Source organism: Streptomyces sp. NPDC090025 (assembly GCF_044748125.1).
In the GTDB taxonomy this organism is placed as follows: domain Bacteria; phylum Actinomycetota; class Actinomycetes; order Streptomycetales; family Streptomycetaceae; genus Streptomyces.
Genome location: NZ_JBIVFL010000002.1, coordinates 616,860 through 673,962, shown reverse-complemented (window position 1 = coordinate 673,962; position 57,103 = coordinate 616,860). Strand labels below are relative to the sequence as shown.

At 74.3% G+C, this 57,103-nt stretch carries 47 protein-coding genes and 2 pseudogenes (1 of these 49 running past the window's edge); 22 read left to right on the top strand and 27 right to left on the bottom strand.

All coding sequences use genetic code 11. The features are described 5' to 3' along the window. Positions 1-19: 19 nt before the first annotated feature. The 3 genes and pseudogenes from ACIPXM_RS08935 to ACIPXM_RS08925 all read left to right on the top strand — a co-directional run bounded on the left by ACIPXM_RS08935 (position 20) and on the right by ACIPXM_RS08925 (position 1,767). On the top strand, positions 20-439 hold the full coding sequence (locus tag ACIPXM_RS08935; protein WP_401653484.1) for a molybdopterin-binding protein: 420 nt from the start codon (positions 20-22) through the stop codon (positions 437-439). Positions 440-604: 165 nt separating this feature from the next. Then, positions 605-1,102 (top strand): annotated as a pseudogene (locus ACIPXM_RS08930) (molybdopterin molybdenumtransferase MoeA); the annotation flags it as partial. Positions 1,103-1,122: 20 nt separating this feature from the next. Then, positions 1,123-1,767 (top strand): molybdopterin-binding protein, encoded by a 645-nt coding sequence (locus ACIPXM_RS08925; protein ID WP_401653701.1) that lies wholly within the window; start codon positions 1,123-1,125, stop codon positions 1,765-1,767. 127 nt (positions 1,768-1,894) lie between these two features. Here the strand turns inward: ACIPXM_RS08925 and ACIPXM_RS08920 are convergent, their stop codons facing one another. The 6 genes from ACIPXM_RS08920 to ACIPXM_RS08895 all read right to left on the bottom strand — a co-directional run bounded on the left by ACIPXM_RS08920 (position 1,895) and on the right by ACIPXM_RS08895 (position 9,840). Continuing rightward, positions 1,895-3,868, bottom strand: a complete 1,974-nt coding sequence (locus ACIPXM_RS08920; RefSeq protein WP_401653482.1) for an ABC transporter permease — start codon at positions 3,866-3,868, stop codon at positions 1,895-1,897. 122 nt (positions 3,869-3,990) lie between these two features. Continuing rightward, complete coding sequence (modA, locus tag ACIPXM_RS08915) at positions 3,991-4,809, bottom strand: molybdate ABC transporter substrate-binding protein (protein ID WP_401653479.1); 819 nt, start codon at positions 4,807-4,809, stop codon at positions 3,991-3,993. 91 nt (positions 4,810-4,900) lie between these two features. Further along, complete coding sequence (locus ACIPXM_RS08910) at positions 4,901-5,290, bottom strand: molybdopterin-binding protein (protein WP_401653477.1); 390 nt, start codon at positions 5,288-5,290, stop codon at positions 4,901-4,903. Positions 5,291-5,432: 142 nt separating this feature from the next. Continuing rightward, a complete protein-coding gene (locus ACIPXM_RS08905; protein ID WP_401653475.1) occupies positions 5,433-5,933 on the bottom strand; it encodes a molybdopterin-dependent oxidoreductase in 501 nt (166 codons plus the stop codon). Positions 5,934-6,136: 203 nt separating this feature from the next. Next, the gene (locus ACIPXM_RS08900) at positions 6,137-8,929 is read right to left on the bottom strand and encodes a molybdopterin-dependent oxidoreductase (protein WP_401653474.1); all 2,793 of its coding nucleotides are present in this window, start codon (positions 8,927-8,929) and stop codon (positions 6,137-6,139) included. Beyond that, positions 8,926-9,840 (bottom strand): FAD binding domain-containing protein, encoded by a 915-nt coding sequence (locus tag ACIPXM_RS08895; protein ID WP_401653472.1) that lies wholly within the window; start codon positions 9,838-9,840, stop codon positions 8,926-8,928. The genes ACIPXM_RS08900 and ACIPXM_RS08895 overlap by 4 nt, the downstream gene beginning before the upstream one ends. A 226-nt stretch (positions 9,841-10,066) precedes the next feature. Here ACIPXM_RS08895 and ACIPXM_RS08890 point away from each other — a divergent pair, with 226 nt between their 5' ends. After that, positions 10,067-11,632: a PucR family transcriptional regulator gene (locus ACIPXM_RS08890; protein WP_401653470.1), complete on the top strand. Its 1,566-nt coding sequence runs from the start codon at positions 10,067-10,069 to the stop codon at positions 11,630-11,632. A gap of 87 nt (positions 11,633-11,719) precedes the next feature. Here the strand turns inward: ACIPXM_RS08890 and ACIPXM_RS08885 are convergent, their stop codons facing one another. Continuing rightward, complete coding sequence (locus tag ACIPXM_RS08885) at positions 11,720-12,118, bottom strand: molybdopterin-binding protein (protein ID WP_401653468.1); 399 nt, start codon at positions 12,116-12,118, stop codon at positions 11,720-11,722. Between the two features lie 274 nt (positions 12,119-12,392). On the opposite strand from ACIPXM_RS08885, the gene ACIPXM_RS08880 reads away from it, so the two are divergent. Beyond that, entirely contained in the window at positions 12,393-14,210 is a 1,818-nt protein-coding gene (locus ACIPXM_RS08880) for an FG-GAP repeat domain-containing protein (protein WP_401653466.1), read from the top strand. 1,101 nt (positions 14,211-15,311) lie between these two features. Here the strand turns inward: ACIPXM_RS08880 and ACIPXM_RS08875 are convergent. The 3 genes from ACIPXM_RS08875 to ACIPXM_RS08865 all read right to left on the bottom strand — a co-directional run bounded on the left by ACIPXM_RS08875 (position 15,312) and on the right by ACIPXM_RS08865 (position 18,924). Then, a complete protein-coding gene (locus tag ACIPXM_RS08875) occupies positions 15,312-16,436 on the bottom strand; it encodes an NADAR family protein (RefSeq protein ID WP_401653464.1) in 1,125 nt (374 codons plus the stop codon). A gap of 146 nt (positions 16,437-16,582) precedes the next feature. Then, a complete protein-coding gene (locus tag ACIPXM_RS08870) occupies positions 16,583-17,272 on the bottom strand; it encodes a fasciclin domain-containing protein (protein WP_401653462.1) in 690 nt (229 codons plus the stop codon). A 71-nt stretch (positions 17,273-17,343) separates the two neighbouring features. Then, complete coding sequence (locus ACIPXM_RS08865) at positions 17,344-18,924, bottom strand: molybdopterin-dependent oxidoreductase (protein WP_401653699.1); 1,581 nt, start codon at positions 18,922-18,924, stop codon at positions 17,344-17,346. 331 nt (positions 18,925-19,255) lie between these two features. On the opposite strand from ACIPXM_RS08865, the gene sigK reads away from it, so the two are divergent. Together sigK and ACIPXM_RS08855 are read left to right on the top strand one after the other, a co-directional pair. After that, positions 19,256-19,957 carry an ECF RNA polymerase sigma factor SigK gene (sigK, locus tag ACIPXM_RS08860; RefSeq protein WP_401653460.1) on the top strand — a complete coding sequence of 234 codons (702 nt, stop codon included), beginning with the start codon at positions 19,256-19,258 and terminating at the stop codon, positions 19,955-19,957. Further along, positions 19,954-20,739 carry an anti-sigma factor gene (locus tag ACIPXM_RS08855; protein WP_401653459.1) on the top strand — a complete coding sequence of 262 codons (786 nt, stop codon included), beginning with the start codon at positions 19,954-19,956 and terminating at the stop codon, positions 20,737-20,739. Before sigK ends, ACIPXM_RS08855 begins: the two co-directional genes overlap by 4 nt. Positions 20,740-20,777: 38 nt before the next feature. On the opposite strand, the gene ACIPXM_RS08850 is transcribed toward ACIPXM_RS08855, so the two are convergent. From ACIPXM_RS08850 to ACIPXM_RS08800, 11 genes are all read right to left on the bottom strand, one after another. Then, positions 20,778-21,260 (bottom strand): VOC family protein, encoded by a 483-nt coding sequence (locus ACIPXM_RS08850; RefSeq protein WP_401653457.1) that lies wholly within the window; start codon positions 21,258-21,260, stop codon positions 20,778-20,780. A 74-nt stretch (positions 21,261-21,334) separates the two neighbouring features. Further along, positions 21,335-22,642, bottom strand: coding sequence for an NAD(P)/FAD-dependent oxidoreductase (locus ACIPXM_RS08845; protein ID WP_401653455.1), 1,308 nt, complete (start codon positions 22,640-22,642; stop codon positions 21,335-21,337). A gap of 117 nt (positions 22,643-22,759) precedes the next feature. Continuing rightward, positions 22,760-23,878, bottom strand: coding sequence for an agmatine/peptidylarginine deiminase (locus ACIPXM_RS08840; protein WP_401653697.1), 1,119 nt, complete (start codon positions 23,876-23,878; stop codon positions 22,760-22,762). A gap of 62 nt (positions 23,879-23,940) precedes the next feature. After that, the gene (locus ACIPXM_RS08835) at positions 23,941-24,867 is read right to left on the bottom strand and encodes an ABC transporter ATP-binding protein (protein WP_401653695.1); all 927 of its coding nucleotides are present in this window, start codon (positions 24,865-24,867) and stop codon (positions 23,941-23,943) included. 67 nt (positions 24,868-24,934) lie between these two features. Further along, positions 24,935-26,017 carry an ABC transporter ATP-binding protein gene (locus ACIPXM_RS08830; protein ID WP_401653453.1) on the bottom strand — a complete coding sequence of 361 codons (1,083 nt, stop codon included), beginning with the start codon at positions 26,015-26,017 and terminating at the stop codon, positions 24,935-24,937. After that, the gene (locus tag ACIPXM_RS08825) at positions 26,014-26,883 is read right to left on the bottom strand and encodes an ABC transporter permease (protein WP_401653451.1); all 870 of its coding nucleotides are present in this window, start codon (positions 26,881-26,883) and stop codon (positions 26,014-26,016) included. The genes ACIPXM_RS08830 and ACIPXM_RS08825 overlap by 4 nt, the downstream gene beginning before the upstream one ends. Further along, complete coding sequence (locus tag ACIPXM_RS08820) at positions 26,880-27,857, bottom strand: ABC transporter permease (RefSeq protein WP_401653449.1); 978 nt, start codon at positions 27,855-27,857, stop codon at positions 26,880-26,882. Before ACIPXM_RS08820 ends, ACIPXM_RS08825 begins: the two co-directional genes overlap by 4 nt. Beyond that, positions 27,854-29,611, bottom strand: a complete 1,758-nt coding sequence (locus ACIPXM_RS08815) for an ABC transporter substrate-binding protein (RefSeq protein WP_401653447.1) — start codon at positions 29,609-29,611, stop codon at positions 27,854-27,856. The genes ACIPXM_RS08820 and ACIPXM_RS08815 overlap by 4 nt, the downstream gene beginning before the upstream one ends. Positions 29,612-29,667: 56 nt before the next feature. Continuing rightward, positions 29,668-30,690 carry an agmatine/peptidylarginine deiminase gene (locus ACIPXM_RS08810; RefSeq protein ID WP_401653445.1) on the bottom strand — a complete coding sequence of 341 codons (1,023 nt, stop codon included), beginning with the start codon at positions 30,688-30,690 and terminating at the stop codon, positions 29,668-29,670. A gap of 342 nt (positions 30,691-31,032) precedes the next feature. Then, on the bottom strand, positions 31,033-31,617 hold the full coding sequence (locus ACIPXM_RS08805) for a TetR/AcrR family transcriptional regulator (RefSeq protein ID WP_401653443.1): 585 nt from the start codon (positions 31,615-31,617) through the stop codon (positions 31,033-31,035). Positions 31,618-31,686: 69 nt separating this feature from the next. Continuing rightward, complete coding sequence (locus tag ACIPXM_RS08800) at positions 31,687-33,288, bottom strand: serine/threonine-protein kinase (RefSeq protein ID WP_401653441.1); 1,602 nt, start codon at positions 33,286-33,288, stop codon at positions 31,687-31,689. A 215-nt stretch (positions 33,289-33,503) separates the two neighbouring features. Here ACIPXM_RS08800 and ACIPXM_RS08795 point away from each other — a divergent pair, with 215 nt between their 5' ends. The 6 genes from ACIPXM_RS08795 (at position 33,504) to ACIPXM_RS08770 (ending at position 40,195) form a co-directional block, all read left to right on the top strand. Beyond that, complete coding sequence (locus ACIPXM_RS08795) at positions 33,504-34,232, top strand: TetR/AcrR family transcriptional regulator (RefSeq protein WP_401653439.1); 729 nt, start codon at positions 33,504-33,506, stop codon at positions 34,230-34,232. Positions 34,233-34,410: 178 nt separating this feature from the next. Further along, entirely contained in the window at positions 34,411-35,589 is a 1,179-nt protein-coding gene (locus ACIPXM_RS08790) for an agmatine/peptidylarginine deiminase (RefSeq protein ID WP_401653438.1), read from the top strand. Between the two features lie 104 nt (positions 35,590-35,693). Continuing rightward, on the top strand, positions 35,694-36,533 hold the full coding sequence (locus ACIPXM_RS08785; protein WP_401653436.1) for a DUF4436 domain-containing protein: 840 nt from the start codon (positions 35,694-35,696) through the stop codon (positions 36,531-36,533). Between the two features lie 117 nt (positions 36,534-36,650). Continuing rightward, positions 36,651-37,343, top strand: coding sequence for a TetR/AcrR family transcriptional regulator (locus ACIPXM_RS08780; protein WP_401653434.1), 693 nt, complete (start codon positions 36,651-36,653; stop codon positions 37,341-37,343). 104 nt (positions 37,344-37,447) lie between these two features. Further along, positions 37,448-38,806, top strand: coding sequence for a GH1 family beta-glucosidase (locus ACIPXM_RS08775; protein ID WP_401653432.1), 1,359 nt, complete (start codon positions 37,448-37,450; stop codon positions 38,804-38,806). 21 nt (positions 38,807-38,827) lie between these two features. Beyond that, positions 38,828-40,195: an MFS transporter gene (locus ACIPXM_RS08770; protein WP_401653430.1), complete on the top strand. Its 1,368-nt coding sequence runs from the start codon at positions 38,828-38,830 to the stop codon at positions 40,193-40,195. Here the strand turns inward: ACIPXM_RS08770 and ACIPXM_RS08765 are convergent. Then, positions 40,179-40,979 (bottom strand): DJ-1/PfpI family protein, encoded by an 801-nt coding sequence (locus ACIPXM_RS08765; RefSeq protein WP_401653428.1) that lies wholly within the window; start codon positions 40,977-40,979, stop codon positions 40,179-40,181. The genes ACIPXM_RS08770 and ACIPXM_RS08765 overlap by 17 nt on opposite strands. 197 nt (positions 40,980-41,176) lie before the next feature. On the opposite strand from ACIPXM_RS08765, the gene ACIPXM_RS08760 reads away from it, so the two are divergent. From ACIPXM_RS08760 to ACIPXM_RS08750, 3 genes are all read left to right on the top strand, one after another. Then, a complete protein-coding gene (locus ACIPXM_RS08760) occupies positions 41,177-41,818 on the top strand; it encodes a metal ABC transporter ATP-binding protein (protein WP_401653425.1) in 642 nt (213 codons plus the stop codon). A 104-nt stretch (positions 41,819-41,922) separates the two neighbouring features. Further along, on the top strand, positions 41,923-42,789 hold the full coding sequence (locus tag ACIPXM_RS08755; RefSeq protein WP_401653693.1) for a metal ABC transporter permease: 867 nt from the start codon (positions 41,923-41,925) through the stop codon (positions 42,787-42,789). Beyond that, positions 42,717-43,583: a metal ABC transporter solute-binding protein, Zn/Mn family gene (locus ACIPXM_RS08750; RefSeq protein ID WP_401653423.1), complete on the top strand. Its 867-nt coding sequence runs from the start codon at positions 42,717-42,719 to the stop codon at positions 43,581-43,583. The genes ACIPXM_RS08755 and ACIPXM_RS08750 overlap by 73 nt, the downstream gene beginning before the upstream one ends. A gap of 98 nt (positions 43,584-43,681) precedes the next feature. Here the strand turns inward: ACIPXM_RS08750 and ACIPXM_RS08745 are convergent, their stop codons facing one another. Beyond that, positions 43,682-45,469, bottom strand: a complete 1,788-nt coding sequence (locus ACIPXM_RS08745) for a class I adenylate-forming enzyme family protein (protein ID WP_401653421.1) — start codon at positions 45,467-45,469, stop codon at positions 43,682-43,684. Then, positions 45,466-47,406 carry a CoA transferase gene (locus ACIPXM_RS08740; RefSeq protein WP_401653419.1) on the bottom strand — a complete coding sequence of 647 codons (1,941 nt, stop codon included), beginning with the start codon at positions 47,404-47,406 and terminating at the stop codon, positions 45,466-45,468. The genes ACIPXM_RS08745 and ACIPXM_RS08740 overlap by 4 nt, the downstream gene beginning before the upstream one ends. A 175-nt stretch (positions 47,407-47,581) precedes the next feature. Between ACIPXM_RS08740 and ACIPXM_RS08735 the strand changes: the two genes are divergently transcribed. Next, positions 47,582-48,751 (top strand): acyl-CoA dehydrogenase family protein, encoded by a 1,170-nt coding sequence (locus ACIPXM_RS08735; RefSeq protein WP_401653417.1) that lies wholly within the window; start codon positions 47,582-47,584, stop codon positions 48,749-48,751. Here the strand turns inward: ACIPXM_RS08735 and ACIPXM_RS08730 are convergent. Together ACIPXM_RS08730 and ACIPXM_RS08725 are read right to left on the bottom strand one after the other, a co-directional pair. Beyond that, on the bottom strand, positions 48,738-50,027 hold the full coding sequence (locus ACIPXM_RS08730) for a sugar ABC transporter permease (RefSeq protein WP_401653415.1): 1,290 nt from the start codon (positions 50,025-50,027) through the stop codon (positions 48,738-48,740). The two genes, ACIPXM_RS08735 and ACIPXM_RS08730, sit on opposite strands and share 14 nt — an antisense overlap. After that, positions 50,024-51,259 carry an MFS transporter gene (locus ACIPXM_RS08725; RefSeq protein WP_401653692.1) on the bottom strand — a complete coding sequence of 412 codons (1,236 nt, stop codon included), beginning with the start codon at positions 51,257-51,259 and terminating at the stop codon, positions 50,024-50,026. The genes ACIPXM_RS08730 and ACIPXM_RS08725 overlap by 4 nt, the downstream gene beginning before the upstream one ends. Before the next feature lie 468 nt (positions 51,260-51,727). Between ACIPXM_RS08725 and ACIPXM_RS08720 the strand changes: the two genes are divergently transcribed. The 3 genes and pseudogenes from ACIPXM_RS08720 (at position 51,728) to ACIPXM_RS08710 (ending at position 54,056) form a co-directional block, all read left to right on the top strand. Beyond that, a complete protein-coding gene (locus ACIPXM_RS08720; protein ID WP_401653413.1) occupies positions 51,728-52,489 on the top strand; it encodes a hypothetical protein in 762 nt (253 codons plus the stop codon). A gap of 364 nt (positions 52,490-52,853) precedes the next feature. Continuing rightward, positions 52,854-53,462, top strand: a pseudogene (locus ACIPXM_RS08715) (sigma-70 family RNA polymerase sigma factor); the annotation flags it as partial. A gap of 336 nt (positions 53,463-53,798) precedes the next feature. Beyond that, positions 53,799-54,056 carry a hypothetical protein gene (locus ACIPXM_RS08710; protein ID WP_401653412.1) on the top strand — a complete coding sequence of 86 codons (258 nt, stop codon included), beginning with the start codon at positions 53,799-53,801 and terminating at the stop codon, positions 54,054-54,056. Between the two features lie 7 nt (positions 54,057-54,063). Here ACIPXM_RS08710 and ACIPXM_RS08705 read toward each other — a convergent pair whose 3' ends face one another. Beyond that, positions 54,064-54,777 carry a TetR/AcrR family transcriptional regulator gene (locus ACIPXM_RS08705; protein ID WP_401653410.1) on the bottom strand — a complete coding sequence of 238 codons (714 nt, stop codon included), beginning with the start codon at positions 54,775-54,777 and terminating at the stop codon, positions 54,064-54,066. Between the two features lie 128 nt (positions 54,778-54,905). On the opposite strand from ACIPXM_RS08705, the gene ACIPXM_RS08700 reads away from it, so the two are divergent. Next, positions 54,906-56,174, top strand: a complete 1,269-nt coding sequence (locus tag ACIPXM_RS08700) for a saccharopine dehydrogenase family protein (RefSeq protein ID WP_401653408.1) — start codon at positions 54,906-54,908, stop codon at positions 56,172-56,174. Between the two features lie 171 nt (positions 56,175-56,345). Continuing rightward, positions 56,346-57,103, top strand: partial view of an NAD(P)/FAD-dependent oxidoreductase gene (locus ACIPXM_RS08695; RefSeq protein ID WP_401653407.1) — the 5' portion only. The gene runs 481 nt beyond the window's last position; the window shows 758 of its 1,239 coding nt (coding positions 1-758); its start codon is at positions 56,346-56,348; its stop codon lies off the right edge, out of view.

Sequence of the window (57,103 nt, the reverse complement as noted above, 5' to 3'; positions counted from 1 at the left end):
GCTATGTGAGGCGTGTTCCATGCCCCTGTCCATCCGTAACCAGCTCCCCGGCACCGTCACCTCTGTCACCACCGGTGAGGCCATGGCCTCGGTGAAGGTGCGCCTGGCCGGTGGCCAGGACATCACCGCCGCCATCACCGCCGACGCCGTCAAGGACCTGGGCCTCGCCGAGGGTTCCGCGGTCAAGGCCCTCGTGAAGTCCACCGAGGTCGCCCTCGCGACCGGTCCGGTCTCGGGTCTTTCCATCCGCAACCAGCTCCCCGGCTCCGTCACCGAGGTCGCCACCGGCGGCGCCATGGGCTCCGTGAAGGTCACCGTCGAGGGCGGCGAGCTCACCGCCGCGATCACCAAGGACGCCGTCGAGGACCTCGGCCTGGCCGCCGGCTCCTCCGTCGTCGCGCTGATCAAGTCCACGGAGATCTCCCTCTCCGCCGTCTGACCGGCGCACGCGCGGTGCGGGCCGTGCTCCCGGACGGGGGCGCGGCCCGCACGTACAACGGGGAGACCCGCTCACGGCAGGTCCGCCCGGACCGTGAGCCGATCGGCGCGCCGGGGACACGTGACCGGCCTCGATCCGAAACACCGGCGGCGGAGCGTGGGGACCATGCCGCCTCCGCCCGCCTCCGCAGTGACCGGACCGTCCCCCGCCGTGCCGGGCGCGCCACCGCATCCGCACCCGGTCCCCTGGCCCGAGGCCCGGATGCGCGCCCACCGCGCCGCGCACACCGTGCCCCCACGCCGTACACCCCTGTGTGACGCCACCGGACTCACGCTCGCCGCCGACCTCCTCGCGCTGCTCCCGCACCCCGCCTTCGACACCGCCGCCATGGACGGGTACGCCGTGTCCGGAGCTCCGCCCTGGCGCGTCCGGGGGACGGCGCGCGCGGGTGCCGCGTGGCCGGGTGTCCTCGGTCCCGGCGAGTGCGTGCGCATCTCCACGGGCGCCGTCCTGCCGGTCGGCGCGGACGCGGTCGTACCGCTCGAAGTCGCGACGGACGCCGACGGCCGGGTGTCCGCCGCCGCGCCGCCCGAGGGGCGGCACATCCGGCGGACCGGCGAGGACGCGGCGCCCGGTGACCGGCTGGCTCCGGCCGGGACGCGCGTCGGGCCCGCGTCGCCGCACTGGTCACCGGCGACGAACTGGAGCACTCGGGCATCCCACGACCCGGCAGGGTCCGGGACGCCCTTGGACCGCTCCTCCCCGGCCTCATCGCCGAACTCGGCGGCGACACGGTCGCGTTGGAGCAGGTGCCCGACCGTCCCCGGGGCGGTCTCGCCCGTGCGGTCCGCGGCCACGACGGGGCCGATGTCGTCGTGGTCACCGGCTCCACCTCGGTCGGCGTCACCGACCAACTGCGGGGCCTCCTCGCGGACTCCGGGGCCCGGATGGTCGTCGACACGGTCGCCTGCCGACCCGGTCACCCGATGCTGCTCGCCGAACTCCCCGTACGCCGCTGGGTGGTGGGGCTGCCGGGCAACCCGTACGCGGCCCTGGTCGCCGCCCTGACCCTGCTCGGTCCGCTCCTCACCGGACTGGCCGGCGGCGCGCTCCCCCGGCTGCCGCGCCTGCCCGTGCACGGCGCGGCGAAGGCCGCACCCGGCCGCACCCGCCTGGTGCCGGTCGCCTGGACGGACGACGGCTGCCGGATCGCCCCGGGACATCGCGCCGCGTTCCTGCGCGGCGCGGCCGTCGCGGACGCACTGGCCGCGATCGGGCCCGACTGGCACGACGGTGGGCTCGCGCCGGTGCTGCTGCCGCGAGCATGAACCTCGTGCCCCGGGGATGACCTCGTGCGCCGGGGATGATGTCGTGCGCCGGGGATGGCCTCGTGCGCCGGGTTCGGGACGGCGGCACGGTCGGCGGGGGCGGCGGGATCGGCGGGGATCCCGGGGGTCAGCGGGTGACGATCGTCGTCTCGGTGGCCTTGACGCTGGTCCAGACGGACACGCCGTCGGCGAGGCCGAGTTCGGCGGCGGCCTGCGGGGTGATCTCGGCGACGAGGTCGGGGGCCTCGGCGGAGGTGACCAGGACGCGCAGGCGGCTGCCGCTGGTGGTGATCTCGCGTACGGTGCCGGGCCAGACGTTACGGGGGCTGCCCGCGGGCCTCTCCCGGTGCAGGGAGACCGCCTCGGGGGCGACGATCGCCAGTGCCGGGGTACCGGGCTCCGGATGTTCGGCCGCGACGAGGGTGCCGCCGCCGTCGAGCGCGAGGCCGTCGGCGGTCGCGGTGCCGGACCAGGCGTTGCGCCCCAGCATCCGGGCCACCCAGGGGGAACGCGGATGGCGGGTGACCTCGGCGGGGGTGGCGTCCTGGAGGGCGCGGCCGTCCTGCAGGACGAGGACGCGGTCGGCGAGCGAGACCGCCTCCACCGGGTCGTGGGTGACGATCAGACAGACGCCGCCGAATCCGGCGAGGTGGGTGCGCAGGGTGTGGCGCACCTGCGCCCGGGTGGTCTGGTCGAGCGCGGCGAGCGGTTCGTCGAGGACGAGGAGCCGGGGGCGGGCGGCGAGTGCGCGGGCGAGGGCCACGCGCTGGGCCTGGCCGCCGGAGAGCTGGCCTGGGCGCCGGTGGGCGAGGTGTCCGACGCCGAGCCGGTCGAGCCAGCCCTGTGCCTCGCGGCGGGCCTCGGCGCGGGCGACGCCCTGGGCGCGGAGCCCGTACGCGGTGTTGGCGAGCGCCGAAAGGTGCGGGAAGAGGGCGCCGTCCTGCGGGACCCAGGCGACGCGGCGGCGGTGCGGGGGCAGGGCGGTGACGTCGGTGTCGCCGAGCCGGAGGTCGGCGTGGGCCCGGGGGGTGAGGCCGAGCAGGGCGCGCAGCAGGGTCGTCTTCCCTGCCCCGTTGGGGCCGACGACGGCGATCGTGGTGCCGGGTTCGGCGGTCAGGTCGAGCTCGGTGAATCCGGTGACCTCGGCCCGCAGCGACCAGCGTTCGCCGGGCGGCGCGACGGGCGGGGCGACGGGCGGGGCGGTCTGGGCCGTCTGGGCCGCCTGAGGCGATGGCTCCTCGGCCTTCGGGTCCTCGGCGTCCGGCACAGGTGCGGACGTGGCGCGGTCGCGTCCGCTCGGGGTGCCGGTCCACCGTCCGCGCAGGGCGATGAGCACGCCCATCGCGATGGCGAGCAGCAGCAGGGAGACGGACGTCGCCGCCTCCGGCTCGTCCTGGAGCAGCAGATAGACCTGGAGCGGCAGGGTCTGGGTGGTGCCGGGCAGGTTCCCGGCGAAGGTGATGGTGGCGCCGAACTCGCCGAGCGCCCGCGCCCAGGTGAGCGCCGCTCCGGCGAGGACGCCGGGCACCACCATGGGCAGGGTGACGGTGAAGAAGACCCGGACCGGTGAGGCGCCGAGCGAGGCCGCCGTCTCCTCGTACCGGGGCCGCAGGCCGCCGAGCGCGCCCTCCAGGCTGATGATCAGGAACGGCATGGCGACGAAGGTGGCCGCGAGGACGGCGCCCGAGGTGTGGAACGGCAGCGTGATGCCGAAGGTGGACTCCAGCCAGGGGCCGAGGAGGCCGCGGCGGCCGAAGGCGAGGAGCAGGGCGACGCCGCCGACGGTGGGCGGCAGGACCATGGGCAGCAGGACGAGCGAGCGGACGAACGTCTTGCCGGGGAAGGAGACCCGCGCGAGCAGCCAGGCGAGCGGGACGCCGAGGAGCAGCGAGAGGCCGAGCGCCCAGAAGGAGACGAGGAGCGACAGCTTCAGCGCCTGGACGGTGCCGGGCGAGCGGAGGTGGTCGGCGAGTTCGCCCCACTCGGTGCGGACGAGGATGCCGACCAGCGGGAGGGCCAGGAAGGCCACCGCCACGAGCGCGGGCAGAGCCAGGGCGAGGGGCGGGCGCGCGCCCGGCTTTCGTACGCCTGCTCGTTTCATCGAAGATCCCGGAGAGGTGAGGGCATGAAGCCGAGGGGCTGCCCGCTCCCCCCGAAGCGGGCAGCCCCTCGCGGTCTACGCGACCTTGGCGGTCACGGCCGCGGTCTACGCGACCCTGACGGTCACGGCTTCTGGAAGCCGGCGTCCTGGAGGATCTTCTGGCCCTCGGGCGAGGACAGCCAGGTCACGAACGCGGTGGCGGCTTCGGCGTTCTTGGAGTCCTTCAGGGTGGCGGCCGGGTACTGCGCGATCGCGTTCTGCGCGTCGGGGATCTCGACGGCGTCGACCTTGTCGGCGGCGCTCGCGGCGTCCGTCTTGTAGACGAGACCGGCGTCGGCCTCGCCGAGCTCGACCTTGCTGAGCACGGCACGCACGTTGGGCTCCTGGGAGACCGGCTTGACCGTGATGCCCTGCTTGTCGAGGATCTGCTTGCTGTACTTGCCGGCGGGCACCTCGGGCGCGGCCAGGACGACCTTCAGCTTGGTGTCGGCCAGGTCCTTCAGGTCGTCGACCTTGAAGGGGTTGCCCTCGCCGGTGGCGATGACGAGCCGGTTCTTCGCGATGATCGCGGGGGTGCTGGTGTCGGCCTTCACCTTGTCCATGCTCTTGGTGTCGGCGGTGACCAGGACGTCGGCGGGCGAGCCCTGCGAGACCTGGGCGACGAGCTCCTGCGAGCCGGCGAACGAGAAGGTGACCTTCGTGCCGGGGTGGGCCTTCTCGTAGGCGGCGCCGGCCGTCTTGAAGACGTCGGTGAGCGAGGCGGCGGCGAGGACCGTCAGGTTCGCCTGCGGCGCGGTGCTCGCGCTCGCGGACCCGGAGGGGGTGGAACCCGCGGTGTCCTTCTTCGTGTCGTCGCCGGACGAGCAGGCCGCGAGCGGGACGAGCAGGGCCGCGGTGAGCACGGCGGCGGCGGTACGACGTCTGGTGAAGGCGGGGGACATGGGGATCGGAACTCCTTGAAGAGGAAAGGAAGACGAGGAGAGGCGGGCCGCGCCCACGGCCGGGTGGTGGTGCGTACTGCGTGAGGGGTGGTCAGGTGCGGTCGATGTGCACGCTGGTCGACTTCACGCGGGCGGTGGCCTGCATGCCGACTTCCAGTCCCAGTTCCTCCACGGCCTCACGGGTGAGGAGCGAGACGAGCCGGTGCGGACCGGCCTGGATCGTGACCTGGGCCGCGATGTCGCCGAGCTTGATGCCGGTGACGATCCCGGGGAACGCGTTGCGCGCCGAGGTGTACGACGCGTCGTCGTCGTCGCTCTGCGCGATCTCCACGGAGAACGCCGCCAGCGACTTGCCGTCGATCACGCGCCGACCGCTCTCGTCGCGGTGGGTCGCGACCCGGCCCGCGTCGGCCCAGCGCCGCGCCGTGTCCGGGCTGACGCCCAGCAGACGGGCGGCCTGCCCGATGGTGTAGGACTGCATGTGCGACACCGTAGGGCGGTTTCGATCTCAGTTGCAACATTGTCGTGGAACCCTCCATCGCGAATGAGAGGTCGCTGGTAGAAAGCCACGAGAGGGGCACCGGGAGGGCACCGGGAGGGCACCGGACGGGCGGCCCGCGGTCTCACGCCTCGGACGGGAACCGTCCGTCGGGCTCGTGGCGGCCGATCCAGACCCTCGTGACGCCGCTGACGTAGCGCGCTCCGCACCGGTCGGAGGGGACCACCAGCTGGGTGCCGGCCGCGTCCAGGTCCACGCCGTCCAGCCGGGTGGCCAGCAGGACCGGCGCGTTGCCGAAGTCCACGTCGATCTCCGCCCAGGACAGCACGGCGTGATGCCCGTCGGTGCCGTTCACCACGACCAGGAAGCGGGACCGCTCCTTGCGGCGCGCGGGGTCGAAGGCCGGACCCGCCGCGGCGGCGACCTCGCGCAGCAGCGGGCCCTCGAAGACATGGCGCTGCGGTCCGGCGGTGGCGCAGTCGAAGACGACCTCGGCCCGGTGCCGGGTCCAGCCCGCGTGCAGGTCCGCGACGGTCAGGGTGGTGGGCGTGGCGACGTCCCCCCAGACGACGAACGCGCCTGGCCGGACCACGGTCGTCCCCGATGCGGAGCTGAGCAGGCTCATCGTCGGTCTCCTTCGGGCCGCTGGACGCCCGGAGCGGCGGCCGAGCCCACTGATACCCGCCCGCCGGGCGCGGAAATCGTCGATGCGACCCAGAACCCTCCTTCCTGCTCGTGATGGTGAGGTTGCTACGAGATCAGTGCTCACATTCTCCGGTCCCATGCCCCAACGGTCCCATGCCCCAACGGTCCTATGCGCCAACGGTCCTATGCCCCAACGGTCCGTGGCTGCCGGGCCGCCCGGTCGAGGGCGAGCCACACCCGGTCGCGGGTGACGGGCAGTTCGGTGAACCGGATGCCGGTGGCGTCCCGCAGCGCGTTGGCGAAGGCGGGGGCGACGGGGTTGAAGGGGCTCTCGCTCATCGACTTGGCGCCGAGCGGGCCGATCGCGTCGGACGTCTCGGTGAAGTGGACCTCGGTGCGCGGCACGTCGGCGTACTGGGGAAGGCGGTAGCGGCGGAAGGCCGCCGTGGTGACCTCGCCGCGCTCGTCGGTCCGGACGGTCTCGAAGAGGGTGGCGCCGAGGGCCTGGGCCACCCCGCCCTCGACCTGGCCGCGGCACTGCATCGGGTTCATGACCTTGCCCGCGTCGGCCGAGTGGACGCTGCGCAGGATCCGGATCTCGCCCGATCCGGGGTCCACGGCGACCCGGAACCACTGCGCGTTGAACGCGACCGAGCGCGGTGAGCCGCCCCAGTGCCCGTCGGCCGCCAGTTCCTCGGCGGCGCCGAGCGCGTGCCCCGCCTCGTACAGCTCCTTGAGGGTGACGAGCCGCCCCGCGCAGTCGACGGACTCGGCGCCGAGCACGCACAGGTGCCGGGCCACGCCGCTGTGCCGGGCGGCGAGCGTGCGGAGGCGTTCCGCGAGGGAGGTGGCGGCGAGCAGCACCGCCTTGCCCGCGACGACGGTGCCGGCGGAGCCGAACGCGCCGGTGTCGTGGCGGACGACGTCGGTGTCGGACTGGCGGACGGTGAGGCGGTCCTCGGTGGTGTTCAGGGCGCCCGCGGTGATCTGTTTGTGGACGGTGGTGGTGCCGTTGCCGAACTCGGCGGTGCCGACGGCGATGTCGTACGTCCCGTCGGACAGCAGGGAGACGCGGGCGTCGGCGTAGTGCCCGCCGGGCGGTCCGGTGGCGATCATGGCCATGCCGGTGCCCTGTCCGACCAGCCAGCCGTCCGGCGCGTCCTCGGCGCTGCGGTCGTCGGCGAGCGCGCTCCGGACGACGGCGAGGCACTGGCCGAGCCCGTAGGAGGCGATGAACAGGTCCTCCTCCTCGCCGATCGGGCTGTGCATGCCCTCGCCGGGCCCGATGATGTTCTTCTCCCGCAGGACCAGGGGGTCCATGCCGAGCAGTCGGGCGAGCTCGTCCATGGCGGACTCGACGGCGAAGGTGACCTGGCCGAGGCCGTAGCCGCGGAACGCGCCCGCCGGGACGACGTTGGTGTAGACGGAGTAGGCGTCGACCTTCTTGTGCGGGGCGCGGTAGACGGCGAAGGACTCGCCGACGCTGTGGAACATCACGGCCGGGCCGTGGTTGCCGTACGCGCCGGTGTTGGCCACCACCCGCATCCGCACGGCGGTCAGCGTGCCGTCCCGGCGCGCGCCGACCTTGATGCCGATGGTGAACGGGTGCCGGGTGGTGGCGCCGTGGAACTGCTCGGCGCGGGTGTACTCCAGCTTCACCGGCCGTCGCAGCTTCAGCGCGGCGAGGGTGACGATGTCCTCGGTGAGCATCTCCTGCTTGCCGCCGAAGCCGCCGCCGACCCGGCCCGCGACCACCCGTACCTCGTCCTCCGGCAGGCCGTACAGGGCGCACAGCGCCCGCCGGGTCAGGAACGGCGTCTGGGTGGAGGAGCGCACGGTGAGGCGTTCGCCGGTGCCGTCCTCCTTCGGTTCGAAGTACGCGACGCAGCCGTGGGTCTCCAGGCTCGCGTGCTGCACCCGCTGGGTGCGGAAGGTCTCCTCGTACACGACGTCCGCCTCGGCGAAGCCGTCCTCGACCGAACCGATCTCGCCGTGCACCTCGCCCGCCACGTTGTTCTCGACCCGGGCGATCCGCACCTCCGGCCCCTTGCCCGCGTGGATGACGGGGGCGCCCGGGAGCATCGCCTCCTCCGGGTCGGTGACGTACGGGAGTTGCTCGTACGTCACCTCGATCCGGCGGCAGCCCTCCTCGGCGGCCTGCTCGCTGTCGGCGACGACGGCCGCGACCCGCTGTCCGACGTAGCGGACCACGTCGTCCAGGACCCGGGTGTCGTCGGGGTCCTCGGTCGGGTGCTCGTGCCGGGCCGAGGAGTAGAGCGTCGCCGGTGCGTCCTCGTGGGTCAGTACGGCGACGACCCCCGGCACCCGCAGCGCGTCCGCCGTGTCGATCGCGAGGATCCGGGCGTGCGGGTGCGGGGAGCGGAGCAGCTTCATGTGGAGGAGGTCAGGGACCTCGACGTCGAAGGTGTAGCGGGCGGTGCCGGTGACGACCTGCGGCCCGGCGGGCGCGGCGACGTTGCGGCCCACCGCCTTCCCGGCGCACGGCCGTTCGACGTGCTTGACGTCCCGGACGGAGTCCTCGATCGCCCGGTAGCCGGTGCACCGGCAGATGTTGCCCTTGAACGCCCGGGGCAGATCGTCCAGCTTGCCGTCGTCGTGCTCGGTGCCCCGCTCCGCCTCCAGGGCGGCCGTCGTCATCAGGAACCCGGCCGTGCACATCCCGCACTGGTAGCCCTGCGCGTCCAGGAACTTCCGCTGTACGGGGTGGAGTTCACCGTCCGGCGAGGCCAGACCCTCCACCGTGGTGACCGCCCGGCCCTCGGCCCGTACGGCCGGATAGACACAGCTGTGCACGGGCGCGCCGTCCACGTGCACCGTGCACGCGCCGCAGTCCCCGGCGTCGCAGCCCTTCTTCACGCCGAACCAGCCGCGCTCGCGCAGATAGGTGCGCAGGCACTGCCCGGGGCGCGGCTCGGTGTCGAAGGGGCGGCCGTTGACCTGGATGCCGAAGCTCATCGGGTGCCTTCCCGGGTGCGGTCGGGGATGCGGTCGGAGGTGCCGTCGGGGGCGCCGTCGGGGATGCGGTCGGGGGTGGGGTCGGAGATGCCGTCGGGGGTGGTCAGTTCGCGGCGGACCTCCTCGGCCAGGCGCAGGCCCATGTGCCGCCGCCACTCGGGGAGTCCGTGGATGTCGTCGAACCAGTCGGCGTCCGCGACCGCCGCCCCGATCGCCCGCCGCAGCCCCGCGGCGGTCGGCGGCAGCGGGAACCACAGCCGGAACGGCCGTACGGTCGCCGCGCTGATCGTCACCGCGAGCGAGCCGTCCACCGGGTCGAGCGCTCCGATGACGAGCGCCCCGGACCGCCCCAGGCCGTACAGCGATGCCTGCCGGAACGCCGTACGGCACTCCAGCGCCCGCGCGGGCAGCGTCACCGACCGCAGCAGTTCGCCCTCGGCGAGGTCCTTGATCCCGGCGCCCCGGATGAAGTCGGCGACCTTCACTTCCCGTGTCGTGCCGTCCTGGGCCAGCAGGAGGCAGCTGCCGTCGAGCGCGGCGGTGAGGGAGATCATCGGCCCGGCCGGGAGGCCGTTGCACAGGTTCCCGCCGACGGTCGCCATGTTCCAGATCTTGAAGGAGGCGAGGAAGGCCCGGCAGCACTGCTCGAACAGCGGGGCCGCGGGGGTGTCGAGGAAGCGCCGTCCGAACCGGGACAGCTGGGTGATCGTGCAGGTCGCGGCGATCTCCAGGGAGCCGTCCTGGTGCCGGGTCAGCGGCTCCCAGCCCATCCGGCCGAGATCGACCAGTCGGCGCAGGTGCGGCTGTGGTTCGGAGAAGAGGTACGTGCCGCCGCCGAGCCAGGCGTCGCCCGGCCGCCAGGGCTCCCGCAGCCGCCCGTCCCGCACGTCCGCGATCGTGTTCAGATCCATGCCGCCACTGCCTCCCGACCGGTGTGTTCAGGCCAGTGAAGCCCGGTGGAGACCTTCGGCACGACTGGACGGGAACCCGGAAAACGTCCATCGGGGCCCGCCTCCCCCTGGAGGTTCAACCAAGAGGCATTTTGCGCCTGACCTTAGGCACTTACGATGCAACGACTCACATCTACCTCGTGTATGTGAGTGCGGGCGTCGGCCCGTGACCCGCAAGGAGCCCCGCATGCATGTCGACCACCTCCTCCGCCTCGACCGTCTCGACCTCTCCCTCGTCTGGGGCGACGAGACGCTCCTCGGCCAGGAGATCGCCGGGGTCACCGCGACCGATCTGGAGGACCCGGCGCGCTTCCTGCAGGCCGGCGAGGTCGTACTGAGCGGACTCGTCTGGTGGAGCCGCGACGGGGCCGCCGCCAAGACGGACCGCTTCGTCGCCGCCCTGCGGCACGCGGGCGCCGTGGCGCTGCTGGCCGGGGAGGAGACCCACGGGGAGGTGCCGCGCGAACTTGTGGACGCCTGCCGCAGGCATCGCGTGCCGCTCCTGTCCGTACCGCCGCACACCAGCTTCCGGGCCGTCACCGAAGCCGTGTACCTGCGCCAGTGGGGCGACCTCAGCCGTCATCCCGCCGACCACCACGCCCTGCCGGAGAACGTCCGCCTGGACCTCGACCGCGCCCTGGAGCACCGCGCGACGGCGGGGGAACTCCTCGACCGCGCCTTCGCCCACCTCGGCGCGCCCGCCTGTCACCTCCTCACCGCCTCGGGCCGCACCGTCGCCCGCACCGGCGACACGCCGGAACTCCCCCCGCGCGAAGCGAGGGCGGCACTGGCCGGTACCCGGGGCACGACGCTGCGGATCGAGGCCGAGGGGACCGATTTCGACACCTGGTATCTGCACCTGCCCGAGGAGGGCCAGGTCCCCCCGAGGGTCCTCCAGGAGATAGCCGAACTCCTGGGCCGGCACCGCCGCCGACAGGACCGGGAACGGGCCGGGCGCGGCCGCGCGGCCGCCCGGCTCCTTGAGGCCGTCGGCACGTCCCGCACCGACCTCGGCAGCCTCCACCAGGCGCTGTCCACCTGCGGACTGGACGGCCACCCCGCCTACACGGTCGTCGTCGCCGCGCTCGAACCGAACGGCAACGCGGGCGCCGACGGTGTCGCCGCGCTCACCGAGGCGCTCGGACATCTGCCGGCCACGGTGTTCGCCGTCGCCCTGGGGGACGACGACGTGGCGACGGCCGTCGTCGCGCACGACCAGGAGCCGCTCGACGGCACGACACAGACGTCGGCACAGGAAACGACGGACCTGTCGACGGACCGGCTGGGGCAGATCGCGCACCTGATCCAGTCCTGTCGGCCGGGGAGCACCTGGCGCATCGGCCTGAGCGAACCCGTCGCCGCGACCGGACTGAACACCGCCCTCGCGCAGGCGAGTTACGCCCTCGCCGGGACCCGTACCGCCGCGCCGTCGGCAGTGCAGGTCGCCCGGCTGCGTGACCTCGACGGACTGGAGATGCTCCTCGCCGGAATCCCCGTCCACGTGCGCGACGTCTACCGCGAGACCGTCCTCGGCCCCCTGACGAGAACCGGGCGGGGGTCGGGCGCCATGCTCCTGGAGACCCTGGAGGTCTTCCTGGCGCACGACTGCTCCTGGACGCGGACCGCCGAGGCCCTGCACATCCATGTCAACACGGTCCACTACCGCGTGGAACGCATCGAGACCCTCACCGGCCGCGACCTGTCGCGCCTCGACGACCGGCTGGACCTGCGCGCCGCGCTGCTCTGCCGCTGACGCCTCGGGGGTGCGGCGGGTGCGTCGGGCGCCTCGGGTGTGTCGGGAGCCTCGGACGCCCCAGGGACCTCAGTCGCCCCGGGCGCCTCAGGGCAGGTCGATGTGGACGCTCGTCGACTTGACCCGGGCCGTCACCGTCACGCCGACCGCGAGCGCCAGATCCTCGACCGCCTCGCGGGTCACCAGGGACACCAGCCGGTGCGGCCCCGACTGGACCTCCACCTGCGCGGCCACGTCGTCGACGCGGACCGCCGTCACGATCCCCACGAAGGAGTTCCGCACGGACGTCGACACGTCGTCCTCGGGCACGGCGTGCAGCCCGGCACCCCGCTCCTCAGCGAAGCGGGCCAGGGCCACGCCCTCGATGACTCGCCGGCCGCCCCCGTCGCGCGTCATGGCCAGCTTGCCCCCGTCGGCCCACCGGCGGACGGTCTCCGAACTCACTCCGAGCAGCTGCGCGGCCTGCCCAATGCTGTACGACGCCACACGCGCACTCTAGGGGATGTCTTGCCGATCTTGCCGGGCTCCCGGCGCCCGGCGCCCGATGCCGCGCGGACGTTCCACCGCGTGGTGTGCGCGCGGGCGAGGAACGGCCGGTCGTAGGAACCACCAGTCCACGCCCGCGGACCGGCCCCGGAACTGGTGGGACATCCACTGAACTTCCGCGCCGCCGCCGTGTTGACTGCATCCGACTCCCCTCACACCCTCGCAGGCCGATCCTCCCGTCGGCGTGCCCCGACTTCCCCAAGGGGCAGGTAAGTTGAAGATTTCCACACCTCGCGGAGCCGGGCTCGTGCTCGGCTCGGCGGCCGCGCTCGTGGCCGGGCTGTGCCTGGCACCGGCCGCCCAGGCCGCACCGGATCCCACCGTCTCCTTCCCCACCGTCTCCTTCCCCACCGTCTCCTCTCCCACCGTCTCCTCTCCCACCGTCTCGTTCGGCGGGGCCGCCGCCGTCCCGCTGCCCGCGGGCTCCGGGAAGGGCACCGCCGTCGCGCTTGGTGACCTCGACGCCGACGGCAGGACCGACCTCGTCACCGCGGTCAAGGGATCGAACACGCTGGTGGCCGCGCTCGGCGACGGCAAGGGCGGTTTCGGGCCCGGCGCCCCGTTCGGGCTCGGCACCGGCACCTTCCCGACGGCGGTCGCCCTCGCGGACCTCAACGGCGACGGCCGGCTGGACGCGGTCGTCTCCGCCGCCCTGACCAAGCAGCCCACCCAGCACGGTACGGAAAGCATGGGCAGCGTCGTCGAGCTGCTCGGCGACGGCAGGGGCGGCTTCGCCCCGGCCACCTCCTACTCCGCGCCCACGCTGGTCAACCCGTCGACGAACGCCATGTTCCCCGCGGACATCACGGTGGCCGACATGAACGGCGACACCAGGCCCGACGTGCTGACGGCCAACACCAACGGCGACAACGTCTCGGTGTGGACCAACGACGGCACCGGCGCCCTGGGCACCGCGAGCAACTACTACGTCGGCGGCGGCCGGCCGAGCGGCTACTCCGCCGGGCAGCTGCGCCCCGCCGGTCTGCGGACCGGGGACGTGAACGGCGACGGCAGGCTCGACGTGGTCACCGTGAACGCGGGTACGTCCGACATCTCCGTCCTCCTCGGCGACGGCAAGGGCCGGCTCGGCCCGGCCACCCGCTTCGCCGACAGCGTGTTCCTCGGGCGTGCCCTGGCCGTCGGCGACGTGAGCGGCGACGGCAGGCCGGACGTGGCGGTCGCGCACACCGACCGGACGATCACCGTCTTCCTCGGCGACGGCGACGGTTCCTTCGGGGCGCCGGTCACCCACCCGGTCGGCGGCAGCGCCCTCGAAGGCGTGGCCATCACCGACGTCGACTCGGACGGCAAGCCGGACCTGGTCACCGGCAACGGCCCCGACAGTCGGCCCACCGTCCTGCTCGGCGACGGCGCGGGCACCTTCCGCGCCGCCGGACCCCGCTACGACACGCGGACCGGCGGAGCCGGGGCGTACGCCGTCGGAGACCTGAACGCCGACGGCAAACCCGACCTGGTGGCCTCCTCCGCCGCCGTGGGCGTCGCGGCCCAGGTGCTCCTCAACACCTCCACGCCGAGGCGCACAGCCCAGTCGATGGCGGTGCGGGTCGCCAAGGCCCCCGGTGTCCTGTCGCTGGACGTGAACCTGCCGGCGGTGAACTTCGGCACCCTGACCCCCGGCACGGTGAGCGATCCGGCCGGGCTCGGCACCTTCACGTACACCGACACCCTCTCCACCACCGCCCCCTGGTCGGTGACCGTCGCCACCAGCGACCTGGTCAGCGGCACGGACACCATCGGGTGGCAGAACCTGAGGATCACGACCGGCGGACACCTCGACGGGACCGGCGGCCAGTGGACGGGCATCGCCAGGCCCGGCCCGGGCGGCCAGTTCCCCGCGGGCGCGAACCCGCGACCCGGCACCAGCCTTTCCCCCGCCCTGACGATGGCGACCGGCGACGGCGGCACCCGCGGCACCTTCACCCACAACGGGTCGACGGCGCAGTGGAACATCCCGGCGGAGACCGTCCCCGGCGCGTACCGCGGCACCCTCCAGTACACGATCACCGGCTGATCCCATGACCGACCGTCTGCGCGCCCCCGGCGCCGCCCGCCGGGCACGCGTTCCCGCCCCGTGGAGCCTCCTGTGGGGTCTCTTCCTCGCGGCCCTCGTGCTCGCTCCGGCGCCCGGCGCGCGGGCGGCACCGGTCCCCGCGCCCTTGCCGACGCCGGCGGGGCCGACCGCGGAGGGGCAGTTCGGTGTACGGGCCGGGCTGTACGGTCTGACGACGCTGACCGGCGGGCACTTCGGTTACGCGCTGAAGGCCGGCGCCCGGATCGAGGACTCCGCGGTCGTCTGCAACGACAGCGACGAGACCCGCACCTTCCACGTGTACGGCGCCGACGTCACCCAGGCGACCGGCGGCGGCCTGGCCCCCGCGCAGGAAGGCGGGCGGATGAGCGCGGTCGGAGCCTGGCTGACGCTGGACTCCGGGAACACGGTCACCGTACGGCCGAAAGGCCGGGCCACGGTCCGCTTCTCCCTCACGGTCCCCGTCGGCACCCCGCCGGGCAGCTATCTCGGCAGCCTGGTCACCGCACTCCGTACCCCCGCGGTCAGCGGCGGGGTGAACACCGAGACCCGGATCGCCCGGCTCGTCGAACTCACCGTCCCCGGCACCGCCGACCTCCAGGTCTCCCTCACCGCGCTGCGCCACCGGCCCGCGGGAGACGGCGAGGAGTTCACCGTGACCGTACGCAACACGGGCAACGTCCTCTACACCTTCGCCGGAACCCTGGACATCACCGGCGGCGGCTCCCCGCACACCGTGCCGCTCACCCCGACCGGGATCTATGTGATCCCCGGCGGCAGCGCCACCCTCACCGGCCGCCTGGCCGACCTCCCCGCCCTCGGCCGCCGCACGGTCACCGCCTCGGTGACCGCCACGGTCCCCGGCGGCGCGACGAAGACCGTGCGCAGCGACCCGGTCCGGCTCTCCCGCTTCCCCTGGCTGATCGCCGCCCTCACCGTCACCGGCCTCCTCGCCCTGGCCCTGCTCCTCGTCCGCACCCGCACACGACGGCGCGCCTGGCTACGCCGCCGCGCCGAGGAACGCACCGCGCTCCGCGCCCTGCGGCGAGAGCTGCGGGCGGGGCGACCGGCGACGGCCGAGCCTCATGAGGTGCGGTCGGACGACGCGGAACACTCGGCCAGTTCGGACCTGACGAGCTCCAGCAGGCGGCCCATCCAGTTCCGGCCCCGGCCCCCGTTGTCGCCCCAGAACGACGAGTCCGCGTCGTCGTAGATCAGCGTCGCGTCCCCGGTGGCCAGCAGGACCGCGGCGAGCTCGGGGTGCTGCGCGTACTTGGCGCGCAGCGCGCGGGACATGACCGCGGTGCGGGTGCGGTCCCAGCCCTCCCGTCGCGCCGCCTTGGCCGCGAGGGTCTGGGCCTTCGCGCCCGTCTCCGCGGCCGCGACCGCGCTACGGGTCTCCGGGTCGGCGACGGACTGTGCCCAGTAGGCGTGCGCCACCGAGGGGTAGGTGGTGTCGTCCAGGGCGATGGGTGTGGGGTAGTCGTTGCGCAGGGCCCGCTTGTCGGGGTGTTCGAGCGCGCGCTGCGGGTACGAGTGGGGCAGCTTCAGCGCGGGGGCGAGGGAGTTCACCGCCCCGTCCGCCGGCACCCGGGAAGGGGCCTCGGCCAGCCGTCGGGCCCGCTCCTCGAAGTACCCGACGGCCTCGTCGTACTCCCGCCGCGACACCCGCGTGCCCGGTCGCCCGGGGAGGCGCCCGCCCGGGCCCGAGACCAGGACCTGGAGGGGGCGGTCCTTGCGGTCCATGTCGCCGAGGGCGCAGTGCCGCACGGTCTCCGGGACGGCCAGATAGGCGGCCCTGGCCGCGGCCCGGTTCTCCTCGGTCCGCTCGGCGAGGAACACGTCCACGGCCGCCAGACAGCGGCCGGTGGAATCGGGTCGGCCGTTCAACTCGTCGACGGTGTCCCGGACTTCGGCCAGCAGCAGCTCGGGGGTGAGCCAGGTCTCCGGCTCCCCGAAGGTCCACGAACCCAGGTGGTGGGCGGACGCGAGACCGCCGTCGGGAAGCCTGGTGGCCACCCACCCGCTGCGGAGCTTCTTCTCGAACTCGTCGAGCGTGACCAGGTCCCAGCAGTCGACGACGCCGTCGGCGTAGATGAGGAGGTCGGTGAGGAAGTACGTACCGCCGTTGCATATGAACGCGTGACGCCAGGTTCCGGGGACACGGACGCCGTCCGCGATGCGATGAGTGATCCGATTGCCGATCATCCCGCGATGATGCCGGACGGTCCCGCCGAGGAGCACGCGGATTGATCCGCCCAACCCCCTGCCTCACCCGGAGCGAGGACTCCTCCACGGCCTTCGGCCACCGGCCTCGTCTACGAGGGCGGTGGCCGAAGGCCGTGGAGGTGGGGTCACTTCGGCATGAGGACCGTGTCGACGATGTAGACGTTGGCGTTGGCGGTCCTGACGTCGCCGCAGACGACCTTGGAGGTGTCGTTGACGGTGTAGTTCTCGCCGGAGCCCTTGGTGGTGAGCATGCCCTTCTCGAGGGTTTCGAAGGAGCCGTTCTCCAGCTGCTTCGGGGTGAGCTTCTGGCCGACGACGTGGTAGGTGAGGATCTTGGTCAGGGTGGCCTTGTCGGAGAGGACCTTGTCCAGGTCGGCCTTCGGGATCTTGGCGAAGGCGTCGTTGGTCGGCGCGAACACCGTGATGTTCTGGGCGTTGTTGAGGGTGTCGACGAGTCCGGCCTGCTTGACCGCGGTCACCAGGGTGGACAGGGCCGGGTTGTGCGACGCGGCGGTCGCGACCGGGTCCTTGGCCATGCCGTCGAAGGAGCCCGCGCCCTCCTTCGGTACGCCCGCGCAGGCCGGGCCGAAGGGCTGGTCGGCGGCCGGGGCGGACGCGGTGGCGCCCGCCGCGCTCGTCGCGCTCGCCGAGGCGGCGGCCTGGGTGTCGCCGTCGGAGGTCGAGCACGCGGCCAGCGAGAGCGGCAGCAGGCTCACCGCCGCGACGGCGAGGGCGGTGCGGCGGATCCTCCGGGTGTTCCTGGCCGGGGTCGTTTCCTCGGTCCTGGTCGTGGCCTTGGTCGTGGTCCTGGTCATGATGACGGGCTCCTTGAAGTGCCTTGAGGAAGTGCCTTGAGAGAAAAGGGAGAAGGGAAGGGGATTGGGGGCTAGGTGACGGTGACGAAGACGCTGTGCCAGCCGCTCGCTCCGTCGGGGATGGTCCGGGTGCGGCGTTCGGTCTGTGGCTCGCCGGTGCCGTCCGTGGCGCGGACGGTGAGGTGGTGTCCGCCGGGGGTGGCGTGCCAGCGGTACGACCAGAGGCGCCAGGTGTCGACGCCCGCCCGGGCGGCCAGGTCCGCGTCCTGCCACGGTCCGTCGTCGACGCGGAGCTGGACCCGGGTGATGCCGCGGTGCTGGGCCCAGGCGACCCCGGCGACGGTGACGGGGCCGGCGGCCGGGCGGGCGAAGGGCTTGGGGGTGTCGATGCGGGACTGGGTCTTGACCGGCGCCCGGCGGGCCCAGCCGCGCTTCACCCAGTACGGGTCGTACGCGGCGAACGTGGTCAGCTCGATGCCGGTGATCCATTTGCACGCCGAGACATAGCCGTACAGGCCGGGCACGAGCATGCGGACCGGGAAGCCGTGCGCGAAGGGCAGCGGCTCGCCGTTCATGCCGACCGCGAGCATCGCGTCGCGGCCGTCCATCACCTCCTCGACCGGGGTGCCGAGCGTCATGCCGTCCACCGAGCGCGCCACCAGCTGATCGGCCCTCCCGCCCAGCGACGGGGGAACCACACCGGCTTCCCGCAGCAGCTCGGCGAGGGGTACGCCGAGCCAGCGGGCGGTACCCGCGTACGGGCCGCCGACCTCGTTGGAGACACAGGTCAGGGTGAGGTCGCGTTCGATGAGCGGCCGCGCCAGGAGCTGGTCGAGGGTGTGGGTGAGCGGCCGGGCCACGCCTTCGCCGTGGATCCGCAGCCGCCAGCTCCCGGCATCGACCTTGGGCACGGTCAGCGCGGTGTCGACGCGGTAGAAGTCGGCGTTCGGGGTGGTGAAGGCCGAGAGGCCGGACACCTTCGGCCGCACCCCCGCCGGGAGGGCGGGCGCCGGGGAGGCCGGCTCGGGCAGCCGCAGCCGCAGGCCGTCGCGCGAGGCGACGGCTCCCCGGCTCCGCCGTTCGACGAGGATCCGGCCGAGCGCACCGGCCGTGGCCGCCGCCGCGGTCGTCAACGCCGCCGCCCGGAGGAACCCGCGGCGGCTCGCCCCGCCCGTCCCGGCCGGGACGGGGTCCGGCGCCGCTCGCGTGGCGAGGACGTACAGGGCCACGGCTCCGGCCAGGGCTCCGGCGACCGAGGGGAGCACGTCGCCGAAACCGGCCGAGTCGGGCCTGCCGAGGGCGGCGGCCGCTCCGACCGTCCCGAACAGCAGCACGCCCGCCGCGCCCACGCGCCGGTGCGACAGGGCGACGACACCCAGCACGAGGGCGAACAGAGCGAGGACGGCGAGGATCCCGAGTCGCAGGACGGCCTTGTCGTTCTCCCCGAAGGCGCGGATCGCGAAGTCCTTCACCGGGGCCGGAGTACGGTCGATCACCGCACCCCCGACGACCGTCACCGGCCCCGCCGCGGGCCGTACGAGTCCGGCCACCAGCTCGGCCACGGCCAGCGCCGTGAAGGCGGCCAGGAGTCCGGCCGACGCGCCGAGTCCGGCGCGGACGAGTCTGCTGCGGAAGCTGCTCACACCCGGGATTCGGCTCCACCCCGCCCGGCGGATTGGTCCGTCTACCGAACGAGTGAATCCGATCGCCCGCGTTGCCGTCCGGCCGAGAAGGCCCGAGGCGGGGACGACGGGACGCGTCCCCGTCGGGCGCCTCGCGACCCATGCAAGCAGTCACCCACCACCAGTCACCCGTCACCCGTAACCCGTCACGGATGTGCCACCCATCCGTACGGCCGTCCGCTACGAAGAACAGGTGGCACCCGCACGGACGCGCCCCGCCCGGCCGTTCCCGGTGCCGGTGCCGGACCACCCTGGCCACCGAGCGACAGCGCAACAGCGACGACACAAGGAGCGGCATGACATGGATGCCCCGCCCCCCGACGGCCGGTCGAGGCCGCCCCTTCGCGTACTCCCCACGACCGGAGCGGCGCGGGTGAACCCACCGAGCCCGATCGGCACCGGCCGCCCCGCCGAAGCCGGAGGCAGCGACAACGGCAGCGACAGCGGCAGCACCGACGGCGGCGAACTCGCCGACGTCATGCGGCAGGTCGCGCACGGCGACAAGCAGGCGTTCTCCGGCCTGTACGACGCCCTCGCCCCTCTGGTCTTCGGCATCGTGCTCAAAGTCGTGCGCGACCGGGCCCAGTCGGAGGAGGTCGCCCAGGAGGTCATGATCGACCTGTGGCGCCAGGCCGCCCGCTACCGGCCCGATGCCGGTTCCGTCCGGACGTGGGCGGCGACCATCGCCCACCGCCGGGCCGTCGACCGGGTCCGCTCCGCCCAGGCCGCCGCCGACCGCGAGCAGGCGCAGGCCGCCCGCGAGCACACCACCGCGTTCGACGAGGTCTCCGAGCAGGTCGAGACGCGGCTCGCCTCCGAACAGGTACGGCGCTGTCTGCGCGGACTGACCGAGCTCCAGCGGCAGGCCGTGACCCTCGCCTACTACCAGGGGCTGACCTACCGTGAGGTCGCCGAAACCCTGCGCACGCCTCTTCCCACCATCAAGACACGCATGCGCGACGGGCTCATCCGGCTCCGCGACTGCATGGGGGTGACCACATGAGACACCACGACCACGACACCCACACCCTTGCCGCCGCCTACGCCCTGGGCGCCCTCGACGACAGCGAACGCGCGCAATTCGCCGCCCACTTGGAGTCGTGCGAGGCATGCCGGCAGGAGGCGGCCGAGTTCGCGGCCACCACGGCGCGGCTCGCCGCGGCCGTCGCCCAGGCCCCGCCCGCCGCGGCCAAGGCCCACGTCATGGCGGCCGTCGACGGCGTACGGCAGCTCCCGCCGCGCGTCACCAGCCGCGGCCCCGGCTCCGGCCCCGCCTCCCCTGCCGCCTCCGGGAAGGCGGCCGCCGTCGGTGGCATCCTCCGGCGCCGCGCGGTGCCGCTGGCGCTCGCCGCGAGCGTGGCCGCCGCCGTACTGGGCGGGGTCGCGGTGTGGCAGACCCAGCACGGCGACGACCTCGCGCGGCGGGCCGAGCAGGCCGAGGGGCAGCTCGACGCGGTCAGCGCCGTCCTGGCGGCCCCGGACGCCCGTACCGTGCACGGCAAGGCCGCCAACGGGGCCCTGACCACCGTCGTCGCGTCCGACCGGCAGAACAGGGCCGTCTTCACCGCGGCCGGTCTGCCCGCGCCCGGCGCGGGGAAGACGTACCAGCTGTGGCTCGATCACGACGGCACCATGCTCCCGGCCGGGCTGATCGAGCACGACGGGACCGTCCTGCTCGCCGGGGATCCGGCGGACGCGGGCGCCGTCGGCCTCACCCTCGAACCCGCCGGAGGCTCCCCCCGGCCCACCACCGACCCCCTGCTCCTCCTCGCCCTCCCCGCCTGAGCCGCGCCCAGACAGGTCACCGACCGGCCGCTGTGCGCTCAGGCGTCCGGCGGGCCCACCAGTTCGACCTCGAAGCCGTCCGTGTTCTCCAGGTAGGCCGCGTACGTCCCCGGGCCGCCCGCGTGCGGATGACGGTCGGGGAAGAGCAGGGTCCAGCCGTGCTGCCGGGCCTCGGCGGTGAGGGCATCCAGGGTGGGGCGGTCCTCGATGTGGAAGGCCAGATGGTTCAGGCCGGGGCGGCAGCGGTCGTGGGTGGCGGCGGTGAGGGCCGGGGACTCCTCGACGACCAGGTACGTGGCGCCGAGGCGCCAGCTGCGGCCCCCGTTCCAGCTCTGGTGGAGGGTGTGGCCGAGGGCTTCGAGCAGCCAGCCGAACGACACGACGGCCCGCTCCAGGTCGGGCACCCAGAGCTCGACGTGGTGGAGGGTGCCGGTCACCGGGCGGGCATCGCGGTCGGGCTCCTGGCCCGTGTCCGGGTCCGGGTCCGGGTCCGGGCCCGGCTCCGCGTCCGCCTGGCTCATCGTCCGTACCCCGCTCTCGTGCCGTCCCGGCGGCCGACCACCACCGGTGGGCGCCCGCTCCGCCTCCGGCGACCCTAGCGCGCCCCCGTGACCCCTACCGGCTCCGGCGTCCGTCCCGCCCGATGCGTCAGGTTGATGTACGCGGCCCGTGCCACCGCCACCGGGTTCAGGAAGCCCAGCGGGCCGATCAGGCGCATCGCGAAGCGGTGCATGTGGCGCGCCGACCACGGGTCGCGGACCGCCGCGGAGAACATCAGGCGCTCCATCGCGTTGAACGGCCGGGACGAGGCGAACTCGACGGCGATCTGCTGGTGGGGGCGGAGCTGTCGGCGGTGGGTACGGGCGTAGCGGGCAAGGGCGCGGTCGAGCGGGGCCGGGCCGGCATCGGTCCGGCTCAGGAGGGCGGGGGCGGTCGACTCGGCGAGCCAGGCGGCCGATTGGAAGGCCCAGCCGCAGCCGACGCCCCACAGCGGGTCGCCGGTGAGGGCCGCGTCGCCGATCAGGGCGAGCCCGGGTGCGGTGGGGGCGCGGGTGATGAGGGGGTGGTCGATCATGCCGATGATCTTCGAGACGCGTTCGGCGGAGTCGATGGGCGGCGCCTCCGGCAGGGCGCGGAGGAAGGCGTCGAAGCTGCCTTCCAGGTCCTCACGGAAGGCGGCGAGCCGTGTGCGACGGTCGAGGACGAGGGCGAGGACGGTGATGCCGTCCTCGTTCGGGAAGGCGTACGCCATGTCGGGTTCCAGGAACCAGGTCCGGCCGACCCCGCCCTTGAGCGGCAGGTCGCGGTACTGGGCGAGGTAGCCGAACCGCCGGTTCTCGTGGCGCCGTTCGGCGACCCCGGCGAGTTTCGCCACCGCCGAGTCCTTGCCGTCGGCTCCCACCACCAGGCGGGCCCTGATCTCGACGTCGCCGTCCGGCGTTCCCGCGCTCACCCCCGAGATCCGCCCGGCACCGTCCCTGAGCAGCCCGGTCACCCGGTGCCCTAGCAGCAGGTCGACGCCCTCGGTGGCCGCCGCCCGCGACCTGATCAGCGGGTCGAGGGTGCTGCGCCGCACGTTGTACGCGTACGGCAGCTCGGCCCCGCCCGGCCCGGGGCGCGGTTCGATCCAGCCCCAACGGGTGTACCAGTAAGACGTGTTGCGGACCGCTCCCGCCTCCTCCAGGGCGGCCGCGAGGCCGAGCTCCGCGAGCACCGGATAGGCGGCGGCGTGGATCGAGTGGGTGCACAGCACCTTGTACGCCGCCGGATCGGACCGGCGCTCCAGGAGCGCGACGCGGACCCCGCGCCGGGCGAGGAGGATCGCCGCAGCGCAGCCCGCGAGGCTGGCTCCGGCGATCACGACGTCGTACTCGGGTGCTGTGCCGCGCTCAGGGTCGGTCATGCTCCGGTCGCCCCCCGTGGTGTGTGCTCCTGGTCGGAATGGTGCACAGCCACTGGAAGCCAGGAACTGACCAACTGTCAATACTCGCGGGTAAGTTGGGTCGGGCGAGGGGCGCGATCAGGACGCGACGGGCTGCTGCTGGGTGACGCAGTGGATACCGCCGCCGCCGGTGCCGAGCCGGTCGATGTTCAGCTGCTCGATCACCAGGCCCGGGTACAGCCGGGCCAGCGTCGCCTTCGCCGCCTGGTCGGCGCGGGTGTCGCCGAAGTGGGCGCTGATCACGGCTCCGTTGCAGAGGTAGAAGTTGGCGTAGGAGGCGAGGAAGTCCCGGTTGGTCGACCGGATCTTGTCGTAGTCGGGGCCCTGGAGCTTCATGGCGTCCATCCGCTGCCCGGTGGACGTCGTCGCGCCCGCGAGGGCGTTGAACTGCTGGCGCGCGTCCCGGGCGTAGACGTCGGCGTCCGTGCTCAGCGGCATCTGGGTGAGGGATTCGCCGGGGGCGAGGAAGCGCGAGGTGGCGTCGACGTGGTCGTCGGTGATGTCCTGACCGACGACGCCGTCGAACCAGATGACCTTGGAGGCGCCGTACGCCGCGCACATCGCCGTCTCCAGCTGACGCTCCGTCATTCCGGGGTTCCGGTTGCGGTTCACCAGACTGCTGCGCGTCGCCATCAGCGTTCCGGCGCCGTCCTGTTCGATGGCACCGCCCTCACCGACCAGGGCGGCACGGGTGAACGGCACGCCCGCCCAGGCCGCGACCCGCTCGGCGACCAGGGCGTCCTTGGCGTGGGTCTGCTTGTTGCCCCAGCCGTTGAAGTTGAGGCCGACGACGTCGAGTCCGCCGCCGCCGCCGGTGCGGAACACCGGCCCGGAGTCGCGCATCCAGCAGTCGTCGACCGGGACCGAGCTGATGACGGTGACCGTGGAGCCGCACAGCGAGCGGGCCTTGGCGGCGCTGCCGGAGTTGGCGCACATCACGACCGGCTCGTACTTCGCGATCGTCCGGGCGATCAGCGCGATGTCCGCCTGGACGCCGCTCAGCTTGTTGCCCCAGATCGAGGTGCTGTCCGGCCAGGCCATCCAGGTGCGGGTGTGCCGGGTGTCCTCGACCGGGACGCGGAAGACGCCGGCAGATCCGGCCGCGGTGGCGGCCCGGGCGCTGCCCGGCGTCGTCGTCGCGAGGGCCGCGCCGACGGCGGTGGCACCGGCGGCGAGCAGGAAGCCCCGCCGCTTCATGCCGAGGGGGCCGACACCCGTGGAACCGGGGCCCGTGGAACCGGTGTTCGTCGAACCTGTGCTCATCGAATCTCCTGGGTACGAGTGGGGGTCTGAGTACGAGGGAGGGGCTGGGTACGAGGGAGGGGCTCGGTAGGCGGGACGGTCCGGGCGGACGACAGCTCCTGGCGGGCCGCCGCGATCCGGGCCGGGTCCCAGCCCGGGCGCGGTACGGAGTCCAGGAGCAGCCGGGTGTACGGGTGTTGGGGCGCGGCGAGCACGTCCGCGGTGGCGCCCGACTCCACGACGCGGCCGTGGTGCATGACGAGGACCTCGTCGGTGACGCACCGGACCACGCCGAGATCGTGGGTGATGAACAGATAGCCGATCGGGGTCTGTTCGCGGATGTCCGCGAGCAGGTTGAGGATCTGTGCCTGCACCGACACGTCGAGTGCGGCGACCGCTTCGTCGAGGACGAGCACGGCGGGTTCGACGGCGAGCGCCCGGGCGATGGCGACGCGCTGGCGCTGGCCGCCGGACAGGGCGCGGGGCAGCGCGTCGGCGAAGCGTGTGCCGAGGCCGACCTGGTCGAGGAGTTCGGCGATCCGGGGCGCGGGATCGCGGTCCGGGAAGTGCAGCCGCAGGGTTTCGCGCAGCACCCGTTCGACGCTGGTCCGGGGGTCGAGGGACAGATAGGGGTCCTGGAAGACCATCTGCACCTCGCGGGCCCGGGCCAGGCGGGCCGCCCGGCCCCGGGTCCCGGCCCCGGTGGACCGGGCCCGGCCGCGGAGCCGTACCTCCCCGGCGTCGGCCCGTTCGAGGCCGACGACGATCCGGGCGGTGGTGGTCTTCCCGGAGCCGGAGCCGCCCACGATGCCGAGGGAGCCGCCCTCGCGCAGCGTGAAGGAGACGTCGTCGACGGCCCGGACCTGGCCGAACGCGCGGCTCAGTCCGGCGGCCGCCAGCAGGGGCTCGGCCGGCGGCAGGTCGGACCCCGACGGTTCCGACATCGACAGGTCGGACACCGACGGTTCCACGGGCAGCGGTCCGGCATCCACCGGTTCCGGCTTCGCACGGTCAGACATCGGCGGTCACGTCCTCTCCGGTCGTCCGGTCCGCCAGGACCTCGCTGTGGTGGCAGGCGGTCAGGTGGTCCGGCTCGCCGGGCACCGCCACCGGCTCCGGCGCGGTCTCCCGGCACAGTCCGGTCGCGTACGGGCAGCGGGCCGCGAAGGCGCAGCCGGTCAGCGCGGTGCGCGGGTCCGGTGGCTGCCCGGGGATCGCGGCGAGCCGGCCGCCGGGGGTGGTGAGCCGGGGTGTGGCGGCGAGCAGGGCCTCGGTGTACGGGTGCCGGGGGCGCGCGAACAGGGCCCGGGCGGGGCCGCTCTCTACGATCCGGCCCGCGTACATCACATGGACGCGGTCGCTGATCGCCGCCGCCAGGTCGAGGTCGTGGGTGACGAACAGCAGGGCGGTGCCGAAGCGTTCGCGCAGCCGGGCGAGGAGCGCGATGACCTCGGCCTGGGTGGTGACGTCGAGCGAGGTGGTCGGCTCGTCGGCGAGGAGCAGCACCGGGTCGCCCATCAACGCGGCGGCGATGACGACGCGTTGGAGCATGCCGCCGGACACCTGGCCGGGATATTTGCGCAGCACGGTCTCGTCGAGGCCGACGGCCCGCAGGAGTTCGACCGCGCGGGCGGTGGCGGCGCCGCCGGGGGCCGCACCCGGGCGGCCTGCCGCCAGGGCTCCCTCGGTGAGGAAGTCGCCGATGCGGCGCAGCGGGTTGAGGGTCGCCCTCGGGTCCTGGAAGACCATGGCGACGCTGCCCGCGCGCAGGGCGCGCAGCCGGTCCGCGGGCGCGGTCAGCACGTCCTCGCCGTCGACGAGGACGGCGCCCGCCGTCTCGGCCCCGGGCGGCAGCAGCCCGAGGGCGCTGCGCGAGGTGAGGGACTTGCCGGAGCCGGACTCGCCGACCAGGGCGGCGGTCTCGCCCGCGGCCACGGTGAGGTCGACGCCGTCGAGGACGGCGCGGGCGGCACCCGGCAGCGTGAGGCGCAGGCCCCGTACCTCCAGGGTGGGCGGCGCGGCCCCGTCCGGAGGCGGAGGCGGAGGCGCGACGGAGGCGTCGGGGCGGCGGGCGGGTACGGCTGCGGGGTTCATCGGTCTCTCCTGGCGACACGGTCGGCCCAGCGCTCGCCGACCACGTTGAACGCGACGACGGTGAGCACGACGAGGACGCACGGCAGGATCGCGGAGAGCGGGTAGCCGTGCTGGACGGCGGTCTGGCCGTCGAAGACCATCCGGCCCCAGTCGGGGGTCAGCGGCGGCACGCCGAGGCCGAGGAAGGACAGGCCGGCCAGGTCCATGAGGGCGTATCCGAAGTTGATGGTGGACTGGGCGAGGACGACGGGCGCGATGTTGGGCAGCACGTGCCGCAGACAGATCTGCAGCGCCGAGTGCCCCTGCACCTGGTAGGCGCTCACGTACGGGCGGGCCCGTTCGGCGAGCACCAGGGAGCGGGTGAGCCTGCTGACGTACGGGAGGTAGGCCACGCCCAGCGCCATGACGGGCGCGAGCAGCCCCTCCCCGTACACCGACACCACGAGGATCGCGAGCAGCATCCCCGGGAAGGCGAAGACGAGTTCGGTGGTGCGGGACAGGACGGAGTCGAGCCAGCCGCCGCGCCAGGCGGCGGCGGTGCCGACCGCCACGCCCGCGACGGTGGAGAACACCACGACGCCGAGCGGTCCGAGGAGCGAGGTGCGGGCGCCGAGCAGCAGCCGGGAGAGGGTGTCGCGACCGGCGGTGTCGGCGCCGAGCGGATGGTCGGCCGACGGGCCCGCGAGGGCGGCGCCGAGGTCGACGGCGTCGGGGTCGTGCGGGGCCAGCCAGGGCGCGAACAGCGCGGCCAGCACGACGAGTCCGACGACGACGAGGCAGATCAGGTGCAGCGGGGAACGCCCGGGGCGGCGGGCCGCCTTGGCGAGGCCGCCGAGGCCGGGGCGGCGGGTGAGGACGGCGGTCACAGCGCGGCTCCTCTCGTGCCGAGGGTGATCCGGGGGTCGACGACGGGCAGCAGCAGGTCGACGACGAGGTTCACGGCCATGAACAGGGCCACGATGATCAGCGAGACGGCCTGCACGGTCGGGAAGTCCTTGGTGGTGGTGGCCAGTTCGAGGAGCTGGCCGATGCCGCCGATGCTGAACGCGGTCTCGACGAGGATCGTGCAGACCAGCAGCGTGGAGACGATGAGTCCGCCGGTGGTGAGCACGGTGCCGAGCGAGTTGCGCAGCACATGGCGGCGGATGACGAGGCGTTCGGGGACGCCTCGGCTGCGGGCCACGGTGACGTGTTCGCTGTCGAGGGCTTCGAGCATCGCGGTACGGGTGACCCGGGCGAGCATCCCGATCAGATAGAGCGCGAGGGCGATGGCCGGCAGGGTCAGGTGCCAGAGCCGGTCGAGCAGCCCCTCCCCCGCGCCGCTGCTCGGGAACCAGCCGAGCCGCACGGCGAACAGGCCCTGGAGGAGGACGGCCGCGACGAAGGACGGGGTGCCGACGGCGAGGGTGGTCGCGACGAGCACGGCGGCGTCGGTGCGGCCGCCCCGTACGGCGGCGACCCGGCCCAGCACGAGCCCGACCACGACGACCACGACGAGCGCCATGGCGACCAGCAGCAGGGTGGTCGGCAGCCGGTCGGCGAGCAGCCGCGAGACGTCGGTGCGGTAGGTGAGCGAGCGGCCGAAGTCGCCCTGGAGCAGGTCGCCGAGCCAGTGCAGGTAGCGCACCGCGAACGGGTCGTCGAGGTGGTAGCGGGCGTTGATCGCGGCGAGCGCCTCGGGCGAGGCGGAGCGTCCGGAGAGGAGGAAGCCGGCGGGGCTGCCGGGCGCCAGGTACATGGCGCCGAAGACGGCGAAGGAGGCGACGAGGAGGGTGAGGGCCATCTCGACGGTCCGCCGGGCGGCGAACTTCAGGAAGGGCAGGGCGGTTCGGGCGGTCACGGCGTGCTCCCCTCGGCCGCCGGGGCGGCGCCGATGTCGGCGGCCCACGGGTAGTACATGTAGGCGATGGTGGTCGGGGCCCCGGTGATCCGCTTGTTGAGGAACAGCGCGGTCGGCCACTCGGCGACCGGGATCCACGGCAGCTGGTCGGCGGCCATGCGCTGGAGCTCGCTCGCGATCCGCAGCCGCTGCTCGGTGTCATAGCTGGCGGTGGCCTGCTCGACGAGGGCGTCGTAGCGCTTGTCGCTGAATCCGGCGAAGTTGAGGTACGCGCCGGTCCTGAAGTTGGTCAGGAAGTCGAGCGGGTCGGTGATGGAGTCGTAGTAGGTGAGCGGGAAGGCGTCGATGCCCTCGCGGGCCTCGGGGTCGGTGAACAGGGCCGTGAAGGCGTTGGGGGCGACGGACTTGAGGTCGATCCGCAGCCCGATCTGGGTGCCCGCGGCCTGCACGGCGGTGGCGAGCAGCGAGACGTCCTGGCCGATGGCGCTCGTCGCGACGGTGATGGTCCGGCCGCCGACGCCTGCCTCCTTGACCAGCTCGCGGGCCTTCGCCAGGTCGCGGTCCGGTGCGGGCGTGAGTCCGGCGAAGGCGGTCTTGCGGACCTCGGGCGAGGCGCCCGCCCACGCGGCGCGGGTGGTGAGGGAACCGGTCGCGGCCCCGGCACCGCCGAGGCCCGCCGTCACGAACCCGGTCCGGTCGAGGGCGAGGGACAGCGCGCGGCGGACCCTGACGTCGCCGAGCGGGCCCTTCATGTTCGTGATGCCGAGGTTGACGGTGCTGAGGCCCTCACCGAAGTAGAGGGTGCCGACGCCGCTGTTCTTGAGGCGGCCGTAGCTCTCGGTGGGGATGAGGTAGCCGCCGTCGACCTCGCCGCTGAGCAGCGCGTTGGTGCGGGCGGAGGGGTCGGTGAGGAAGCGGAAGACGACCTTCTTGGCCTTGGCCCCGGCCTGGGCCCCCGCCTGGGCCACTGCCTGGGCTTTGGCCCCGGCCTTGGCCTTGGCCGTACCCCGGTAGTCGTCGAAGCGGTCGAGTTCGAGCGACTGGCCCTTCTTCCATTCGCCGAGGGTGAAGGGGCCCGTGCACGCGAGGCCGCCGGAGGTGCCGTAGTCCTCGCCGGCCGCCTTGATGCCCGCCGCCGAGGCGACGACGCCCGCCGCCGTCGCCATGTACTGGTTGAACTGCGAGTCGGGCTTGGTGAGGGTGACGGTGACCTGGAGCGGTCCGGTGGCGCGGATCGAGGCCACGTTCTGGAAGTTCTGCGCCCAGGCGGCGGCGTTCCCGGGGTCACGCTGCCGTTCCAGGCTGAACACGGCGTCGGCCGCGGTCATGGTCCGGCCGTCGTGGAACCGTACGCCGTCGCGCAGGTCGTACACCCAGGTCAGCGGGTCGGGGTTGGTGGCGCGGCGGGCCAGACCCGGTTCCAGGGTGAGCCCGGGCGTCCACCGCATCAGGCTCTCGCAGACGTTGGAGAGGATCGTGTTCTGCGGGTAGTCGAAGGCCACGGTGTAGTCGAGGGTGGGCGGCTCGGCGTACAGCGCCCACGAGAAGGAGTCGATCTCCCCCCGGGCCTTCGGCGTACCGGCGGAGAGCGCGAACGAGGCACCGACGCCGTCGCCGCCGCCCCGTGGCGGGCCCGCGCAGGCCGTGGCGACGGCCAGGACGGCGGCCGAGGCGAGGGCCGCGAGCGCGGTCCTGACCCGGCGCGCGGCTGGGCCGCGGGCCGGGAGGCGGGGCGGGGGCGGTGCGGTGCTCATCGTCGCGCTCTCTTTCGGTCTTTCGGTACGGCGGAGGGGGAGGAGCAGGGCGGAACCTAGGCGCGGGGGCGGGGACGGGCCGCGGGGAGCTGCTGGGTGATGCAGTGGACCCCCCCGCCGCCGTACGCGATCACCGGGGCGGGCACGCCGACGACCTTGCGGTCCGGGTACGCGGCGGCGATCACCTCAAGGGCGGCGAGGTCCTGCGGCTCCCCCGCCACCGGGACGACGACGCCGCCGTTGGCCACGTAGTAGTTGAGGTACGAGACCTCGACGCGGACGCCCGCGACCTCCCCGTACGCGGTCTGCGGCACGTCGACGATCTCCAGGGCGCGGCCCCGTGCGTCGGTGGAAACCTCCAGGACGGCGCGGTTGGCGCGCATCCGGGCGTGGTCGGGGTGCTCGGGGTCGGCGGGCAGCGAGACGACGACCTTGCCGGGGGCGGCGAAGGCGCAGACGCCGTCGACGTGGCCGTCGGTCTCGGTGTCGAGCAGTCCGCCGTACGGGAGCCAGATCACCTTCTCCACACCGAGGCGGCTCTTCAGCTCGGCCTCGATCTGGTCCCTGGTGAGGCCGGGGTTGCGGTTGGGGTGGAGGAGGCACTGCTCGGTGGTGATGAGGGTGCCCTCGCCGTCGACGGTGATGGCGCCGCCTTCGAGGATCATCTCGGAGGCGATGCGGTCGACGCCGAGGAGGTCGAGCAGCAGGGCGCTGATCCGGTCGTCGGAGTCGTACGGGTGGTGCTTGCGGCCCCAGGCGTTGAAGCGGAAGTCGACCCCGGCCCGGTTCCCGGCCTCGTCGAGCACGAAGAGCGGCGCCGAGTCGCGGAACCAGGAGTCGTCGAGGGGCAGTTCGACGACCTGGACGTCGGCGTCGGCGCAGTGGGCGCGGGCGTCGTCGCCGAAGCCCGGCGGGGCGACCATGGTGACCGGCTCGAACCGGGAGATGGCGCGGGCGACTTCGGCGTACTCCCCCTTCACGGCGTCGAGGACGCCGTCCCACAGGTCGGCGCGGGTGGGCCAGGCCATCAGACAGCCGTCGTGCTCGGACCACTCGGCGGGCATACGGAAACCGGTCATCGGGAGTCTCTTTTCAGTCGTTGGGAGGGATCGTGGCCTTAACTGAATTTTCAGTCAAGACTTTCGACGGACTTCACGGAAAGCCGCGGTGCGTCAAGAGGAGGTCGAGAGGAGGCGAGAGGAGGCGAGGCGAGAAGCGCACGGAGGCGGCGGGTCAGCGACGTCGCGGTGGCCTCACTGTGGCACTGACTGAAATTTCAGTCAATGGCTGGGAGGAGCCGGACCCCCGACCGGAAGGATCCGGATGAGGATCCAGAATCCTGGATCCAGAATCCTGGATCCAGATGACGATCTGGATGAGGACCTGGATCCGGACGCGGAGACAGCGGCCCCGCGAGGCGGCTACGGCTTGCTCAGCCCGGCCAGCTCCACCTCGACGGCGTCGGACAGGAGCCCGCGCGCGTGCGTGATGTCGAGGCCGCCGCTCAGCCAGCGCATGCTCAGGCCCTCCAGGAGCGCGGTGAGGCGTTCGGCGGCCGCGGCGAGGGTGGCGGCGGGCGCGAGCGGCTGCACCTGGCCGAGGAGCGCCGCGACCTCCTGGACCCAGACGAGGGTGGCCCGGGCGAGGTCCTCGCGCAGGACGGAATCGAAGACGGCGCTGGCCCGCAGCTCGCCCCAGGCGGTACTGTTCTCCCGCACCTCGGGGATGTCCTGGAGCTCCAGGAGCAGCACCTGCTCCAGCTCCGCGCGCGGGGTCAGCGGCTCGGCGTCCTCGCCCTCCGCCGCGGTCGTGTAGCGCTCGGCGCGGTCGTTAATGTACTCGAGCGTGTTGCGCAGGATGCCCGTGCGGTCCTTGAAGTGGTAGTAGATCAGGCCGGTGGAGACCCCTGCCTCCTCGGCCAGTTCCTCCACGCGCAGACCGCGCACACCGCGCCGGGCGATCACCCGCGCGGCCGCTTCCAGGATCTGAGTACTGCGAGACGCCATGTCATGAACCCTATCCGGCCCGGCGCGCTGTCCCGCCCGCGATCGCCCTATCCGTCACCACCCCATCCGTCACCGTCCCGCAGCGCCCTGCCCGTCCGTACGGAACTGGCTCACCGCGATCGTCACCGGGCCGCTCCCCGGGGTCGCCGCCACGAGCCGCACCACGGCGATCCGCCCGCCGTCGGAGCTGCGGACGCAGAACGGGCGCTCGTCGGCCAGTTCGCCGAACGCCAGGCGGGTCACCGGCTCCCGGTCGAGGCCGCGCACGCAGTCGGCCGGGCTCAGTTCGTCCCCCGCGCCGACGAAGGCGTCGACGTCGTCGGGCAGTGCGAAGGCGTCCTTGTCGCGGGCGAGGTACCAGGCCGCCGTCCCGGCCGGGGCGACCTTTCCCGTACCGAGGTCGAACTCGTAGCCGTCGTCGGGGAGGGTGAGTTCGACCTCCGGGTAGCCCGCCGGGTGGTCGTCCGTCCGGGCGGCGCCGGAGCCGGGGCGGTCGAACGCCCCGGCCACGAACGCGGCGGCGCCGCCGAGCACGGCGAGCAGGACGAGGGCGCCGAGGGCGAGTGCCGTACGGCGGCGCCCTGGCCGGCTCCGGCGCCCCCGGGGCGCGGTGGCCATCACCTCGGGAACGGCGGCCCGGGTGGGGAGGTCGTGGCGGCCGGGGGCGGGCCCGGCCGGGCGGTCGAGGAGGGTGGGGTCGGCGGTCCGGGGCCGCCCGGTCTCCCCGCCCTGCGCCCCTGGCCCGACCTCTCGTCCGACCTCACGGCCGACCTCACGGCCGACCGCGTCCGGCAGCCAGTCCACGCCGAACTCCAGCGCGGGACCGGCCGCCGGGTGCGCCCGTACGGCGGCGATCAGGGCGCCCGGCGAGGGGCGCAGGGCGGGCTCCTTCGCCAGGCAGCGGGCGAGCAGCTCCCGCAGTTCCGCCGGTACGCGGGAGAGGTCGGCCGGTTCGTGCACCACCCGGTAGAGCGCGGCCGATTCGGGCCCGGTGCCGAAGGGCAGCGCGCCACCGGCCACGTACGCGGCGAGGGCGCCGAGCGCGAAGACGTCGGTCGCGGGGGTGACGGGGTGCCCGAGCGCCTGCTCGGGGGCCATGTAGGCGGCGGTGCCGATCCTGAGTCCGGTGCCGGTGAGGCCGGTGGCGTCGGCCGCGCGGGCGATGCCGAAGTCGATGACGCGCGGGCCGTCGGCGGCGAGCAGCACATTGGCGGGCTTGAGGTCGCGGTGCACGACGCCCGCCCGGTGGATGGCCTGGAGGGCCTCGGCGATCCCGGCGACGAGCAGGAGCACGGTACGGGTCGGCAGCGGGCCGTGCCGTTCGACGGCCTGCTGGAGCGAGGGGCCCGGCACATAGGCGGTGGCGAGCCAGGGGACCGGGTCGTCGGGCCCCGCGTCCACGACCTGCGCGGTGAACAGACCATGGATCCGCCGCGCGCTGGCCACCTCCTGGGCGAACCGGGCGCGGAACTCCGGGTCCGCCGCGAACTCCTCGCGCACCACCTTGAGCGCGAGGGGCCGCCCGCCCGGGGTGCGGGCGAGATGGACGACACCCATGCCGCCCGCGCCCAGTCTCGACTGGATCCGATAGCCCCCGATCACGTACGGGAGGGTCTCGGCCGGGTCCGTCGTGCGGGCCGACGGGCGCCCGGGGAACGGCGTGGGGGACATGGGCTGCTCTTTCGGCGGTGCGGGCAGGACGAGCGGGGTACGGGGAGGCGGTACCGGGAGGACGGACAGGACGTATGGCGCACGCCCACGCCGATCGTGCCTGTTGACTAAAGTTTCAGTCAACATATGCCCTCAGGGGTCTGGCACCAAGCGCCAGGCGCCCGGGACCACGCACCAGGAACCACGCAGCAGGAACAGGAACGGGGAGCTCAGGGGTGAAGGACAGGAAGACGGCGATCCTCGTGGCGGCGGCCCGCGTGATCGCCCGGCACGGGGTCCGCGGGCTCCGCCTCGAAGAGCTGGCGGCCGAGGCCGGGATCTCCAAGGCACTCGTCTACTACCACTTCGGCGACCGGGCCGGGCTGCTCCGGCACACCCTGCGCTTCGTCGGCGAGCGCGCGGAGCGGGCCGCCGCGGGCGGCGGGGGCGCCGGGGACCCGGGGGCGGCCGGTCCGCTCGGTGAGCTCGCGCGGCGCCTCACGCGCGACTTCCACGATCTTCCCGAGGTGCGCGAGAACAGCGCGGTGTGGGGCGAGCTCCGCGCGGGGGCCGTGTTCGACCCGGAGCTGCGGGAGGAGTTGGACCGGGCCGACCGGGAGCGGGTCCGGGAGGTCACGGATCTGCTCGGGCTGCTCGGACCCCGCGCCGCGGCGGCCCCCGGGGCGGCCCTGGTCGCGGCGGCCGAACGGCTCACCGTGCTGGTGGACGGCCTGGCGACCCGCCGCCTCATCGGGATCCTGCCCGCCGCCCACGCGCGGGAGCTGATGCGTGGGGCGATCGCGGCCGAGGCGGCGGCCCTCACGGCCCCGGCCGGGCCTGGCGGACCCGCCGGGGCGCCCGCGCCGGAGCCGTACGCGCCGCGTCTCAGCGCCCCCGCCGGCACCCCGGCCGGTGCCGCCATGGACACCCCCTCCGGCGCCCCGATCAGCGCCGCCGTCATTTGACTGAAAATTCAGTCAGTGCCAGAGTGGCGGCACGGCCACCCCCACCCACGCGCCCGGTCGGCCGCGTCCCGGCCCCCAACCGCGTGAAGCCAAGGCCCGCGAATCCGGTGTCGCGCCGCGTCGCCGCGCCACGCCCAGCGCCCCCGGATACTCTCGCCAGCCCATGAACGGAGCATTCGTGTCCCCACTCCTCCCCTCCCGACGTGCCGCTCTGCGCGCCTTCGCCGCCATCGGCGGCGCCCTGTCCTTGGGAGCCACCGCGTGCGGCCCGAACGAGAACGCGGGCGGCGGCACGACGACCGCCCCGGTCCCGGCCCGCACCAACACCGCGTCGGGCGCCGCGGGCGAGCGCCGTTTCGGTGCCGAGTGGGACAGCCACACCCGTACCTTCATGTCCTGGCCCGCGCTCGCCTCCGTGTGGGAGGACGACCTGCCCTACGTCCGTGAGGACATCGCCAGGATCGCCCGGGCGATCGGCGAGTACGAGGCCGTGGTGATGATGGCCCGGCCGGACCAGGTGGCGGCGGCGCAGCGCGCGTGCGGGCGGCAGGTGGAGGTGATCCCGCTGCCGGTGGACGACCTGTGGGCGCGGGACACCGTGCCGGTGTTCGTCGAGGACGACGGCAAGCTGCTGGGCATCGACTTCAACTTCAACGGGTGGGGCGACAAGCAGGAGCACGGCAACGACGGACAGGTCGGCCGCAAGCTGCTCGCCCGCTACCACATCCCGCGCGAGCAGGCGCCGCTCGTCGCCGAGGGCGGCTCGTTCGAGACGGACGGCGAGGGGACGCTCCTCGTCACCGAGAGCTCGATCGTCAACGACAACCGCAACCGCGGGAAGAGCCGGGACCAGATCGAGGACGAGCTGATCGACACGCTCGGCGTCGAGAAGGTGGTGTGGCTGGCGGGCGTGCGCGGCGAGGACATCACGGACGCGCACGTCGACAGCCTGGTCCGGTTCACCGCTCCCGGTGTCGTCCTGCTCGACCAGGCGTTCCCCGGTTCTCCCCCGGACTCCTGGTCGCGCTCGGCCGACCAGGCCCGTTCGGTGCTCGAGAAGGCGACGGACGCCCGTGGGCGGCGGTTCGAGATCATCGATCTGCCGCAGCCCGATCTGGACCGGATCACCGGCGAGGGCGACGACTTCGTGTCGACGTACATCAACTTCTACATCGCCAACGACTCCGTCTTCCTGCCGAAGTTCGGCGACCGGAAGGCGGACGCGCGGGCCAAGAGCATTCTTCAGGAGCACTTCCCGAAGCGGGACATCGTGCAGTTGCAGATCGACACGATCGCGTCCGGCGGCGGGGGCATCCACTGCTCCACGCACGACCAGCCCGGCAAGCCGGCCGCGTGACCGCGCCCCGTGGCCGTCGCGCCGCGCGTTCGGGACCGGGAACAGGGCCAGAGTCAGGGTCGGGGCCGGGCTCGCGGGGCGGGCTCGTCGGTGTCGTGCTCGTCGTGGCGGCGGTCACGGTGGCGGCGCTGTGCGGTCTCTGGCTGCAGTACGGGGAGCGCCAGGATCTCAACACCCGCTACACCGTGGGTGGTTCGGAGGAGCAGGACCGGATCGACGTCGACGCCGCCGTGCAGCGCGTCGACGCGACCGGGCGCGAGCTGACGCTGCGGATCCTGGTCACCCCGCGCGGCGCACTGGCCGAGGCGGGCGGGCTCTCCCCGACCGGTGATCTGACGCTGCTGACCTCGCCCGCCGTGCGCGGCGACCTCTCGTTCCCGGCGCACCGCCGGATCTCGTCGGTCGATGTGCCGGTGGCCCTGACGGGCGGCCCCATCACGGACTACCCGTTCGACTCGTACGCGACCGAGCCGGAGTTCTCGGCGCTGCTCGGCGGCGAACCGGTGCCGGTGCGGATGACGCTGGTGAACCGGGACGCGCTGTTCTCGCTCGCGGTGGACGCGTCCGAGGAGCGCGGCGCCGCCGTGTTCGCGATGGAGCTGCCGCGCTCGGGCAGCGTGCTGGTGTTCGCCGTGTTCATGATGGTGGCGATGTGGGCCCTGACGGTGGCGGTCCTGCTGGGCGCCTGGTTCCTGGTCCGCCGCCGGACGGGGCTGACCTGGCCGGCCCTCGGCTGGATGGCGGCGACCCTGTTCGCCCTGGTCGCCTTCCGCAACGCGGCGCCCGGCACCCCGCCGATCGGCAGTCTCCTCGACTATCTGGCGTTCTTCTGGGCGGAGACGCTGATCGCGTTCTGTGTGGTCGTGGTGGTGGTGCGTGCGGTACGGGCCGAGGGGCCGCCGCCACCGCCACCGCCACCGCAGGAACCGCCGCCCGGAGCCTGAGCCATCGAGGCCCTGAGCCGCCCGGCTTCTCGCCCGGTGCCGCCGTGTTACGTTCCCCCACCCCCATCGGACGACCGGGAGCGTGTGGTGATGGAAGCAGCGGCACCGGGCGGAAGCATGCCCCGGGAAGGGACCCGAGAAAGGGCCCGAGAAGGGGCCGAGGAAGGAACCCAGGACCGGCCGCGGGTACGGCGGGAGCCTCGGCAGGCGCGCAGCCGGGCGCGGGCCGAGGCGATTCTGGACGCGGCCGACCGGATCCTGTCGCAGGACGGGTTCGAGGCGCTGACCATGCGCCGGGTCGCCGAGGCGGCGGGGGTGCCGGTCGGCAGCATCTACCAGTTCTACCCGGACAAGAGCGCGGTCGTCGACGCGCTCGGGCGGCGCTATCTGGCGGGGTTCGCGACCACGATCGACGCGCTGGTGCGCCGTGCCGTCGAGGGTGAACTCTCCGATCTCGTCGGCACGATGGTCGACGTGTACGCCGAGCTGTTCCGCGCCCAGCCCGGCGGCATGGCGCTGTGGGCGGGGCGGCATCTGAGCCCGGAGCTCGCGCGGGCCGACGACGCGAGCAACGCCCTGGTCGCGGACGGTCTGCGGCGGATCGTGGAGCAGTTGACCGGCCGCCCGGGCGGGGCGCTCGCGGAGCGCGGGACCCGGATGGTGGTGTGGGCGGCGAACGCCGTGCTGCACGAGGTGTTCAAGGGCGGCGGGGAGCCGGACCGGGAGACCGTGGCCGAGCTGAAGCGGATGCTCGACGCGTACTGGGCGGACCTGCGGGAGCGGCTGACGTCCGGCGCGGCAGGGGGATGAGGATCCGTCCGTCCCAGCCATAGAACGTGAACAAGAGTTCATGTTACGTTGCCGCCCGCCGTGGAGGACATCCCGCGCCCCGGATCGACGGAAGGCAGCCGCCCGTGCCCGCCAGCTCACCCGAACTCCCCCGATTCCCGGCCGACTTCGTCTGGGGCGCGTCCACCGCCGCGTACCAGATCGAGGGCGCCGCCGACGAGGACGGCAAGGGCCCGTCGATCTGGGACACCTTCACCCACCGCGCCGGGACCGTGCGGGACGGGCACACCGGGGATGTGGCCTGCGACCACTACCACCGCTTCGACGAGGACGTGGCGCTGATGCGGCGGCTCGGCCTCGACGCGTACCGCTTCTCGGTGTCCTGGCCGCGGATCCTGCCCAGTGGCGCGGGGAAGGTGGAGCCGCGCGGCCTCGACTTCTACGAGCGGCTCGTCGACGCGCTGCTCGACGCCGGGATCGAGCCCACCCCCACCCTGTTCCACTGGGACCTGCCGCAGGCCCTGGAGGACGAGGGCGGCTGGCTGAACCGGGAGACGGCGTACCGGTTCGGCGAGTACGCGGCCGTGGTCGCCGACCGGCTCGGGGACCGGGTGACCCGCTGGATCACCCTCAACGAGCCTTTCGTGCACATGTCCTTCGGCTACGGCTTCGGCGTGCACGCCCCCGGCCGGGCGCTGCTTCTGGACGCGCTGCCGGTCGCCCACCACCAGCTGCTCGGCCACGGTCTGGCGACCGCGGCGCTGCGGGCCGCCGTGCCGGACGCGCAGGTGCTCGTCGCGAACAACTGCACCCCGGTACGGCTCCGCCAGGACGCCCGGGGCGAAGCGGACACGGCGGCGGCCGACGCGTACGACATCCTGCACAACCGGCTGTTCAACGACCCGCTGCTGCACGGGCGTTACCCCGACCTGTCCGCGTACGGGATGCCGGACCCGGCCTGGGGCGGGGTGGTCAGGGACGGTGATCTCACGTCGATCGGCGCGCCGTTGGACGGGCTCGGCATCAACTACTACAACCCGAGCTGGATCACAGCGCCGAGGGATCCGGCGGCGGGGCTGCCGTTCGATCTCGCCGAGCCGGCGGAACCGTACCTGCGGACGTCCTTCGACTGGCCGGTGGTGCCGGACGGGCTGACCGAACTCCTCACCGGACTCAAGGCCCGCTACGGCGCCGACCTCCCGCCGGTCTGGATCACCGAGAACGGCTGCTCCCAGCCCGAGGGCAGCCACGATCCGGCGCGGATCGACTACCTGGCCGGACATCTGGGCGCGGTCGCCGACGCGATGGCCCAAGGGGTCGACGTGCGCGGCTACTTCACCTGGTCGCTGCTCGACAACTTCGAGTGGGCCGAGGGGTACCACCAGCGGTTCGGCCTGGTCGAGGTCGACTTCGCCACCGGCGCCCGCACGCCCCGCGCCAGCTTCGACTGGTACCGCGACCTGATCGCCGCGCAGCGGCCGTAGCGGAGGAGGGAGAGGAAGGCCATGACCGATCCCCCCGCGAGAGACGCCGCGCTGCCCCGGGCGGGCGGCGGTCCCGAGGTGCCCGACGTGCACGCCGAGCCCACCGCCCGGGTCGGCGCCGGCTGGACGGCGAGTCTGTCGCTCGCCACGCTCGCCGTCTTCATGGCGTTCATGACGCCGATCCAGATCCTGCTGCCGCTCCAGCTGGAGCGCATCGACCCGCACGGCAAGAGCGACGCGCTGTCCCTGGTCACCGGGCTCGGCGCGCTCGTCGCCGTGGTGACGAACCCGCTCGCGGGCGCCTGGTCGGACCGTACGACGAGCCGGTTCGGGCGCCGTCGGCCGTGGATCGTGGGCGGGGCGGCGGCGGGCGCGGCGGGGCTCGCGTTCACCGCGGCGCAGCACACGGTGGCCGGGGTGGCCGTGGGCTGGTGCCTCGCGCAGGCCGGTCTGAACGCGATGCTGGCCGGGGTCACCACCCCCATCGCCGACCGGGTGCCGGTCGCCCAGCGCGCCCAGGTCTCCGGTTGGACCGGGCTCATGCAGTCGGTCGGTCTGGTCCTCGGCGCGCTGATCACGACGCTCCTGGTCACCGGGGTCGGCTCCGGTTACGGCACGCTCGCGCTGCTCACCGTCGCCCTCGCCCTGCCGTTCGTGCTGCTGCACGGCGAGCCGCCGCTGCCCCGCGAGCCGGGGCCGCGCGGGCCGAGGCCCAGGGGCGGGGACGGCCGCACGTCCGGCATCCGCACGTCGGGCATCCGTGCGTCCGAGATCCGCGCGTCCGACGTCCGCGCGTTCGCGCGGTCGTTCTGGGTGAGCCCCCGGCGGCACCCGGACTTCGGCTGGGCCTGGCTCACCCGGTTCCTGATCAACCTCGGCAACGCCCTCGGCACCCTCTACCTCTTCTACTTCCTCGCCGACGCCGTGCATTACGGCGACCCCGGCACCGGCGTGCTGATCCTCACCGTGGTGTACACGCTGTGCGCGGCGGCGACCGCCATCCCGTTCGGGGTGCTCTCGGACCGGGTCGGGCGCCGCAAGACCTTCGTCGTGCTCTGCTCGCTGGTCATGGCCGCCGCCGCGCTGCTGCTCGCCCTGGTGCACACCTGGCCGGCGGCGATCGCCGCGGCCGCGGTCCTCGGTGCCGGGTTCGGGATCTATCTCGCGGTCGACCAGGCCCTGGTCACCCAGGTGCTGCCGGAGGCCGCGGACCGCGCCAAGGACCTCGGCGTCATCAACATCGCCAACTCGGGGCCGCAGGTGCTCGCCCCGGCCCTGGCCGCCCCGGTCATCGCCCACCTCGGCGGCTACACCGGCCTCTACACGGCCGCCGCCGTGGTCACCCTGGCGGGCGGGCTGCTGGTGCGGCGGATCAGGAGCGTGGCCTGACGGGCGTGCGGTCCGAGGTCCACACGGTGCCACGGGCCTCGTACTCCAGCATCTCCTCCAGGCCGAGCGCCGTGTCGGGGCCGAGTTCGCGGCGGGCCAGCCACAGCGAGAGTTCGAGCCCCGAGGTGACGCCACCGGCCGTGACGAGGTCCCCGTCGTCGACGACCCGGGCGTTCTTCAACAGACCGCCGCGCCGCTCCAGTTCGTCCTTGGCCTTGTGGTGGGTGGTGCACGGACGGCCCTTCGTCAGGCCCGCGGCGGCGACCAGGATGACGCCGGTGCACAGCGCGCTCACGGTGAGCCCGGGGCGTACGGCGTCGGCGAGCGCGCGGGGCAGGATCCCCCGGTCGATCTCGGCCCAGACGCCGGGCCGGTCGCGGCGCGCGTAGCCACCGCCGGGGACGACGAGCAGATCGGCGTCCTCGGGCGCCCAGGGCTTGATGCCGTGCACCCGGGTGCCGAAGGCGGCGGTGACCGAGCGGGCGCCGGTGGCCGACACGTACCGCACCTCGACGGGGCGCGGGCTGAAGTACCCGGCGGCGGACAGCACTTCGTACGGCGCGGCGAAGTCGAGGTCCTCGACGCCGTCGTACATCACGAGGTGGACGCGCAGCGGCCGTTCGGACGGCTTCGGGGCGGCGGCGCCCGACGTCGCGGCGGCGGTCGGTGTCACGGCTGCGGTCGGCGTCGGGGCAGCGGCATTCGCGGTGGTGCTCGTCGTGGCGGCGAGGGCGCCACCGACTCCGAGGGCGGTGGTGGTGCGGAGTAACTCCCTGCGGTTCATGGCGACTCCCGTGGTTCCTGGTGCGTGGGGAACTGACGGGAAAGGGGTCGGCGGGCGCCTCCCACGGGTTCCCGGCGGCTGCCGGAATGTTCTGGTGCGGTCGCGCGGGAACCCCGGGCCGCCGCCGTCCGACTCCTCCCCCGCCACCGGCACGGCGCCGGTCCGGCGCGGACGCGGGACGGGGAGGAAGACGGGGCATGGGCGGACTGGACATACGGCTGCGCGGGGTCGGCTGCCGGCACGGGCGCACCGAGGCCGTCGTCGGGGTCGATCTGGAGATCGCCGCCGGCGAACGGGTCGCCCTGACCGGGACCAACGGCTCCGGCAAGACCACCCTGCTCCGGGCACTGCTCGGGCTGCACGCGCGCCCCACCGGCACCATCGAGGTCGGCGGCCGTGAGGCCCGGTCGGCCGCCGAGTGGGCGTGGCGGCGGCGGGCCTGCGCGTGGATCCCGCAGAAGCCCGCGGCGGGCCGCTTTCCGCTGCGCGGCTCCGAACTCCTCGCCAGCGGCGGCCCGTCGGCGGTCCCGGCGGCGACCGAGGCGGCCTCACGGCTCGGCGTCGGCGCGCTGACCGCACGACCGGTGGACACCCTGTCCGGCGGGCAGTTGCAGCGCATGTATCTGGCCCGGGCGATCGGCTGCGTGGCGGCCGGGGCACAGGTGCTGCTCGCCGACGAACCCACGGCCGCTCTCGACTTCGACGGCCAGGAGGAGGCGGCCGACGTGCTGACGTCGCTGCCCGTCACGCTCGTCGTCGTCACCCACGACCGAGCGCTCGCCGAACGCTGCGACCGGGTCCTGGAGATGGCCGCCGGACGCCTGCGGGAGGTGCGGTGAACACCCTCGCGGCCGGTGGCCGCTTCGCCACCGGAGTCGATCTCGCCCCCGGAATCGATCTCGCCTCCGGGGTGCATCTCGCCGCCGGTGCCGACCTCGGCGCCATGCTGCAACTGCTGCCCGTCCAGCGCGCCGGGTTCGCGCTGCTGCTCGCCGCCGTCGCCCTGCCGGTGATCGGTGTGGTCATCGTCGGTCTCGACATCATGCCGGTGCGGTTCGCGATGATGCACGTGGCGCTGCTCGGCATCGCGGTCGGGCTGCTCACCGGTCTCGACCCGATGCTGTGCGCGCTGGTCGCGTGCGCGCTGTCCGGGGCCGGGGTCGCGCCGCTCGCCAGGACGCCCGGCGGGCTGTCCGGGGCGATGGGCCTGCTGATGAGCCTGGCCATCGCCGCCGCGCTGCTCCTGCTCGCCGTCTCGGGCGTCAACGCCTCCGGCGCGTTCGCGCTGCTCTGGGGCTCGGTGCTGTCCGTCGGCACCGCCGACCTCGTCGTGCTGGGCGCGCTCGCCGTGGCCGTACCGGCGCTGTTCTGGTGGCGGCGGCGGGACGTGGCGCTGCTCCTGTACGACCGGGAGCTCGCCCAGTGCTCCGGCGTCCCGGTGCGGTTCCTGACCACGGCGCTGCTGGTCCTGGTGGCGGTGGCCGTCGCCGGGGCGATCAAACTGACCGGCGCGCTGCTCGTCGACGCGCTGACGCTGCTGCCCGCGCTGGCCGCGCGGCGGCTCGGCCGGTCGCTGGTGTCGATCACGCTGTGGGCGGTCGGCATCGGCGTCACCGTCAACCTCACCGGGTTCCTGCTCGCCCTCCGGCTCGACTGGCCGCCCGGTCCTGTCCTGGTCCTCACGGCGGGGGCCGTCGTCCTCGCCGCGCATCTCGTCCCCGAACGGAGAAACCGCTCATGGCGCGCACCCGCGTCCGTACCGCAGTCCCCCGCCTCCTCCTCCGCCCCCGCGGCCCCGTCCTGGCACTGAGCGCGGCCGCGCTGTCGCTGCTCATCGCCGGGTGCGGGAGCACCGACGGCGCCACCACCGGCGCGTCGGCCGCGCCGGGCGGGTCCGGGTCCGGGTCGGCCGGGTCCGGCAAACCGGTCGTGGTGGTGACGACGACGTGGGAGGGCGCGTTCGCGAAGGCCGCGGGGGCCGAGGACATCACGGTGATCGTGCCGCAGTCGGTGCACCACGCCCCGGACTACGACCCGAAGCCGTCGGACCTCGCGGCCGTCGCGAAGGCGGACTTCGTGCTGTACGCGCCCTTCGAGCCGTACGCGGCGAAGATCAAGGAGGCCGCCGGTTCGAAGGCGAAGCTGGTCGAGGTGAACCTGGACAACGACCCGGCGAAAGCTGGGGCCGAAGTCCTGCGTCTGGGCGGCCTGTTCGGTACGAAGGACGCCGCCGCACGCTGGAAGACCGGGCTCGACGGCGAGGTCGGCAAGCTGAACGGCGAGCTCAAGTCGGCCTGGCCCGGCGGCAGGAGCCCGAACGTCGTCGCGCAGGCGTTCACCGGCTGGGCGGCGGGCCTCGCCGGGGCCACCCAGGTCGGCTCGTACGGCCCCGAGCCGGTCACCCCGTCCCAACTCGCCACGCTGTCCGCGAAGAAGCCCGCCCTCGTCCTCGACAACGCGCACATGACGACGGGCCCGGTCCTGCCGGACTCGGGCGCGAAGCAGGTCGAGATCGTCAACTACCCGGGCGAGGACCTTGACCTGCTGAAGGTGTACCGGGACGCGGCGGCCGAGCTGAAGAAGGCGATGGGCGCCGCCGGGTAGCAGGACCACCGCGAGGCAGGAGGGGGGAGGGCGCCGTTCGACGCCCTCCCCCCTTCCCTCCTTCCGTCCTTCCGTCCTTCCGTCCCAGCCGCTCCGCGCTACACCTCGGCGGGCACGAACCGCAGCCGCAGCGCGGCCCGGTCCGGCTTCCCGGCCGCCGTGAGCGGCAGCTCCGGCAGGATCAGGACGTGCTCGGGGTGCTTGTGCCGGTCGAGACCGCGTTCCGTCAGATACGCGCCGAGCCCGGCGACGTCGGGGACCCGCGCACCGGCACGCGGCACCACACAGGCGGCGAGCCGCTCCCCCATCAGCGGGTCCGGCACGCCGACGCACACCGCGTCGCGCACCCCGGGGTGGGCCACGAGGGCGCGTTCGACCTCGGCGGGACTGATGTTGGCGCCGCCCCTGATCACCACGTCCTTGAGCCGGCCGACGACGTGCAGGGCCCCCTCGTCGTCGAGGAACCCCAGGTCCCCGGTGCGCACCCAGCCCCCGGGGGTGCGGTAACGGGCGTCGAGTTCGGGCGAGGCCACGTAGCAGAGCGGGGTCATCGGGCCCCGCGAGACGATCTCGCCGATCCTGCCGTCCGGCAGCGGTGCGTGGGTGTCCGGGTCGGCGATCCGGATCTCGGCGACCCGCGGGTCCGGGACGCCGACGACGACGTCCGCGGTAAAGACGTCCGCGGTCACGGCGGCCGCGACGGCGGCCGAAGCGGTGGCCGGTGCGGGCTTGCGCTGCCCGGGGAGCCCGGTGTGGCAGTTGACGCCGTCGGCGGACCCGTACAGGTTCACCACCGGACAGCCGAACGCCTCGGCCGCCGCCCGCGCGGTCCGCTCGTCCAGCGGCGCGCCGCCGAGGACCAGCGCGGTGGGCGCGGGCAGCGCCCCCGGCCCCTCGTCGGCCGACTCCCCGGCCGCTTCGAGGTGTTCGAGCATCATCCGGATCATCGTCGGCACGCCGAGGACGTGGGTGGGCGCGTGCTCCCGTACGGCGGCGAGCGCGGCCTCGGGCGTGAAGTGGTCGAGCAGGACGAGCGTGCCGCCGTGCCGGGCGAGGGTGACGGCGGTGCCGTTGGAGCCGAAGGCCGAGGCGAGGGGCACCAGGAAGAGCGAGCGGGGCGGGGTGCCGTCGGTGATCAGGGAGGCCAGGAAGTTCCCCCGGCCACCGGCGAGGGCGTTGTGGGAGTACGCGATCATCTTCGGCTCCGCCTCGGAGCCGGAGGAGACCAGGATGCGGGCGGCGCTGTCGGGGTCGGGCCTGGCGGGCACGAAGGCCGCCGGGTCGGCGCGGAGGAGTTCGCGCAGCGGGATCGCCCGCGCGGGGACCGGGCCGGGCGCGGGCGCGGGGCCGGGGGCGGGGGAACCTCCCACAGAGGCGCCGTCCCCACCTGTCCCGCCTGTCCCACCCGGCCCCGCCGCGATCACGTGCCGCAGGGCCGGCAGCGCCGGGGCGAGGTCGAGCAGGTCGGCCGCGTGGGTCTTGCCCCGGTGCTCGGTGACCGCGATGACCGCGACCGCCGCCGCGCGCCGCAGCAGGCACTCGGCCTCCAGGGCGCCGCGCCCGACCGGGAACGGCAGCGCCACCGCGCCGAGCGCGGCGATCGCCAGGTCGGCGACGACGGCGTCGCGCCGGTTGGGGAGCTGGACGGCGACGACGTCGCCGGTGCCGATGCCGAGCCCGCGCAGGCCCTGGGCCAGGGCGCGGACCTTGCGGTCGAGCGCGGTGTAACAGAGCGGGCCCTTGGCGTCGATGACCGCCGTACGGTGCGGGTCGGCGATCTGGCGGGCTCTGAACAGGCTGTAGAGGTCGAGGTCGGGGCAGGTTCCGTCGACCGCCCAGGAGCGGCGCAGCGACGAGGGCACGAGGTCGGTGAGGGGGACGTTCACGCGAAGCTCCAGGGGTCGGGAACGGCGGGTGCGCCGTGCGCGTCGCGGCTGATCGAGCCGGACAGGCGCGGGTCGTCGTGGAGGTCGGACAGATCGGTGGTGACGGCGGTCGCGGTCAGGCCGAGGGCGCGCAGCCGGTCGAGGGCGTCCTCGGTGCACAGCCCGCCGAGCGCGTACGCGGCGGCCGCCCCGGCGTCGGTGTCGCTCGGCGCGATCCAGCCGTCGGCGGTGCGCAGCGGGCGCCGGAACCCGGCGGGCGGGCGCGGGTCGAGGCCCTGCCGCACCCGGTCGAGGGCCGGGGCGAGCAGCGTGTCGGCAGCGCCGAGCAGGGACGACTCCACCCGTACGCCGTGCCCGGTGCGCTCGCGCAGCAGCAGGGCGGCGAGCACGGCCTCGGTGCCGTGCAGACCGCCGAGCAGGTCGAGCAGGGTCAGCAGGGACGGTACGGGCGGCTCGTCGGCCGGATGGACGGCCTCGCCCGTGCCGGTGCGGGCCTGCACCATGAAGTCGGTGCCCATCGGGGCGTCGGCGACGCGGCCCGCCCAGCCGCCGGTGTACGCGTGGACCAGGGCCGGGTTCACGGCGGCCAGGTGCTCGGCGTCGAGTTCGAGCTCGGCGGCCTTGCCCGGTGCCCAGTTGTGCAGGAACACATCGGCTTCGGCGACGAGTTCGCGCAGCCTGCGGCGGTCGGCGGGCGCCTTGATGTCGATCTCGACGGCCTCCTTGCCCCGGTTGAGCGCGAGCCAGCGGGCCGAGATCCCGTCGCAGGCGGGCGGCATCCCGCGCAGCGGGTCGCCGCCCGGCGGCTCGACCCGGATCACCCGGGCGCCGAGCAGCCCCAACAGATGGGCGGCGAGCGGCGCTTGGATACGGCGGCCGGCTTCGAGGACGGTGAGGCCGGAGAGCGGGCCTCCGGCACGCGGGGCGGCGGGGGCCGGGGCCGGGGCGGTCTCCGGGGCCGCGCCGCCCAGGCGCGCGAAGGTCCACGGGTCGGGGACGGGGCCGTCCGCCGCGTCCTTTGCCGCCCGTTCGGAGAGGGTGTGCAGGCGGCACACCTGAGCCCCTGAGCGCCCGGCGGCCTGCTGGACCCGCGCCCAGTCGTGGCGGCGGGCGACCTGGTGCAGGACCTCGGGGAAGGGCGCGCAGGCGGTGGCGTAGCGGAACTGGAAGGGCCGCCAGCCGGCCCGGACGGCCTCGGCGGGTGCGTCGAGAGCTCGCCAGAACGCGGCCCAGTCGCCCGGGTCGAGGGTCTCCAGCTCGAAGACGGTCCCGTCGGCGGTGGTGAACGGCGGGCCTCCGGCGGCGAGTTCGACGGCCTCCGGCTCATCGGCGCCGGACGCGGCCAGATACTGGGAGACGGTGAGGAGTCCGGCGCGGTCGGCCGTGGTGAAGACACGGGTGCCGCCGGGGGTCGCGGTGCCGGGCGTCACGGTGCCGCGGGCCTGGCCGATGAGGTCGGCGAGCAGTGCCTGCACGGTCAGGACGCCGGTGGCGGTGGCGAGGTAGTCGACACCGAGGCCGCGCGGGCCGCCGTGGCGGCGCCCGTGGACGGCCATGACCCCGGTGGCGGCTTGGGCGGTGACCTCGTCCTCGATGCCCGAACCGGGCGCGCCCCAGGCGACGGTGCCGGTGACGGGGACGAACCCGGCGCCGCCGAGCACGATCGTCCCCGGCCGCTCCGTCGCGCCCCCGCCCCCGGTGCCGGTACCGGCACCGGCACCGGTACCGGCCCCGAGCCGGGTCAGGTGGTCGGCGACGACCCGGGTGAGGGCCGGGGAACCGGTGATCTCGCAGCGCAGCCCGTCGAGCGGACGCCGGACCCCGGCGTCCCGCCGGGCCACGCGCCCGCCGTCACCCGCTCCTCCTCTTCCGGTGCCCGTACTGCCGTTGCCGTTGCCGTACGTACTCGCGCTGTCGGTCGTCAGGGGCGACGCCATGCCTCTCCTCTCCCGGCACGGCCGCGGCCACCGTCGCGGGGACGGCGGCCGCTGTCGCGTGCGGTCACGTGTGGTGCCACTGGGACGGGAACCGACGGGCGGTGTCGCCCGACCAATCCCTCGGGCAGACAGTCGGACGCGTGTTCTGGCGAGTTCCCGGTGGAGGGGAAAAACAGTGATCGATCGTGACGTAACGGATGATTCCGATCCGCTACGGCAGCGGCTCGCCGGGTTCGTCCGCGAACGGGTGTTCCCGTACGAAGCACAGCTCGACGCCGGAGAGCCCGGGGCCCGCGAGATCCGGCGGCGCCTGCGCGCCGAGGCGCGCGAGGCGGGACTCTGGGCGCTGCCCCTGCCCGCCGAACTCGGCGGCGGAGGCGTGCCGTTGAGCCGGTACGCGGCGCTCGCCGAGGCGGAGGGCGCCAGCGACCACGGGCCCGTGGCGGTCGGTTCGGCGTCGCTCCTGGACGTGACGATGCTCGCCCGGCACGGTTCGGCGCGGATCCGGGAGACGTACCTCGGCGGGCTCGTCTCCGGTGAGCTGCGGGCCTGTTACGCGATGACGGAGCCCGACACACCCGGCACCGAGCCCGCGCTGACCGCCACCCGGGCGGAGCGGCGGGCCGACGGCGGCTGGACGCTCGACGGGCGCAAGTGGTTCGTGTCGTACGCGGCGGACGCCGACCTGGTGACCGTCCTGGCCCGCACCTCCGGCGCCGCCGGGGACCGGGACGGCCTCTCGCTCTTCCTCGTCCCGACCGGCTCCCCCGGCTTCCGGGTGGTCCGCGAACTGCCGGTGCTCGGCGCGACCGGACAGTACGAGATCGCCTTCGACCAGGTCGAGATCGCCGCCGACCAGCTCGTCGGCCCGGCGGGCCAGGCCCTGGCCGTCGCGGGCGAACGGCTCCAACTGGGCCGGACCCTGCGGGCGTTGCGCTGGATCGGACAGGCCCAGCGGGCCTTCGACCTGCTCTGCGAGCGGGCGGTGACCCGACGCGGGGCGCGGGGCCCGCTCGGTGACCGGCAGCTCGTCCAGCAGCATGTCTTCGAGGCCCTGCTCGCGCTGCGGACGACCAGACCCGTCGTGTACGAGGCGATGGCCCTGGTCGCGGCCGGGCGCGACGCCTCCGTGGAGGTCGGCCTGGCCAAGACGGCGGCGGCCCGTACCCTCCAGGACGTGGCCGACCGCGCCGTCCAGGTCTTCGGCGCGGCCGGTCTCGGCCCGGACACCCCGCTCGCCGCGCTGCTGCGCACCGGCCGCACGGCCCGGATCCTCGACGGCCCCGACGAGCAGCACATCGCGTCGGTGGCCCGGCGGGTGCTGCGGGGCGTCACACCCGGGTGAGGTCGACCCGGCCGGCCGGGCCTGTCGGGCCTGTCGGGTCTGTCGGGTCCGCCGGGTCGAGCAGCGCGGCGAGGCCGAGCGCCAGGAAGAAGTCGCCCCACACCAGTTCGTGCCGGACGGCGGTCCCTGCCCGGGCGTCGAGGCAGCCGTCGAGCAGCATGCCCGGCGGCTGACCGGCGCCGCCCCGACCGGCACCCGGGGCGTCCCCGGGGCCGGGTCCGCAGCGGGTCAGGTGGTGGTCCACCAGCCGCCGCAGCACGTCCCGCCCCCGCGCCCGCACGGCGGTCGCCGCCCACGGGGCGCCGGGGACCCGGGCGAGCTTGAGCAGGGCGACGGCGGCGATCGCGGCGGCCGAGGTGTCCAGCGGACCGAGGTCGGCACCCGGGACGAGCGCCTGCCCGGCCTCGGCGGGCGGGACGAGCGGCCCGGTGAGGAACTGCCCCTGATCGAGGAGCAGTTCCGCGGCCTCGACGAGCCGCCGCTCGGGCACCGCCGCCGGATTCCGGCCCCCGGCACCCGCCCTCGCCCCCGTCCTCGCCCCCGTCCCCGTCCCCGTCCCCGTCCCCGTCCCCGTCCCCAGCAGAGCGTCGGCGACGGCGAGCAGCAGCCATGCCTCGCCCCTGCTCCAGCCGGGTGCCGGGTCCGGGTCCATCACCCAGGTGCCCTCCGGCTCGGCGTACCGCCAGGCCGGGAGAGGGCGTGGCGCGGGCGGGCCCGGCAGGCAGAGCGCGAGGTGGCGGGCCAGATGGGCGTCGGCGGCGGCCCGTCCGGCGGGGCCCGCGGCGGCAAGGAGCGGAACGAGGCCGGGCACGGCGTCGGCGCGGGCGCGGAGCCGGTCGCCGCCGAAGGCCGTGCCCCAGGGGACCAGGCCGAGCGCCGGGTCCCAGGCGGCGAGCGCCGCCTCGGCCGCGCGGGCGCGCAGCTCGTGGGCGGCGGCGTCGGCCGGGGCGAGCGCCGTGCCGTACCAGAGGATCAGACCGCGGGTGGCGGTGTCGGCGTCGGCCCAGGGGGCGAGCCGGGCGGTGACGGCCGCGGCCTCGGCGCGGTGGGCGGCGCTGCCGGTGCGGCGGGCCCGCAGCCAGAGCAGCCCGGCCCAGAAGCCGCCGGTCCATGAACCGCGCCGGGTGGTCGTCCAGCGCCCGTCGGCGGGGTCGGCGTACAGCGGGAAGCGCACGCCCACCTGGCCGAGGGTGTCGGTGACCCGCTGGAGGACGAGGTCGAGTGCGACCGCCGCCCACTCCGTACCGTCACGGCCGTCGGCCCGGCCGCCGCTCACGCGGCCGTCTCCTTCCGTGCCGCCGCCGGGGCTCCCGCCGACGTGTCCGGTGCCGACGTGTCCGGTGCCGACGTGTCCGGTCCGCCGGTACGGCCCCGGTCCCGCACCGCCCAGATCACGGCGACGCCCGCGGCGAGCGCGAACTCGGCGGCGACCAGGGCCCAGCCGGTGCCGTACCGGCCCCGTTCGGCGAGGAGGCCGAAGAGCGGCGGGCCGACGGCGAACCCGGCGAAGAAGCCCGCCGCGACCCACGCGGAGTCCTGTCCGGCCCGGCCGGGCGCCGAGCGCTGCATGACGAGGACCATCGAGACCGCGTTGCCCGAGACGGCGAACACCCCCACGGCCACGGCGGCGAGCCAGGCGACGGGTGCGACACGGACGGCGAGGACGAGGAGCAGCGCGGCGCCGACGGCCGCTGCGGCAAGGAGTCCCGGCAGCCAGGGGGCCCGTGCGGGGGTCGCGGCGCGGGACCAGCCGATCCGGCCGCCGATCCCGGCGACGCCGAGGACGGCGACCAGCGCGCCCGCCGACGCGGGCCCCAGACCGAGGCGTTGGGTGCCGAACAGGGCGAGATAGGTGTTGACGGAGGCGATCCCGGCGCCGAGGAACAGCGAGAAGGCGGCCAGCCACGGGACGGGTCCCGGGTGCCCGGCCGGTGAAGTGAGCCGTGTGGTGCGGCCGTTGGCGGTCCCCGGGACGGGCCGTCGCGGCGCGTCGGCGGGGAGCGCCCGCCAGGCCCAGAGCGCGGCGAGCAGCGCGGCTCCGGAACCGATCCACACGGCACCGCGCCAGCCGAGCAGCCCGGCCGCCGTCGCGAGCGGCAACCCGGCCGCGAACGCGCCGAGTTGGACGCCCGACTGCTTGGCCCCGGTCACCGCGCCCCGCCGGGCGGCGGGTACGGCGGCCAGGATCATCTTGTTGGTGGCCGGGTTGGCGAGCGCCTGCGGCACTCCGCCGAGCGCGACGGCCCCGAGCAGCAGCCCGGGGCCGGGGGCCGCGCCGATGAGGGCGAGGGCGAGCGCGGCCAGGGCGAGCAGGGCGACGAGCGCCCGGCGCGGCCCGATCCGGTCGACAAGCCGGCCGCCGAGGGGCGACAGGACGGCGGCGGTGCCGAAGCCGACGGTGGTGGTCAGGCCGAGCACCGTGGCCGTGACACCGGCCGGTCCGAGGTCGGCGAGCAGCCGGGGCCCGAGGGCGCCGATGAGGAACAGCTGGAGCATCGAGAAGGCCATGGCCGTGGTCAGCAGCGCGGTCGACGCGCGGCCCTCGGCACCCGCACCCGTACCCGTGCCCGCGCCCGCACCGCCGCCCGCACCGCCGGGTGTCCCACCGGGCGCGTCACCGGTCGCCGCATCCGTGCTCCGCACCTTGCGTCCCCCTCCGCTCGCGGCCAAGGCCGGGCCCCGCGCCCGCCGCCACGTCCAGAAGTCGTCACAAGCGGGCCGGAAGTTCCCGAGGCCCCCTTGTGGGGCCGACCACACTCGCGTACTCATGTCCCGACGGGCCGAGGGGGACCGAACACGGCATCGAGCGTGGGCGACGAGGGGCGGGAGGCGACCGTGGACGGCCGTACTCGTACGCGCGCCCGCGCCCGCGCCGCCCCCCGATTCCGCCCCCGTCTCCGCACCCGCACCCGCATGCGCACCCCTGTGCGCATCCGCGCCGACCGCGCGGGTACGGGGTGCGAGGATGGGCGCGCCATGACACCAGGCCGATGTGCGCGAGGGGTGCGGGCCGCGATGTTCGCGGCCGTCTGCGTGCTGCTCGCGGCCACCGGTCACCTCCTCATGTCCGAGCAGGAAGTGCCCCGTTGGACGCTGCTGTGCGCGTTCGCCGGGACGGCCGCGGTCGCCTGGCTGCTCGCGGGGCGCGAACGCGGCCTGCTCGCCGTGACGTTCGCGGCGATGTGCGTCCAGGGCACGCTGCACACGCTGTTCTCGGCCACCGCACCGAACGGGACCGGCCATTCTTCCGCCACGGGCGGCACGGGCGGCGCGACCGGCATGAGTGACATGACTGACATGGGCGGTATGGGCGGCGCGGAGCACCTGGCCGCCATGGCGGGGATGGACCCCGCCACGCACACCGAACACCTGGCCCGGATGGCGCACCTCGCGCCCCTGACACCCGCGTCCGGTCATGACATGAGCGGGATGGCCCCTTCCCTGGGGATGGTCTCCGCGCACGTCCTCGCCGCGCTGCTCAGCGGGTTGTGGCTGGCGCACGGCGAACGGTCGGTGTTCCGGCTGCTGCGGGCGCTGCCGCTCGGCCCCGGTCTCGGCCTGCTCCGGCAACCGCGGCTGCTGCTGCGGCTGCTCCGCGCGGCCTTCGTCACGCCCCGCACCCCGCGTCGGCCGCGCGTGCGGCCGGTGCGCGCCGAGGACGAACGGGCGCCACGCCCGCTCCTCCTGGCCCATGTCGTCGTCTCCCGGGGTCCGCCGCCGGTCCTCGCTGTCAGCTGACAGCCGGCACCCCGGCCGACGACCGCAGACCGGTCCGTCGCCCGGGCCACGGCACCGCCTTCGCGGTGGCCGTACCCCTCACCGGCGACGCCGCCGATCCCGATCGCGATCCCGATCCCGGTCCGCGAGCGCCGCCGGATTCCCTTGCCTCTAAGGACCTTTGGCGATGACTCCTGCCCTCGTCACCCCGGTGACCCAGGTGACCGACGTGCGCTGTCCCGACGACAAGCCGCGCACCGCTCCCGATTCCGACACCCACACCCACACCCACACCCACACCCACACCGATACCTGTACCGCTGCCGATACCGATACCGATACCGACGACCTTCGGGCCCTCCCCCAGGTTCCGACGAGAGCGGTCCGGTCCGGATACACCCCCGACGCCGACACCGACGCGGAGACCACCCGGCTCGCGCTCGCGGCCAGGGACGGGGATCCGGTGATGGTGGACCGGTTCGTGCGCGCGCTGCACCGTGACGTGTGGCGGTACGTGGCCTACCTGAGCGCCGACCGGCAGGCGGCCGACGACCTCACCCAGGAGGTGTTCCTGCGCGCGCTGGCCGGGCTGCCGCGCTTCCAGGGGCGTTCCTCGGCGCGTACCTGGCTGCTGTCGATAGCCCGCAGGACCGTGGTGGACAGCCTGCGGCACGCGGCGGCGCGGCCCCGGCTCGCCGACCGCGAGGACTGGCAGCTGCAGGCGGAGCGCGCCCAGCCCAGGGACCTGCCCGGGTTCGACGACCGGGTCGCGCTGGCCGAGCTGATGTCGTCGATCTCCGAGGAGCGGCGGGACGCGTTCGTGCTGACGCAGTTGCTCGGACTGCCGTACGCGGAGGCGGCCGAGGCCATCGGCTGCCCGGTCGGCACCGTGCGCTCCCGGGTCGCCCGGGCCCGGGCGTCCCTGGTCGCCCTGCTGCGGGGCGAGGAGGAAGGCACGCCCTCCGAGGCGGGAGCGGCGGCGGCCGGAACGGCGGTCGGGACGGTGGCCGGGGCCGTGACCAGGGAGGTCACCGGCGCGGTGGCCATCGGGGCACCGGCCTCCGGCCCGGTACCCGGCGGCGGCCCCACCGCCGCCCGCAGGCCCAAAGCGGCGCCGAGGAGCTTCACCCGGGCCCTCGCCCTCGCCTGATCCCGTGGCCTTGTGATCCCGGGATCCCACGACCCCGGGATCCCGACCTGCCTTCGGGATCCCGACCTGCCTCCGGGGGAACCGGACCGCCCGCCGGTCCGACTCCTCCGGAGGCGCCGCCGGACAGCGGGCCGCACACAACATGCGGCACCCGGCGGGCGAAAGGCAGGTGGGATCACCGTGAGCGGGAGAGGCAGCGCCATGCGCGGCGGCGACAAGACCCGGAGCGGCGGCGGGAACGGCTTCGCGCCGCGTACGGTCGTGCTCGGTTTCCTGCTCCTCCTGGCGCTGGTGTTCGCCGGTTCGTACGCGCTCGGCGCGGCGGTCGGCCCCCTCGGCCCCGGCCCGGACAGCCACGACACCCGGGACGCCCCGGGCCCGCCCTCCGGAACCGCCCCCACCCCCGGCACGGGGCACGAGCACCACCCCGCCGGGTAGCCGCCGCTCAGCCGCCGGCGGCGGTGGTCGCCAGGGCCGTCGCCGCGCTGTCGAGCAGCATCTCCAGGGCCGTCGGATAGGCGCTGTGCGTCATCCGGGCGATCAGATGCGGGGCCGTGGCCGCGATGTGCGGGTGGGTGGTGGCGGGGAGGCGGGCGTACGTGGCCTGCCAGACGGCCTCGTCGGCGGCGCGGGCGGTGTGCGGCAGGGCGAGGGCCGCCGCGTCGAGGGCGGCGAACGCGAGGGTCTGGTCGATGAACGCGTGGTAGATCCGGGCGGCCTCGGCGTCCCCGAGCCCGGCCGAGCGCAGCACGCCGATGATCGTCTCGTCGGCGTCGATCTCGTGGGCGCGCCCGCTGACCCGGCTCGCGGTGAGGATCGCCGCCTGGGGGTGGGCGAGATAGGCGGAGTGGATGCGCAGGCCGAGTTCCCGCAGGTCGGCGCGCCAGTCGCCGCTCGCGGTCCAGCCGCGCAGGGCGCGGCCGATGAGTTCGTCGCCGACGGCGAGGAGGAGGTCGTCCGTACCCCGGAAGTAGCGGTAGAGGCTGCTGGGGTCGGCGTCGAGGGCGGTGCCGAGACGTCGTACCGACAGACCGTCCCTGCCGTGCTCCTGGAGCATCCGCAGCGCGGTCTCGATGTAGCGGCGCTCGGAGAGCACCGCTCCGGCCTTGCCCGGCTTTCTGCGTCTGCGGGCCGACTCGGGCACCACTTCCTTAGGCATGAAGGCTCCTTCCGCGCCTCCTTCCCAGGTTATGCCAACGCCGTTGACCCGGACGGGCTGGCCGGACTTTCATGGGGCCACCCATGGGACCGACCCCGGCACAAGCACCTGAAAGGTGTGATTCCGTCATGCGCGTACTCCTCGTCGGCGCGGGTGGGGTGGGCACCGCGATCACCCGCATCGCGGCCCGCCGTTCCTTCTTCGACCACATGGTGGTCGCCGACCACGACCTGTCCCGGGCCGAGGCGGCCGTCGCCGCGGTCCAGGACGCCGAGTCCGGCACCGGGTCCGGCACCGAGACCACCGAGTCCGCCGTCAGCAGCGGCGCCGCAACCCGCTTCAGCGCGGTGCGCGTCGACGCGTCCGACCGGGCCGCCGTCGCCGAACTGCTCCGCAGCGGCGGCTGCGACGTGCTGCTCAACGCCACCGACCCGCGGTTCGTGATGCCGCTGTTCGAGGCGGCGCTCGACGCCGGGTCCCACTACCTCGACATGGCGATGTCGCTGTCCCGTCCGCATCCGGACCGGCCGCACGAGGAGTGCGGGGTGAAGCTGGGCGACACGCAGTTCGAGCGCGCCGGGGAGTGGGAGAAGGCGGACCGGCTGGCGCTCGTCGGGCTCGGGGTCGAGCCCGGTCTCTCCGACGTCTTCGCGCGCTACGCCGCCGACGAACTCTTCGACGAGATCGAGGAGATCGGCGTCCGCGACGGCGCGAACCTGACCGTCGACGGCTACGACTTCGCGCCCTCCTTCTCGATCTGGACGACCATCGAGGAGTGCCTGAACCCGCCGGTGGTGTGGGAGAAGGAGCGCGGCTGGTTCACCACGCCGCCGTTCAGCGAGCCCGAGGTGTTCGACTTCCCCGAGGGCATCGGCCCGGTGGAGTGCGTGAACGTCGAGCACGAGGAGGTGCTGCTGATCCCCCGCTGGGTGGACGCGCGCCGGGTCACCTTCAAGTACGGCCTGGGCGACGAGTTCATCGAGACCCTGAAGACCCTCCACAAGCTGGGCCTCGACCGTACGGAGCCGGTGACGGTCGCGGGCGGGGCGCGGGTGTCGCCGCGCGACGTGGTCGCCGCCTGTCTGCCCGACCCGGCGACGCTCGGCGACCGGATGCGCGGCAAGACCTGCGCGGGGACCTGGGTGAAGGGCACCAAGGACGGCGCGCCGCGCGAGGTGTACCTCTACCACGTGGTCGACAACCAGTGGTCGATGCGGGAGTACGGCTCGCAGGCCGTCGTCTGGCAGACGGCGATCAACCCGGTCGTCGCCCTCGAACTCCTCGCCACCGGCGTCTGGTCCGGCAACGGTGTGCTCGGGGCCGAGGCGTTCGCACCGCGCCCGTTCCTGGACCTGCTCACGGAGTACGGCTCGCCGTGGGGGCTGCGCGAGCAGTGAGCGGGCGCGCCGGGGACACCCCGTACGCCACGCCCCACACCCCGTACCCCACGCTCGAAAAACACCACCGCTGTGACCTGGGACACATTCCGTCACGTGTCCCAGGGGGCCGGTGTCTTGTGGTCGAACCCCTGGGACAAGGACAGGGGCATGAGGCACAGGAGACCGACCATGAGCGAGCAGCCCACCACCCACGTCGTCGTCATCGGCGGAGGCTACGCCGGAGTGATGGCCGCCAACCGGCTGACCGGGCGCGCCGACGTCGCCGTGACGCTCGTCAACGCCCGTCCGGTCTTCGTCCCCCGGCTCCGGCTGCACCAGGTGGCGGCCGGTACGCACGAGGGCACGGTCGACATGCGCGAGGTGCTCGCCGACCGGGTCCGGCTCGTCGTCGACGAGGTGACGGCCATCGACACGGCCGGCCGTTCGGTGCTCCTGGGCGAGGGCGAGCCGCTCGCCTACGACCACCTGGTGTACGCGGTGGGCAGCGGCTCCGGGAGCGCGCCGGGCAGCCCCGCGGCCGGTGCGGCGGCCGTGCCGGGCGCGGTCGGGCACACCTACTCGGTGGACACCCTGGAGTCGGCCCGCGAGCTGCGCGCGGTGCTCGCGCGGACGCCCGCCGACGCGCCCCTGACGGTGGTCGGCGGCGGCCCCACCGGCATCGAGACGGCGGCCGAACTGGCCGAGCGGGGCGGCCGGGTGACCCTGCTGTGCGGCGGGGTCCTCGGCGCGTACCTGCACCCGAGGACCCGGCGCGCGGCGGCCCGTCGGCTCGCCCGGCTCGGGGTGACCGTGCTCGACGGTCCCGACTCGCGGGTGACGGCCGTGACGGCCGACTCCGTGCGCCTCGCGGACGGGCGGACGCTGCCGAGCCGGGTCACCGTCTGGGCGGTCGGCTTCACGGTGCCGGACCTGGCCGCGCGCAGCGG

Coding starts and splice junctions, on each gene's coding strand:
- ACIPXM_RS08895 (WP_401653472.1), bottom strand. CDS start 9,840: ATGGATCTGAACACGATCGCGGACGTGCGGGACGGGCGGCTGCGGGAG.
- ACIPXM_RS08840 (WP_401653697.1), bottom strand. CDS start 23,878: ATGAAGCGGCGGGGCTTCCTGCTCGCCGCCGGTGCCACCGCCGTCGGC.
- ACIPXM_RS08855 (WP_401653459.1), top strand. CDS start 19,954: ATGAGACACCACGACCACGACACCCACACCCTTGCCGCCGCCTACGCC.
- ACIPXM_RS08900 (WP_401653474.1), bottom strand. CDS start 8,929: ATGAGCTTCGGCATCCAGGTCAACGGCCGCCCCTTCGACACCGAGCCG.
- ACIPXM_RS08750 (WP_401653423.1), top strand. CDS start 42,717: ATGGCGCGCACCCGCGTCCGTACCGCAGTCCCCCGCCTCCTCCTCCGC.
- ACIPXM_RS08875 (WP_401653464.1), bottom strand. CDS start 16,436: ATGATCGGCAATCGGATCACTCATCGCATCGCGGACGGCGTCCGTGTC.
- ACIPXM_RS08935 (WP_401653484.1), top strand. CDS start 20: ATGCCCCTGTCCATCCGTAACCAGCTCCCCGGCACCGTCACCTCTGTC.
- ACIPXM_RS08700 (WP_401653408.1), top strand. CDS start 54,906: ATGCGCGTACTCCTCGTCGGCGCGGGTGGGGTGGGCACCGCGATCACC.
- ACIPXM_RS08740 (WP_401653419.1), bottom strand. CDS start 47,406: ATGGCGTCGCCCCTGACGACCGACAGCGCGAGTACGTACGGCAACGGC.
- ACIPXM_RS08780 (WP_401653434.1), top strand. CDS start 36,651: ATGCCCCGGGAAGGGACCCGAGAAAGGGCCCGAGAAGGGGCCGAGGAA.
- ACIPXM_RS08845 (WP_401653455.1), bottom strand. CDS start 22,642: ATGACCGACCCTGAGCGCGGCACAGCACCCGAGTACGACGTCGTGATC.
- ACIPXM_RS08910 (WP_401653477.1), bottom strand. CDS start 5,290: ATGCAGTCCTACACCATCGGGCAGGCCGCCCGTCTGCTGGGCGTCAGC.
- ACIPXM_RS08890 (WP_401653470.1), top strand. CDS start 10,067: ATGCATGTCGACCACCTCCTCCGCCTCGACCGTCTCGACCTCTCCCTC.
- ACIPXM_RS08805 (WP_401653443.1), bottom strand. CDS start 31,617: ATGGCGTCTCGCAGTACTCAGATCCTGGAAGCGGCCGCGCGGGTGATC.
- ACIPXM_RS08920 (WP_401653482.1), bottom strand. CDS start 3,868: ATGAAACGAGCAGGCGTACGAAAGCCGGGCGCGCGCCCGCCCCTCGCC.
- ACIPXM_RS08850 (WP_401653457.1), bottom strand. CDS start 21,260: ATGAGCCAGGCGGACGCGGAGCCGGGCCCGGACCCGGACCCGGACCCG.
- ACIPXM_RS08755 (WP_401653693.1), top strand. CDS start 41,923: ATGCTGCAACTGCTGCCCGTCCAGCGCGCCGGGTTCGCGCTGCTGCTC.
- ACIPXM_RS08725 (WP_401653692.1), bottom strand. CDS start 51,259: ATGGCCTTCTCGATGCTCCAGCTGTTCCTCATCGGCGCCCTCGGGCCC.
- ACIPXM_RS08720 (WP_401653413.1), top strand. CDS start 51,728: ATGACACCAGGCCGATGTGCGCGAGGGGTGCGGGCCGCGATGTTCGCG.
- ACIPXM_RS08765 (WP_401653428.1), bottom strand. CDS start 40,979: ATGAACCGCAGGGAGTTACTCCGCACCACCACCGCCCTCGGAGTCGGT.
- ACIPXM_RS08905 (WP_401653475.1), bottom strand. CDS start 5,933: ATGAGCCTGCTCAGCTCCGCATCGGGGACGACCGTGGTCCGGCCAGGC.
- ACIPXM_RS08810 (WP_401653445.1), bottom strand. CDS start 30,690: ATGACCGGTTTCCGTATGCCCGCCGAGTGGTCCGAGCACGACGGCTGT.
- ACIPXM_RS08705 (WP_401653410.1), bottom strand. CDS start 54,777: ATGCCTAAGGAAGTGGTGCCCGAGTCGGCCCGCAGACGCAGAAAGCCG.
- ACIPXM_RS08760 (WP_401653425.1), top strand. CDS start 41,177: ATGGGCGGACTGGACATACGGCTGCGCGGGGTCGGCTGCCGGCACGGG.
- modA (WP_401653479.1), bottom strand. CDS start 4,809: ATGTCCCCCGCCTTCACCAGACGTCGTACCGCCGCCGCCGTGCTCACC.
- sigK (WP_401653460.1), top strand. CDS start 19,256: ATGGATGCCCCGCCCCCCGACGGCCGGTCGAGGCCGCCCCTTCGCGTA.
- ACIPXM_RS08835 (WP_401653695.1), bottom strand. CDS start 24,867: ATGTCGGAACCGTCGGGGTCCGACCTGCCGCCGGCCGAGCCCCTGCTG.
- ACIPXM_RS08830 (WP_401653453.1), bottom strand. CDS start 26,017: ATGAACCCCGCAGCCGTACCCGCCCGCCGCCCCGACGCCTCCGTCGCG.
- ACIPXM_RS08870 (WP_401653462.1), bottom strand. CDS start 17,272: ATGACCAGGACCACGACCAAGGCCACGACCAGGACCGAGGAAACGACC.
- ACIPXM_RS08815 (WP_401653447.1), bottom strand. CDS start 29,611: ATGAGCACCGCACCGCCCCCGCCCCGCCTCCCGGCCCGCGGCCCAGCC.
- ACIPXM_RS08800 (WP_401653441.1), bottom strand. CDS start 33,288: ATGTCCCCCACGCCGTTCCCCGGGCGCCCGTCGGCCCGCACGACGGAC.
- ACIPXM_RS08770 (WP_401653430.1), top strand. CDS start 38,828: ATGACCGATCCCCCCGCGAGAGACGCCGCGCTGCCCCGGGCGGGCGGC.